Origin of the sequence: Actinopolyspora lacussalsi (assembly GCA_030803735.1) — a bacterium.
In the GTDB taxonomy this organism is placed as follows: domain Bacteria; phylum Actinomycetota; class Actinomycetes; order Mycobacteriales; family Pseudonocardiaceae; genus Actinopolyspora; species Actinopolyspora lacussalsi.
The window spans coordinates 210,172-267,842 of record JAURUC010000001.1 but is presented as its reverse complement, the minus strand read 5'-3'; the positions used below and the strand labels follow the sequence as shown (position 1 = coordinate 267,842).

At 67.8% G+C, this 57,671-nt stretch carries 55 protein-coding genes and 1 pseudogene (2 of these 56 only partly in view); 11 read left to right on the top strand and 45 right to left on the bottom strand.

Annotated elements, in window-relative coordinates; genetic code table 11:
• From J2S53_RS01230 to rpsB, 7 genes are all read right to left on the bottom strand, one after another.
• Positions 1–207, bottom strand: partial view of a hypothetical protein gene (locus J2S53_RS01230; protein WP_456239384.1) — the 5' end (the start) only. Its footprint begins 240 nt before the window's first position; 207 of the gene's 447 nt are visible here — the first part of the coding sequence; its start codon is at positions 205–207; its stop codon lies beyond the left edge, outside the window.
• Between the two features lie 327 nt (positions 208–534).
• Positions 535–1,287, bottom strand: a complete 753-nt coding sequence (locus J2S53_RS01225) for a class I SAM-dependent methyltransferase (RefSeq protein ID WP_456239383.1) — start codon at positions 1,285–1,287, stop codon at positions 535–537.
• 9 nt (positions 1,288–1,296) lie between these two features.
• A complete protein-coding gene (locus J2S53_RS01220; RefSeq protein ID WP_456239382.1) occupies positions 1,297–2,142 on the bottom strand; it encodes a phosphatidate cytidylyltransferase in 846 nt (281 codons plus the stop codon).
• 40 nt (positions 2,143–2,182) lie between these two features.
• Complete coding sequence (gene frr / locus J2S53_RS01215; protein WP_092632036.1) at positions 2,183–2,740, bottom strand: ribosome recycling factor; 558 nt, start codon at positions 2,738–2,740, stop codon at positions 2,183–2,185.
• Positions 2,741–2,861: 121 nt separating this feature from the next.
• A complete protein-coding gene (gene pyrH / locus J2S53_RS01210) occupies positions 2,862–3,614 on the bottom strand; it encodes a UMP kinase (RefSeq protein WP_456239381.1) in 753 nt (250 codons plus the stop codon).
• A gap of 274 nt (positions 3,615–3,888) precedes the next feature.
• Positions 3,889–4,704: a translation elongation factor Ts gene (tsf, locus tag J2S53_RS01205; protein WP_456239380.1), complete on the bottom strand. Its 816-nt coding sequence runs from the start codon at positions 4,702–4,704 to the stop codon at positions 3,889–3,891.
• 95 nt (positions 4,705–4,799) lie between these two features.
• Positions 4,800–5,636 carry a 30S ribosomal protein S2 gene (gene rpsB / locus J2S53_RS01200; RefSeq protein WP_456239379.1) on the bottom strand — a complete coding sequence of 279 codons (837 nt, stop codon included), beginning with the start codon at positions 5,634–5,636 and terminating at the stop codon, positions 4,800–4,802.
• A gap of 519 nt (positions 5,637–6,155) precedes the next feature.
• Here rpsB and J2S53_RS01195 point away from each other — a divergent pair.
• On the top strand, positions 6,156–6,752 hold the full coding sequence (locus J2S53_RS01195; protein WP_456239378.1) for a M23 family metallopeptidase: 597 nt from the start codon (positions 6,156–6,158) through the stop codon (positions 6,750–6,752).
• Here J2S53_RS01195 and whiG read toward each other — a convergent pair.
• The 21 genes from whiG to ftsY form a co-directional block, all read right to left on the bottom strand.
• A complete protein-coding gene (gene whiG, locus J2S53_RS01190; protein WP_456239377.1) occupies positions 6,720–7,709 on the bottom strand; it encodes an RNA polymerase sigma factor WhiG in 990 nt (329 codons plus the stop codon). The genes J2S53_RS01195 and whiG overlap by 33 nt on opposite strands.
• Entirely contained in the window at positions 7,684–8,664 is a 981-nt protein-coding gene (locus J2S53_RS01185; RefSeq protein WP_456239376.1) for a tyrosine recombinase XerC, read from the bottom strand. The genes whiG and J2S53_RS01185 overlap by 26 nt, the downstream gene beginning before the upstream one ends.
• Before the next feature lie 69 nt (positions 8,665–8,733).
• Positions 8,734–9,885, bottom strand: coding sequence for a DNA-processing protein DprA (gene dprA, locus J2S53_RS01180; RefSeq protein WP_456239375.1), 1,152 nt, complete (start codon positions 9,883–9,885; stop codon positions 8,734–8,736).
• Positions 9,882–11,405: a YifB family Mg chelatase-like AAA ATPase gene (locus tag J2S53_RS01175; RefSeq protein WP_456239374.1), complete on the bottom strand. Its 1,524-nt coding sequence runs from the start codon at positions 11,403–11,405 to the stop codon at positions 9,882–9,884. The genes dprA and J2S53_RS01175 overlap by 4 nt, the downstream gene beginning before the upstream one ends.
• A gap of 1 nt (position 11,406) precedes the next feature.
• The gene (locus tag J2S53_RS01170; RefSeq protein WP_092929034.1) at positions 11,407–11,808 is read right to left on the bottom strand and encodes a YraN family protein; all 402 of its coding nucleotides are present in this window, start codon (positions 11,806–11,808) and stop codon (positions 11,407–11,409) included.
• Positions 11,809–12,119: 311 nt separating this feature from the next.
• Positions 12,120–12,443 (bottom strand): DUF2469 domain-containing protein, encoded by a 324-nt coding sequence (locus J2S53_RS01165; protein ID WP_043572207.1) that lies wholly within the window; start codon positions 12,441–12,443, stop codon positions 12,120–12,122.
• A 21-nt stretch (positions 12,444–12,464) separates the two neighbouring features.
• A complete protein-coding gene (locus J2S53_RS01160; protein ID WP_456239373.1) occupies positions 12,465–13,247 on the bottom strand; it encodes a ribonuclease HII in 783 nt (260 codons plus the stop codon).
• A 2-nt stretch (positions 13,248–13,249) separates the two neighbouring features.
• Positions 13,250–14,200, bottom strand: coding sequence for a signal peptidase I (gene lepB, locus J2S53_RS01155; protein ID WP_456239372.1), 951 nt, complete (start codon positions 14,198–14,200; stop codon positions 13,250–13,252).
• Positions 14,201–14,615: 415 nt separating this feature from the next.
• Positions 14,616–14,975 carry a 50S ribosomal protein L19 gene (rplS, locus tag J2S53_RS01150; protein WP_043572209.1) on the bottom strand — a complete coding sequence of 120 codons (360 nt, stop codon included), beginning with the start codon at positions 14,973–14,975 and terminating at the stop codon, positions 14,616–14,618.
• Between the two features lie 383 nt (positions 14,976–15,358).
• Positions 15,359–16,129 carry a tRNA (guanosine(37)-N1)-methyltransferase TrmD gene (gene trmD / locus J2S53_RS01145; protein ID WP_456239371.1) on the bottom strand — a complete coding sequence of 257 codons (771 nt, stop codon included), beginning with the start codon at positions 16,127–16,129 and terminating at the stop codon, positions 15,359–15,361.
• A gap of 143 nt (positions 16,130–16,272) precedes the next feature.
• Positions 16,273–16,815, bottom strand: a complete 543-nt coding sequence (gene rimM / locus J2S53_RS01140; RefSeq protein ID WP_456239370.1) for a ribosome maturation factor RimM — start codon at positions 16,813–16,815, stop codon at positions 16,273–16,275.
• A 10-nt stretch (positions 16,816–16,825) separates the two neighbouring features.
• Positions 16,826–17,065 (bottom strand): RNA-binding protein, encoded by a 240-nt coding sequence (locus J2S53_RS01135; RefSeq protein ID WP_092632068.1) that lies wholly within the window; start codon positions 17,063–17,065, stop codon positions 16,826–16,828.
• Positions 17,062–17,517: a 30S ribosomal protein S16 gene (gene rpsP / locus J2S53_RS01130; RefSeq protein ID WP_092632071.1), complete on the bottom strand. Its 456-nt coding sequence runs from the start codon at positions 17,515–17,517 to the stop codon at positions 17,062–17,064. Before rpsP ends, J2S53_RS01135 begins: the two co-directional genes overlap by 4 nt.
• Before the next feature lie 234 nt (positions 17,518–17,751).
• Positions 17,752–18,543, bottom strand: coding sequence for a CPBP family intramembrane glutamic endopeptidase (locus J2S53_RS01125; RefSeq protein ID WP_456239369.1), 792 nt, complete (start codon positions 18,541–18,543; stop codon positions 17,752–17,754).
• A 153-nt stretch (positions 18,544–18,696) separates the two neighbouring features.
• The gene (locus tag J2S53_RS01120; protein ID WP_456239368.1) at positions 18,697–19,770 is read right to left on the bottom strand and encodes an amidohydrolase family protein; all 1,074 of its coding nucleotides are present in this window, start codon (positions 19,768–19,770) and stop codon (positions 18,697–18,699) included.
• Positions 19,771–19,941: 171 nt separating this feature from the next.
• On the bottom strand, positions 19,942–21,483 hold the full coding sequence (ffh, locus tag J2S53_RS01115) for a signal recognition particle protein (RefSeq protein WP_456239367.1): 1,542 nt from the start codon (positions 21,481–21,483) through the stop codon (positions 19,942–19,944).
• A 93-nt stretch (positions 21,484–21,576) separates the two neighbouring features.
• Positions 21,577–23,328 (bottom strand): DEAD/DEAH box helicase, encoded by a 1,752-nt coding sequence (locus tag J2S53_RS01110; RefSeq protein WP_456239366.1) that lies wholly within the window; start codon positions 23,326–23,328, stop codon positions 21,577–21,579.
• 297 nt (positions 23,329–23,625) lie between these two features.
• A complete protein-coding gene (locus J2S53_RS01105; protein WP_456239365.1) occupies positions 23,626–24,264 on the bottom strand; it encodes an AAA family ATPase in 639 nt (212 codons plus the stop codon).
• A 478-nt stretch (positions 24,265–24,742) separates the two neighbouring features.
• Entirely contained in the window at positions 24,743–25,081 is a 339-nt protein-coding gene (locus tag J2S53_RS01100) for a P-II family nitrogen regulator (protein WP_092981287.1), read from the bottom strand.
• The gene (locus J2S53_RS01095) at positions 25,078–26,418 is read right to left on the bottom strand and encodes an ammonium transporter (RefSeq protein ID WP_456239364.1); all 1,341 of its coding nucleotides are present in this window, start codon (positions 26,416–26,418) and stop codon (positions 25,078–25,080) included. The genes J2S53_RS01100 and J2S53_RS01095 overlap by 4 nt, the downstream gene beginning before the upstream one ends.
• A 163-nt stretch (positions 26,419–26,581) precedes the next feature.
• Positions 26,582–28,144, bottom strand: a complete 1,563-nt coding sequence (gene ftsY / locus J2S53_RS01090) for a signal recognition particle-docking protein FtsY (RefSeq protein WP_456239363.1) — start codon at positions 28,142–28,144, stop codon at positions 26,582–26,584.
• Between the two features lie 95 nt (positions 28,145–28,239).
• On the opposite strand from ftsY, the gene J2S53_RS01085 reads away from it, so the two are divergent.
• Positions 28,240–29,520: an anhydro-N-acetylmuramic acid kinase gene (locus J2S53_RS01085; protein WP_456239362.1), complete on the top strand. Its 1,281-nt coding sequence runs from the start codon at positions 28,240–28,242 to the stop codon at positions 29,518–29,520.
• The gene (locus J2S53_RS01080) at positions 29,496–31,010 is read left to right on the top strand and encodes a sodium:solute symporter (RefSeq protein WP_456239361.1); all 1,515 of its coding nucleotides are present in this window, start codon (positions 29,496–29,498) and stop codon (positions 31,008–31,010) included. Before J2S53_RS01085 ends, J2S53_RS01080 begins: the two co-directional genes overlap by 25 nt.
• 103 nt (positions 31,011–31,113) lie before the next feature.
• Here the strand turns inward: J2S53_RS01080 and smc are convergent, their stop codons facing one another.
• Entirely contained in the window at positions 31,114–34,785 is a 3,672-nt protein-coding gene (gene smc / locus J2S53_RS01075) for a chromosome segregation protein SMC (protein WP_456239360.1), read from the bottom strand.
• A gap of 121 nt (positions 34,786–34,906) precedes the next feature.
• Complete coding sequence (locus J2S53_RS01070) at positions 34,907–35,200, bottom strand: acylphosphatase (RefSeq protein ID WP_092929013.1); 294 nt, start codon at positions 35,198–35,200, stop codon at positions 34,907–34,909.
• Positions 35,201–35,269: 69 nt separating this feature from the next.
• On the opposite strand from J2S53_RS01070, the gene J2S53_RS01065 reads away from it, so the two are divergent.
• Together J2S53_RS01065 and J2S53_RS01060 are read left to right on the top strand one after the other, a co-directional pair.
• Entirely contained in the window at positions 35,270–35,446 is a 177-nt protein-coding gene (locus J2S53_RS01065) for a hypothetical protein (protein WP_456239359.1), read from the top strand.
• 8 nt (positions 35,447–35,454) lie between these two features.
• Positions 35,455–36,147, top strand: a complete 693-nt coding sequence (locus J2S53_RS01060; protein WP_456239358.1) for a hypothetical protein — start codon at positions 35,455–35,457, stop codon at positions 36,145–36,147.
• 26 nt (positions 36,148–36,173) lie between these two features.
• Here the strand turns inward: J2S53_RS01060 and J2S53_RS01055 are convergent, their stop codons facing one another.
• A complete protein-coding gene (locus tag J2S53_RS01055) occupies positions 36,174–36,845 on the bottom strand; it encodes a nucleoside/nucleotide kinase family protein (protein ID WP_456239357.1) in 672 nt (223 codons plus the stop codon).
• Between the two features lie 191 nt (positions 36,846–37,036).
• Here J2S53_RS01055 and J2S53_RS01050 point away from each other — a divergent pair.
• Positions 37,037–37,255 (top strand): annotated as a pseudogene (locus J2S53_RS01050) (asparagine synthase (glutamine-hydrolyzing)); the annotation flags it as partial.
• 54 nt (positions 37,256–37,309) lie between these two features.
• Here the strand turns inward: J2S53_RS01050 and mutM are convergent.
• From mutM to J2S53_RS01025, 5 genes are all read right to left on the bottom strand, one after another.
• Positions 37,310–38,227 (bottom strand): bifunctional DNA-formamidopyrimidine glycosylase/DNA-(apurinic or apyrimidinic site) lyase, encoded by a 918-nt coding sequence (mutM, locus tag J2S53_RS01045; RefSeq protein ID WP_456239356.1) that lies wholly within the window; start codon positions 38,225–38,227, stop codon positions 37,310–37,312.
• A 90-nt stretch (positions 38,228–38,317) separates the two neighbouring features.
• Complete coding sequence (gene rnc, locus J2S53_RS01040; protein WP_217643646.1) at positions 38,318–39,028, bottom strand: ribonuclease III; 711 nt, start codon at positions 39,026–39,028, stop codon at positions 38,318–38,320.
• Between the two features lie 60 nt (positions 39,029–39,088).
• Positions 39,089–39,271 (bottom strand): 50S ribosomal protein L32, encoded by a 183-nt coding sequence (rpmF, locus tag J2S53_RS01035; RefSeq protein WP_092929005.1) that lies wholly within the window; start codon positions 39,269–39,271, stop codon positions 39,089–39,091.
• 2 nt (positions 39,272–39,273) lie between these two features.
• The gene (locus J2S53_RS01030) at positions 39,274–39,801 is read right to left on the bottom strand and encodes a YceD family protein (protein ID WP_456239355.1); all 528 of its coding nucleotides are present in this window, start codon (positions 39,799–39,801) and stop codon (positions 39,274–39,276) included.
• 366 nt (positions 39,802–40,167) lie between these two features.
• Positions 40,168–40,911 (bottom strand): DivIVA domain-containing protein, encoded by a 744-nt coding sequence (locus J2S53_RS01025; protein ID WP_130469366.1) that lies wholly within the window; start codon positions 40,909–40,911, stop codon positions 40,168–40,170.
• Between the two features lie 284 nt (positions 40,912–41,195).
• On the opposite strand from J2S53_RS01025, the gene J2S53_RS01020 reads away from it, so the two are divergent.
• Positions 41,196–42,245 carry a potassium channel family protein gene (locus tag J2S53_RS01020; protein ID WP_456239354.1) on the top strand — a complete coding sequence of 350 codons (1,050 nt, stop codon included), beginning with the start codon at positions 41,196–41,198 and terminating at the stop codon, positions 42,243–42,245.
• Between the two features lie 92 nt (positions 42,246–42,337).
• On the opposite strand, the gene J2S53_RS01015 is transcribed toward J2S53_RS01020, so the two are convergent.
• Positions 42,338–42,775, bottom strand: coding sequence for a ribonuclease domain-containing protein (locus J2S53_RS01015; protein WP_456239353.1), 438 nt, complete (start codon positions 42,773–42,775; stop codon positions 42,338–42,340).
• 118 nt (positions 42,776–42,893) lie between these two features.
• Between J2S53_RS01015 and J2S53_RS01010 the strand changes: the two genes are divergently transcribed.
• Complete coding sequence (locus tag J2S53_RS01010; protein ID WP_456239352.1) at positions 42,894–43,349, top strand: GNAT family N-acetyltransferase; 456 nt, start codon at positions 42,894–42,896, stop codon at positions 43,347–43,349.
• Positions 43,350–43,379: 30 nt separating this feature from the next.
• Here the strand turns inward: J2S53_RS01010 and coaD are convergent, their stop codons facing one another.
• From coaD to J2S53_RS00985, 5 genes are all read right to left on the bottom strand, one after another.
• The gene (gene coaD, locus J2S53_RS01005; RefSeq protein ID WP_456239351.1) at positions 43,380–43,865 is read right to left on the bottom strand and encodes a pantetheine-phosphate adenylyltransferase; all 486 of its coding nucleotides are present in this window, start codon (positions 43,863–43,865) and stop codon (positions 43,380–43,382) included.
• 96 nt (positions 43,866–43,961) lie between these two features.
• Positions 43,962–44,525, bottom strand: coding sequence for a 16S rRNA (guanine(966)-N(2))-methyltransferase RsmD (rsmD, locus tag J2S53_RS01000; protein ID WP_092981263.1), 564 nt, complete (start codon positions 44,523–44,525; stop codon positions 43,962–43,964).
• A 164-nt stretch (positions 44,526–44,689) separates the two neighbouring features.
• Positions 44,690–48,067 carry a pyruvate carboxylase gene (locus J2S53_RS00995; protein ID WP_456239350.1) on the bottom strand — a complete coding sequence of 1,126 codons (3,378 nt, stop codon included), beginning with the start codon at positions 48,065–48,067 and terminating at the stop codon, positions 44,690–44,692.
• A gap of 388 nt (positions 48,068–48,455) precedes the next feature.
• Positions 48,456–50,708 carry an ATP-dependent DNA helicase RecG gene (recG, locus tag J2S53_RS00990; protein ID WP_456239349.1) on the bottom strand — a complete coding sequence of 751 codons (2,253 nt, stop codon included), beginning with the start codon at positions 50,706–50,708 and terminating at the stop codon, positions 48,456–48,458.
• A gap of 181 nt (positions 50,709–50,889) precedes the next feature.
• Positions 50,890–52,632 carry a DAK2 domain-containing protein gene (locus J2S53_RS00985; protein WP_456239348.1) on the bottom strand — a complete coding sequence of 581 codons (1,743 nt, stop codon included), beginning with the start codon at positions 52,630–52,632 and terminating at the stop codon, positions 50,890–50,892.
• 540 nt (positions 52,633–53,172) lie between these two features.
• Between J2S53_RS00985 and rpmB the strand changes: the two genes are divergently transcribed.
• Positions 53,173–53,364 carry a 50S ribosomal protein L28 gene (rpmB, locus tag J2S53_RS00980; RefSeq protein WP_092632132.1) on the top strand — a complete coding sequence of 64 codons (192 nt, stop codon included), beginning with the start codon at positions 53,173–53,175 and terminating at the stop codon, positions 53,362–53,364.
• Between the two features lie 213 nt (positions 53,365–53,577).
• Here the strand turns inward: rpmB and J2S53_RS00975 are convergent, their stop codons facing one another.
• The gene (locus tag J2S53_RS00975) at positions 53,578–54,255 is read right to left on the bottom strand and encodes a uracil-DNA glycosylase (RefSeq protein ID WP_092928991.1); all 678 of its coding nucleotides are present in this window, start codon (positions 54,253–54,255) and stop codon (positions 53,578–53,580) included.
• 119 nt (positions 54,256–54,374) lie between these two features.
• Positions 54,375–55,343 carry a thiamine-phosphate kinase gene (locus J2S53_RS00970; protein WP_217643644.1) on the bottom strand — a complete coding sequence of 323 codons (969 nt, stop codon included), beginning with the start codon at positions 55,341–55,343 and terminating at the stop codon, positions 54,375–54,377.
• Between the two features lie 188 nt (positions 55,344–55,531).
• On the opposite strand from J2S53_RS00970, the gene J2S53_RS00965 reads away from it, so the two are divergent.
• Together J2S53_RS00965 and J2S53_RS00960 are read left to right on the top strand one after the other, a co-directional pair.
• Complete coding sequence (locus J2S53_RS00965; RefSeq protein ID WP_092928989.1) at positions 55,532–55,765, top strand: Lrp/AsnC ligand binding domain-containing protein; 234 nt, start codon at positions 55,532–55,534, stop codon at positions 55,763–55,765.
• Positions 55,766–55,930: 165 nt separating this feature from the next.
• Positions 55,931–56,515, top strand: coding sequence for a DUF3515 domain-containing protein (locus tag J2S53_RS00960; RefSeq protein WP_456239347.1), 585 nt, complete (start codon positions 55,931–55,933; stop codon positions 56,513–56,515).
• Positions 56,516–56,626: 111 nt separating this feature from the next.
• Here the strand turns inward: J2S53_RS00960 and J2S53_RS00955 are convergent, their stop codons facing one another.
• A protein-coding gene (locus tag J2S53_RS00955) for a D-alanine--D-alanine ligase family protein (RefSeq protein ID WP_456239346.1) crosses the window boundary here: on the bottom strand, positions 56,627–57,671 show its 3' portion. It continues 47 nt past the right edge of the window; the window shows 1,045 of its 1,092 coding nt (coding positions 48–1,092); its start codon lies beyond the right edge, outside the window; its stop codon occupies positions 56,627–56,629.

Here is a 57,671-nt window from a genome sequence, read left to right as displayed (position 1 = left end):
TCCGAAACCGAACAACCCCGCGAACACGAACCCCGCCACCCATTCGATCGGAGAATGCTGGGCCAATAACAGCACGGCCACGCACAACGCCAGCCCGGATGCGAAGGCGACGATCCGCGCCACGGTGACCGTCTTCCGCAGCGATCGGTACATCGGACAGTTCCTGTCCAGATCCCGCACCGCGTCGGCACGCTCGCCGGGCTCCATTCGCGCGACTCGATCCAATCCAGTCACGAGCGTTTCGACCGGTCCCCCAGCCATAGTTACCGCACTCCCCGCCAACCAACCGGAATTTCCGAAGCGACGGCCCCCCGACTTCGTTCGAACACAGTCGATCATGGAAAAGCGAGGATGACAAGGCGCCGTTCGGGTTACTCACCAACCGCGAAACGGGCCCGATCGAAACCGGTGATTCGGATCAGGAACAGTGGTCGCCCGCGGCGAACGAAACCGGTCGACGCGCCGAGACCACGCGCGAACGCACGGAAACCGGATATTCGACCGATCGGCACGATACCGAACGAAGAAAACCGATCACTCCGCGCGACGAATTCGAATCCGGTAGTTCACCGGGAGAGCGGTCCCGGGAATCGATTCGACGGCCCGGCGGGCCACGGGCGGGGAGAACTCGATCCGCAGTACGGCTTCCAAGCTGTTCCGGTCGTCGAATTCCCAGCGGGTCTCGACGTCGAAGCTGTCGAACCCCCGGGAGGCGAAGAAACGCTCGATCCGCTCGGGGTCGAAACCGGTGAGGTCGGCGCGCATCCAGTCGCCGTACGGTGCGCTACGCCCGTCCAGGTCGATGATCACCAACGCACCGCCGGACCGCAGCACACGCCGAGCCTCGGCCAGACCGGCCTCGCATCCCGGGCCGAAGAAATAAGCGGTGCGAGCGTGCAACAGATCCACGGAGCCCGCCGGCAACGGCAACCGGTGAGCGGCGGCACGAACCACACGGACCGAATCCCCGCACCGCGAACGCGCGAGCCTGCGCCGGGCACGGCGGATCAGTGGGCGGTACGGTTCGACGCCCAGGACGCTGCGCGCCCGTTCCGCGAAAACCGGCAGATGAAACCCGGCACCACAGCCGATGTCGACCACGTCGAGCCCCTGCCAGTCCTGGAGGCCGCGCAGCTTCGCCCATACGGCGCCGGTGACGTCCTGCGCGGCGTTTTCCACCTCGTAGACGTCCGGCCAGTTCCACGCGTTGGGACTAGGACGGATCTCGACGTCCCCGAGGGCCACCGCACGAGTAGCCGCGAGCTTGACCGACAGTCCAGCCAACATCGTCTTCCGTCAGCTCGGAAGCAACCAGGACAGCGTGCTCCAGGCGACCACCGCCGAAGGCAGCAACGAATCCATCCGGTCCATCAGACCACCGTGTCCCGGCAACAGGGTCCCCATGTCCTTGATGTCGAGATCCCGTTTGATCAACGACTCCATCAGGTCCCCGATGGTGGAACTGCACACCACCGCCAGGCCGAACAGCGCCCCCACCCACCAGGGGCCGCCGAGCAGCAGTCCGACGGAGAGCACTCCCCCGGCCACCCCGGAGAGCAGCGAACCGACGAATCCCTCCCACGACTTGTTGGGGCTCACCCGGGGAGCCATCGGGTGCCGCCCGAACAGAACTCCGGAAGCGTAACCACCGGTGTCGGAGGCGACGACACCGATCATGAAGCACAGCGCGCGGAAACCACCGTCGGGAGGAACGACCAACATGGCCCCGAAAGCGGCGAAGACGAAGACGTAGGCGGTGGTGAACACCGATGCCGTGACGTCACGCAGGTAACCATCGACCCCCAGTCGAACACGCCAGGCCAGACACGCCAGCGTCGTGAGGGCGAAGGCGACCAGAACGGCGCGCAAGCCGTAAGGCCAGGACAACCAGATGATCGCCTGTCCACCCAGCAGGACGGGGAACAGCGCCAGTCGAATACCGGCCCCGCGCCGCAGCGCTCCCGCCAGCTCCAGAGCGGAGAGAGCCGCCGCCACGGCAACGATGCCGATGAACAGGTGGCGATAAGTCAGCAGAGCGGTGACGATTCCCGCGCCGAGCAACAGCCCGACCGCCAACGCGGCGGGCAGGTTCCGGCCGGCGCGGGAAGGGCGTGCGGCCTCGCCCGGCACGTCGGCCGACATTCCGGACTCACCTTCGCGCTGGTCAGCGGTTACCACGTCCTCAGACCTCGAGCAGTTCGTTTTCCTTGTGCTTGACCAACTCGTCGATCTGGGAAACGTAGCGATGGGTGATGTTTTCCAATTCCTTCTCACCGCGCGTGCCCTCGTCCTCACCGACCTCACCGTCCTTGACGGTTCGATCGATCTCTTCCTTGGCCTTACGACGCAGGTTCCGCACGGTGATACGAGCGTCCTCGCCCTTCTGCTTGGCGAGCTTGGCCATCTCCTTACGCCGTTCCTCGGTCATCTCGGGGATCTGTATGCGGATGACGTTGCCGTCGTTGCTCGGATTGACCCCGAGATTGGAATCCCGAACAGCGCGTTCCATAGCGCCGAGCTGACTGGCGTCGTACGGCTTGATGACCACGAGCTTCGCCTCGGGCACATTGATGCTCGCCAACTGATTCAACGGAGTCGGCGAACCGTAGTAGTTGACGACGATGCCGGAAAACATCGCCGGATTGGCACGGCCGGTCCGAACGGTGGACAGATCGTCCTTGGCCACCGTCACCGCCTTCTGCATCTTCTCCTCGGCTTCGAGAAGAGTCTCGTCAATCACGGCTGCTCCTTCGGTACGGGGCCGGCAGGCTCCGACGGGTTTGTCGACACTGGTTACCGCTCCGGCGGGGTGTGATCGCACCGGAGCCCGCTCAGGATCCCAGTACGAGTTCCGGGGAGTGCTAACCGGGGGTGCTGACCAGCGTCCCGATTTTCGCACCGCTGGCGGCACGGGCTATGTTGCCTTCCACCAGGAGATTGAAGACGAGAATCCGCATGTGATTGTCCATGCACAAGCTGAAAGCCGTCGCGTCGGCGACCTTCAGTCCCCGTTCCAGAACCTCGCGGTGGGTAATGCTGTCGAAGAGCTCCGCACCCGGTGTGGTCTTGGGATCGGCCGAGTAGACACCGTCCACACCCTTGGCCAGCAACACCACCTCGGCACCGATCTCCAGAGCCCGCTGGGCGGCGGCCGTGTCGGTGGAGAAGTACGGCATACCGGTCCCGGCACCGAAAATGACGACGCGCCCCTTCTCCAGGTGCCGACTGGCGCGACGCGGAATGTAGGGTTCGGCGACCTGCCCCATGCTGATAGCGGTCATCACACGGGTGTCGATCCCGTGTTCACGCTCCAGGAAGTCCTGCAACGCCAGGCAGTTCATCGTGGTGCCCAGCATCGCCATGTAGTCACCGCGGGCGCGTTCCATACCGCGTTGCTGCAGCTCCGCACCGCGGAAGAAGTTTCCGCCCCCGATGACGACCGCGACCTCGACCCCGTTGGCGACCACCTCGGCCAGCTGCCGCGCTACCGTACCCACGACGTCGGGATCGACCCCCACACTGCCGCCGCCGAACATCTCGCCACCCAGCTTGAGCAGTACTCGTCGGTAACCGGCCTCACCGACATAACCAGCGGGTACGCCGTCGTCAGTCACTCACTCCTCCTGAGAAAACGCCCCGCCCTCGGGCTGCGAAGGCGGGGCGCGGACATCGATTCCTGGATTCGTCCGGAAACGACGAGGACACGTACGGGTGCCGACTCACGTGCCGGATTCACATCCTGCTCGCTGGTGGTCCCGTTCCACGATCATTCCGGAACAGCTCCCGCTCGGAGTACTCCGCCGGACGCGGAACACTCCGGTGAACATCCTGGCCGCCGGAACCGCGGGGCGCACGACACGCACGATTCCGCGGCCGTCAACGCGAAGCTCAGGACTGACCGACTTCGAACCTCGCGAAGCGGGTGATGCTGACTCCGGCCTCGTCCAGCAGATCCTTGACGGAACGCTTGTTGTCCTGGACGGAGGGCTGGTCCAGCAGCACGTTGTCCTTGTAGAACCCGTTGAGCCTGCCCTCGATGATCTTGGGCATGGCCTTTTCCGGCTTGCCCTCGGAGCGGGCGGTCTCCTCCGCGATCCTGCGCTCGTTCTCGACGATGTCCTCGGGCACGTCCTCCCGAGAGAGGTACTGCGGCTTCAACGCCGCGATCTGCATCGCGGCACCCCGGGCGGCCTCCTCGTCGGAGCCGGTGTACTCGACCTGGACACCCACGGCGGGCGGCAGTCCCGCCGCACGACGGTGCAGGTAGGTGGCCACCTGGCCGTCGAAGGCGCTGATCCTGCGCAGTTCCAGCTTCTCACCGATCTTGGCGGACAGGTCGTGAATGGCCGTGCCGACGGTGCTGTCACCCAGCTTGGCTTCGCTGACCGTCTCGACGTCGGCCGAGCCCGCCTCCTTGGCGGCGGCCACGATCCTGTCGGCCAGTTCCACGAACTCGTCGTTCTTGGCGACGAAGTCCGTCTCGCTGTTGAACTCGATCAGGACGCCGTTACCGCCCGCGACCAGACCTTCCGCGGTGGAGCGCTCGGCCCGCTTGCCCACGTCCTTGGCGCCCTTGATGCGCAGGTTCTCGATCGCCTTGTCGAAGTCGCCCTCGGTCTCCTCGAGCGCCTTCTTGCAATCCATCATGCCGGAGCCGGTGACGTCGCGGAGACGCTTCACATCGGCCGCACTGTAGTTCGCCATCGTGCGTTGTCCGTCCTCGTCGGAGTGTGTACGCGGTGGGGAAATCGAAGTGACGGGGCGCGCCCGCCCGACAGGCGCGGGCGCGCCCCCGTTCGTCAGGACTGCGCCGGCTGCTGGCCTGCCTCGGAGTTCGCGGCGGCCTCGGACTCACCGGAACCGGTGAGCAGTTCCTTCTCCCACTCCGCGAGCGGCTCCTCGGAAGCTGCCTGCTGGTTCTCGCCGGTCTCGGCGCTCTCGCCGCGGCCGCTCCGGGCCATCAGGCCCTCCGCGACACCGTCCGCGACCACGCGGGTCAGCATGGCCGCCGAGCGGATCGCGTCGTCGTTGCCGGGGATGGGGTAGTCCACCTCGTCCGGATCACAGTTCGTGTCGAGGATGGCGACGATCGGGATCCCCAGCTTGCGGGCCTCACCGACCGCGATGTGCTCCTTCTTGGTGTCCACGATCCAGATCGCGCTCGGGACCTTGGACATGTCACGGATACCGCCGAGCGTGCGCTCCAGTTTCTCCTTCTCGCGGGTCAGCATCAAGATCTCCTTCTTGGTGCGCCCCTCGAAACCACCGGTCTGCTCCATCGTCTCCAGTTCCTTGAGACGCTGCAGCCGACGGTGCACGGTCTGGAAGTTGGTGAGCATGCCGCCCAACCAGCGCTGGTTGACGAACGGCATGTTGACGCGCTGCGCCTGCTCGGCGATGGCTTCCTGCGCCTGCTTCTTCGTCCCGACGAACAGAATGGTGCCGCCGTGGGCGACGGTCTGCTTGACGAAGTCGTAAGCCCCGTCGATGTAGGACAGGGTCTTCTGCAGATCGATGATGTAGATGCCGTTGCGCTCGGTGAAGATGTAGCGCTTCATCTTCGGGTTCCAGCGGCGGGTCTGGTGCCCGAAATGCACACCGCTGTCGAGCAACTGCTTCATGGTGACGACGGCCATGGCCTGCTTCGCACCTCACGTGTCGGGCGCGCCGTTCGACGGCGCGCGATTTCGGTTGCCGTGATGAGCCGGGTGACCCACCACCCTGGTACGCGCGGAGCCGTCGCCCGGACACACTCGGTGAGACCGGGACCGCGGACGCCTCCTCGTGACCGCCGCACCGTTGCCCCGCACCGGACCGTGCTTCCGCCACCGACGGCGGAAGCCCTCTCGTACCGGTTGCCGTACCCGGGCAACCCACACGGAGGCTCTCGTCGGGACCGATCCGCGGAGCTCGTCGGAACGAAGAACCCCGACCGATCCGAGAGACGGACTCCGAGCACGGAATCCGGAGGTGATGCGATCGATACGCGCGTACGCGAAGTCGAACTCGCCGGAGGACGAGTCGCGGGAACGAGTGTACGCCACAACAGGTGGCAACCACATCGCGGTGGCGATTTTCCACAGCTCCCCGATCGGTCCACCCGGTGGGAAATCGGGCCTGGCCGGTGAGCGCACGGCTCCGGCAGGGTGATCCGCATGCGTGGTTGGGCAGTAGCACTGGTGCTGGCTCTGGGAACCGGAACCGTCACCGCGTCGAGCGGCCCCGACGTTCCCGCGGCTCCCACCGGGGAACCCGCCGGCACGAGCACAACCGGTTTCCGGCTGCGTGAGCCGTTGCGCGGGTCGGTGGAAGTGGTTCGGGGGTTCCGAAAACCCCCGAACCGCTACGGTCCGGGCCATCGGGGAGTGGACCTACGGGCGTCTACCGGCGAAGCGGTTCTCGCCGCGGCGGCCGGAACGGTCGAACACGCCGGGTTCGTGGTGGACAGGCATGTGATCGCCATCGGCCACGGCAACGGCCTGAGCACCACCTACGAACCCGTGCTTCCCGAAGTCACCGCCGGGCAGCCGGTCGAGCGAGGCGAGATCATCGGCAGCGTAACCCGAGATCACCCCGAATGCGCCGCGAAGAAGCCGCACACGTGCCTGCACTGGGGGCTCCGCGACCACGACACCTATCTCGACCCGCTACTCCGACTCGTCACGGGCGATGTCCGACTACTGCCGTGGCGCGGCCCCGAGCGGGTACACCGCTCCAGCTCAGTTTCCCGGCTCGGTCAGTTTCCCCCGTAGGCGCAACACAGCCCTGGTGTGCAGCTGACACACTCTGGACTCGGTGACCCCGAGCACCTTTCCGATCTCGGCGAGGGTGAGATTCTCGAAGTAGTACAGCGTCACCACGATGCGGTCCCGTTCGCTCAGCCGCTCCACCGCCTCTGCCAGCTGACGTCTGCTGTCGCGGTCGACCAAGGTGTTGACCGGATCCTCGGCACGGTCGTCCGGCAGCGTTTCGGCCAGCGAAGCGGTGCCTCGTCCTACTCCGATGAGATCGTCGAGCGCCACCACACTGGTCATCTGCAGCTGCGCGAACAACTCACGCAGCTCCTCGACGGACAGCGAGAGTTCCTCGGCCAGTTCCGAGTCGGTGGCAGTGCGTTGCATCTTGGCCTCCAGCCGCTCCAACGCGCGCTCGACGTCCCGGGCACGGCTGCGCACCGAACGCGGAACCCAGTCCTGCGCTCGCAGATCGTCGAGGATGGCCCCGCGAATGCGCTGCATGGCATAGGTCTCGAACTTCAGTCCTCGCTCGGGTTCGAACTTCTCGATCGCGTCGACGAGTCCGAACACGCCGGACTGGATCAGATCGGAGACCTCCACGTGGGCGGGCAGTCCGGTGCCGATACGGCCGGCCACGTACTTGACCAGCGGCGCGTAGTGCAGCACCAACCGGTCACGAAGCCGCTGTTCTCGGCTCCGGCCGAATGCCTGCCACAGTGCGACTATTCCGGCCTCCACGTCTTCGCCCTCACGATCCTCGGCGTGGCCCGCGGTGGCGGTACCGCCCTGCGGCCACCACGCCTTCCGAAGCATCGAGTCGAATCGGGAGACACCGTCGCCGCGGTGTCCGTTGCCGTGCCGGGGGTGCTGCTCCGTCTCCTCCGCCTCGTCGGCGGGCCGCATGCCTGATCGCGCGGTGGCCGCTCGGGCCGCGCCCCCGGCATCGTCAGGAACGGGGGTGGGTTCGCTCATGGATCGCCTTCAACCGTTCGACGGTCACGTGAGTGTAGAGCTGCGTTGTCGAAAGCGTAGCGTGACCGAGCAACTCCTGTACGCTACGCAGGTCCGCGCCTCCTTCGAGAAGATGCGTCGCAGCGGAGTGACGCAGACCGTGCGGACTCAGCCGACCGGCGTCGCGGACGGTGCTGACGGCGTCGTGGACGATACGTCGCACACTGCGCGGATTGAGCCGAGCACCGCGAACACCGAGGAGCAGGGCGTTCCCCGATGCGGAACCGGACAGCTCCGGGCGTCCGATCTCCAACCAACGGGCCAGGGCACGTGCGGCCGGAACACCGAACGGAACCGCCCGCTGCCGGTCGGCCTTGCCGATTACGCGCAGCATGCTGCGTTCGTGATCGATGTGCTCCAGGTCGAGTCCGCACAGTTCGGAGACCCGCACACCGGTCGCGTAGAGCAGTTCGAGCACCGCGTGATCACGTAGCGCCACGGGGTCCTCCTGCTCGGCCCCGGCGGCGGCCGCACGCAGCGCCGAGTCCGCCTGATCCTCGCGAAGGACGGACGGCAACCCACGTGGGCCACCCGGAACGGACAACCGAGGCCCGGGGTCATCCGCCAACAGCTCCCGGCGATGCGCCCAAGCGGTGAAAGCCCTGACGGCCGCCGCACGACGGGCGAGTGTGGTTCTACTGGTACCTCGTTCGTGCTCGGCACTCAGCCAGGAACGAAGCGAGTCGATACCGAGTTCGTGAAGCCCCGGCGCCTCCCCCGCGTACTCCGCACCGAAGTGTTCCAGTAACGACACGACATCGGTGACGTAGGCACGCACGGTATGGCGGGACAGCCCTCTCTCCCACGCCAGGTACCGCTCGAAACGATCGACTGCCGTAGCCAGTTCGGTGGGAAGACCTCGACGGGTCGCGAGCAGGTCCGGTCTGGTCGACTGCTGGGAACGTTTCTGATTCATGCCGAGTGACGTCGCTGGGTGCATTCGCCGGATTCAAGTAGCACGACGCCACGATACGCGCTCGGCATCTCACTGGTCGCAACGTGTCCATCCTCGATCGTCACACCGGACGAATCCGGAAATCTCCAACGCACTCAGGCAGGTGACCACCGACTTTCGCGTTATCCCCGTCTCGTGTGCCAGTTGTTCGACGGTACGACGCCGGGTCGGCGAGAGTGAATCGTGGACACGTTTGGAAACCTCGTCGAGTTCGTCCGTGGGACGCGGGGTGGGTTCACGTTCCGGCGCCCGGGCGGTACCGATATCCGAAACGAGCTCCAGAACGTCCGGGGCTCCGGTCACCAGTACGGCCTTTCCGGAACGGATCAACTCGTGGCAACCGGACGAATTGGCCGAGGTGACCGGTCCGGGCACGGCCATCACCGGCAGTCCCAGGGTGTCGGTGGTGGTCGCGGTGTTGCCCGCCCCGCTCCGGAGCCCCGCCTCCACCACCACGGTCCCGTCGGTCACGGCGGCGATCAGGCGGTTGCGGACCAGGAACCGGTGTTTCCTCGGTGGTGTGCCGGGTGGGTACTCGCTGCACACCAGTCCGTTCTCGGCGATACGTGCGATGAGCCTGGCGTGTCCCGCCGGATAGTCGAGTTCCGGGCCACAGGCCAGAATCGCCGCGGTGGCTCCACCGGCGGCGAGTGCACCGCGGTGTGCGGCACCGTCGATTCCGTAGGCGGCTCCCGAGACCACCGTCGTTCCGGAACGGGCCAGTTCGTACCCCAGTTCCGCCGCGCAGGACTCGCCGTAACCGGTCGCGGCACGGGCGCCGACCACCGCGACCGCACTGCGCGACACGGCTTCCGGTGAGACGTTCCCACGGCACCAGAGTGCCATCGGAGGGGCCAACCCGGACAATCCGACCTCGGTAGCTCCCTCCAGAAAGGCGCTCCGGGAACCGGGCCATTCCCCGTGTTCGGGAGTGACCAGCCGAATTCCGGACCGGTGGGCACGTTCCAGTAGTTCGGCACCGCACACGTGCTCACGACGAGCAGCGGTCTCGTTGACCACCGCGCCGGGAACGTTGCCCGACCGAATCCGGTCGGCGGCGATCTCGGCACCGTGCACCGCGACGAAACCGTAGGACGCCGGTGCCGGTGGTTCGACGACGGCGGAGAGATACGCCCAGGCACACAATCGCTCGTGGCTCACTGCTCCGGCGGAGACGCTCATGCGGTGGTCCTGTCACGGAACCGCAGGGCGGCGGCCACGTGATCCACGTCGGGGCGTTCCGCCCCGTCCAGATCACTCAGCGTCCAGGCGACACGCAGACACCGGTCGGCTCCCCTCGCCGTCAACGCACCCGTGTCGAGTCCTTTGTCCAACAGTCTCGTGGCACTGTCCGGCAATGGGAACTCACGTCGTAGCACGGGGCCGGGAACTTCGGAGTTCGAACGCCAGCCGTGCTTCTCCCACCGCAGGAGAGCGGTTCGGTGTGCCCTTGAGACCCGCTCGCGCACCGTGGCGGAGGGTTCCGGGGATTCGTCGTCGGGCAGCTCCATCGTGGACATCGGACGCATCCGCACCCACAGGTCGATACGGTCCAACAACGGCCCGGAAAGCCTGCTGAAGTACTTTCGCCGAGCGTGCGGTGTGCACTGGCAGTCGATGTCCCTGGCTGGTGCGCAGGGACACGGATTGGTGGCCATGACCAGCTGGAACCGGGCCGGATAGCGCAGGGTGCCCTCACTCCTGGACAACCGGATCTCCCCCTCCTCGAGGGCGGTCCGCATGGATTCCAGGCGTTTCGTCCCCCATTCGCAGGCTTCGTCCAGGAACAGCACCCCGTGATGGGCGCGACTGACGGCCCCCGGTCTGGCGAGTCCGGTTCCGCCGCCTATCAGGCCGGGAAGGGATATCGAGTGGTGCGGAGCCACGAACGGCGGAGTACGCAGCAGTGTGGCGTTCTCGCACAGTTCACCCGCGACGGAGTGCACCGCGGTGGTCTCCAGAGCCCGTGGTGCCGACAGTTCCGGAAGCAAGCCGGGCAGGCGTCCCGCCAACATCGTCTTGCCCGTCCCGGGCGGGCCGACCATCAGGAGATGATGGCCACCCGCCGCCGCTATCTCCAGTGCCCATCGCGCCTCCGGTTGCCCGAGGACGTCGACCAGATCCGGTGCCGGAGACGACCGAGGCACACCCTCGTCCGCCGGGGAGGAACCGGACCACAGCTCTCCGGCGCCCCGTGTCCAGTCGATCACCTCCCGCAGGGTCTCGGCACCGAGGATCTCGATCCGCTCGACGAGCCCGGCTTCCCGCAGCCCTTCCAGCGGCACGACCGCACGTCGCATCCCACCCGCGACGGCTGCCAACAGTCCGGGCACGAGTCCGCTTACCGGACGGATACGACCGTCCAGTGCCAGCTCCCCGAAAAAGACCGTTCCGTCGAGCCTGCCGGCGGGCACGCGTTCGGCCCCGGCGAGTACCGCCATGGCCAGGGCGGTGTCGAACGAGGTTCCGGTCTTCGGCATGGCGGCCGGTGACAACGCCAGGGTGACGCAGGACTGCGGCCAGTGCTCCCCGGAGTTCCTGATCGCGGCACGGACCCGATTCTTCGATTCCTGCAGTGCCGCGTCCGGCAGCCCCAGCAGCTGAACACTGGGAATACCACCACTGCGGACGTCGGACTCGATCTCGACCAGCACACCGTCCACACCGAACAGCGCCACCGCCCAGGTGGTGTGCAGCGCCAACTCAGCACACCTCCTCGTGGTGCTCGATGCGCACCGGCGAGTCGGGTGGCCACAGCACGGACAGCACGTCGAACCGAACCGGACAGTTGCGGACGTCGTGGGCCCGGAGCCAGGCGGCGGCGACCTCTCGCAGTTTGCGTACCTTGTGCGGGCTCACCGCCTCGACCGGGGAACCGTAATCGATCCCGGATCGCGTCTTGACCTCACAGACGATCACGCGGCGCCCGTCGGTACAGACGATGTCGAGCTCCCCCTGCGGGCAGCTCCAGTTACGGGAGAGCACCACCAGGCCCCGTTGCCGGAGATACTCCGCCGCCAGCCGCTCGCCCGCTCTCCCCAGAGCGTGTCTTCTGCCGTGCGTGTCGTCGTCCGAGACTGCTCCGATGATGGGTTTCGGTGTCATGGGCGCCTCCGGGATCGGTTGGATCGGACACTTCCAACCTGCACGGAGCGCTACGCGCCCACCAAACTCGAATCATTCGGTTGTGTAGCACCGCGGAAGATGTGGACAACCACGTACCCGTGGCCCACCGATCCGTGCCGGAACTCGCCGACGTGGCCGATGCCGGCACGTGAGCCGGCGACCGGCCACGTCCGGGAAGTGACGAGGGCACGGGGAGACGACGAGCGGCCCCATGACGAGTCCCCGGCACTTCCCGTGGCACTCGACCCGCACACCGGCCTCCTCGGGACCAGGAGCGAACACGCGAACCGTCAGCCGAACGGCGTCCCGCTCTCCGGCAGCCGGAGTTCCGGTTTGTCGAGTTCCTCGACGTTGACGTCCTTGAACGTGATCACTCGAACGTTCTTGACGAACCGGGCGGGGCGGTACATGTCCCAAACCCAGGCATCCGACATGACCACCTCGAAATACACCTCGGTATCCGAGTTGCGCACCTGAACGTCCACCCCGTTGGCCAGGTAGAAACGCCGTTCGGTCTCCACCACGTAGGTGAACTGACCGACGATGTCGCGGTACTCCTTGTAGAGTTGCAGCTCCATCTCGGTCTCGTACTTCTCGAGATCCTCGGCGCTCATGGCTGTGCGAGCCCTTTCCTGTCACTGATCGGTCCACGGATGCCCAATGGCGGCACTCCCATTGTCCATCACAGCTTGATCAAAAGCATCGAACGATCCGGATTCACTACTGTTGCCTCGTGGCGAACGCATACCGTGAGTGACCGCGGCCTCCACCACGTTCGAGTAACTCCAACGATGCTCCGTGGTGGGACCGTGTAACCGGAGAGCGGAGGTGTGTCGCGCTGTCGAATACCCTTTGTGCACGTCGAAACCGTATTCCGGGCACGAGACGTGCAACTCGTTCATCTTCCGGTCCCGGCTGACCTTCGCGAGCACGGAAGCCGCCGCCACGCAACCGGCCACCCGGTCCCCCTTGCGCACTGCCACGCTGGGAGCGGCCAACCCCTCCACCCGGAAACCGTCGGTGAGCACGTAACCGGGATGAACCCCGAGACCGGCGACCGCACGGCGCATTCCTTCCAGGTTGGCGACGTGCACCCCCATCGCGTCGACCTCGGCTGGTTCGACCGAAACCACGCAGTATCCCACCGCCGATGCACGGACGACCTCGAACCAGTGATCACGAGCACGTGCGGTGAGCAGCTTGGAGTCGGTCAAACCGTCGAACCGACGCCCCGAGCCCGCGCGCAGGACGCAGGCGGCGACCACCAACGGACCGGCGCAAGCGCCGCGCCCCGCCTCATCGACACCGGCCACGGGGCCGAGCCCCCGACGTTCCAGTGCGTTCTGCAGTGCCCAGCTACCGGAGTCCCTGCGCACGATGGTGCGCGGCAACCCCAGCTCAGCGGATTTGTTCCGCAAGCTCAGTGTCGCTCCCACGTACGCGAGCGTGCTGCAACCAGCGAACCGCGGCGAGTCGACCACACGGCCGGTACGACCACCAGGTACCGCAGTCCTTCCCAGCCGGGGGATCCGGACCACGAATCCTCGTCAGGACCGAGCGCCACGGCCTGCGGGTTCGATTCCTCGATACCTTGCCACCGTCCGGGCGGCAGCAGAATCACCTGCGCCTTACCGACCACGTTGTCGACCGGAACGGCACCGGCGCGACCACCGCCCCCCTGGTACCTGGAGTCCAGCGAGTTGTTCCGGTTGTCCCCCATGACCCAGAGGTGATCCTCCGGCACGGTCACCGGACCGAACTCCTCCTGCTCCTGCGGGGATCCGGGAGCCCAGTAGATGTAGGGCTCGTCGAGCGGCTCGCCCTCCACCAGAACCCGGTTCTGCTCGTCACAGCACTCCACGGTCTGCCCGCCGGTGGCGATCACGCGCTTGACGAAGTCCTTCTCGACGGGCTCGACCAGGTGGAGCAGCGAACCGACGCGTTGGAAGAAACCGACCACCGGATTGGTGGGTTCGGATACACCACCCTCGTCGGCCATCCAGCTCTTCGGTCCGCTGAACACGACCACGTCGCCCGGCTGGGGATCGCTGAACCGGTAGGTGATCTTGTCGACGAGGATCCGGTCGTTGCTGCATCCGTCACAGCCGTGCAGCGTCTGCTCCATCGAGCGTGAAGGGATCAGGAACACCCGCGCGACGAACAGCTGCAGCAGCACGGTCAGCACCAGCGCGGTGCTTATCAGGACGAACAGTTCCCACCAGAAGGAGCCCTTCTTGGACTTTCCGGACCGCTTCGAGGCGTTTCGCGCCGAGGAGCGCGTCTCGTCCGCCTGTTCGGCGGCTGCCTGCTCGTCCGAGGAGCCCTCCGCAGGGTCCTCGTCGGGTCCTTGGGAACGCATGACGTCGGCCACGCGGCCAGGCTACTGGATACACGAAGCCCGTCTCCCGCGACCCCACGACGGGACACGCGTAACAGTCGCCGGATTCATCACGGTTGCGGTGCACTTTTACCGATCTGTCACGATCACCCCGCGCGGTTGTCGACTCGGGTGACCGACGATCGGGCACGATGTCCCGGAACCAACCGTGTCGGTTTCACCTGATCGAAGGAAACCAGCCGACACGAATCACCGCATCCGAAGACACGTGGCCGATGCCGCGGCTCCGTGGGGCGCCCCGAGAAGCGGGGCGGAGGACTCCGAGCATTCGGGAACTCCGAGTACTCGGGAGCGGAACGACAAAATGCACGGCCCCGAGCTTCGGGACCGTGCATCGTCGATGGCGTTCCGTCCGGTGGTCGATAGCTGCCACCGGCGCGGCAGCGCGTCAGGAGGAGGACTTGGCCAGCTTCTTCTCCTTGACTCGCGCAGCCTTGCCGACCCGGTTACGCAGGTAGTACAGCTTCGCCCGCCGAACGTCGCCACGTGTGGCGACCTCGATCTTGGCGATGTTGGGGCTGTGCACCGGGAAGGTCCGCTCCACGCCGACACCGAAGGAGACCTTGCGAACGGTGAAGGTCTCCCGGATGCCACCGCCCTGCCGGCGGATGACCACACCCTGGAAGACCTGGACACGCTCGCGCGAACCCTCGATGACGCGGACGTGGACCTTCAGCGTGTCGCCGGGCCGGAAGTCTGGGATGTCGGAACGCATCGACTGGGCGTCCAGCGCGTCCAGCTTGTTCATCGGTGGTCCGTCCTCATCCGTGTCGTTGAACGTTCACTCACGACAGTGAAATCTGTTCGGGCGAGCCGCGACTCTCGTCACGGCGACCGATCCGCCTCTCGGCCCTGACGGGCCGCGCGGATTCCCCTGTGACCTACCCGACAACACCGATCGGGCCCCGGGTAGTCACCGAGCCGTTTTGCGTCACCTCGTACCACGAGGAAGACGTCCGCCGGAACGGAAAAGCGATTACCGGTGGTACTGCCACCGCACCGGTCGCATTTTCTCACCGGGCAGCTTATCAGCCGGGTTCGTCGCCTCCGAACGAGCCCCGACGTCACCGGACACCAGAGCGTCGAAGCGACCCTCCCCGGCAAGCGAGCCCGGCGGACTCGCCGTTCCCACTATTCCTCGCCGGACGAGGCACGCTCCCGTCGCAACCGGTCCAGCAGTGCCCGGTCGTGCTCGTCCAGTTCCTCCGGAGGGAGCGTGTCGAGCAGCTCGGGACGGCGACGCAGCGTACGTTCCAAACCCTGCTCTCTGCGCCAGCGACGCACCGCCGCGTGGTCACCGGAGCGCAGCACATCGGGGACGGAGAGCCCCCGCCAGGTTTCCGGGCGCGTGTAGCTCGGCCCCTCCAGCAGTCCGTCCGAGAACGAGTCCTGCTCCGCCGAGGCCGGGTTACCGAGTACCCCGGGCAACAACCGCACCACGGCCTCGATCATGGTCAGCGCGGCCACCTCACCACCGACGAGGACGTAATCGCCGATGGAGACCTCCTCGACCGGCATCCTCCGGGCGGCGTCGTCGATGACTCGCTGGTCGATGCCTTCGTAACGGCCACAGGCGAAGATCAGGCGCTCTTCGCGGGCCCAGCGACGGGCAGTGTGCTGGTCGAACGGCACCCCGGCGGGCGTGGGGACGACCAGACGGGGGGTTTCCGCCGCCTCGGCGGCCACGCTGTCGAGCGCCTCACCCCACACGTCCGGTTTCATCACCATGCCGGGGCCGCCCCCGTAGGGACTGTCATCGACCGAGCGATGGACATCGTGGGCCCAGTCACGCAGGTCGTAGACCCCCACGGAGATCCTGCCCCGCTCGATCGCCTTCCCCAACAGGGCCTCCCGTACCGGAGCCAGATAATCGGGAAAGATCGTCAACACGTCGATCCGCAACACAGCTCCTTTCCGGGATCGGGCCGCCGACCAGTCGAACCGCACGGCCGCGAGCCGAGGCCACGGCGGGAAACAAGCACCGGACTCGGGGGCGGGACCGTGAACGGACGTTCCCCGATGGGAAACGGCGGTTCGTCATCGGCTCAGAAGAGTTCCAGGAGCCCCTCGGGAGGGTCGATGGTGACGGTGCCGTGGTCGGTGTCCACGTCGACGACGATGTCGGCGACGAACGGCACCAGGGCCTCCCGTCCGTCCGGGAGCGACAACCGCAACAACTCCCCCGCCGGGGCGTGCAGCACACCGAGCAGACTGCCCAGCTCGGCACCGTCCGGGCGGACCGCCCGCAGTCCTTCCAACTCGTGGTCGTGGAACTCGTCCGGATCCTCGAGTTGTTCCAGTTCGTCCGGCCGAACACCGAGCAGCACGCCCCGAAGACGCTCGGCGTCCTCACGCGTGGTCACTTCGACGGCTTTGACCAGCAGCCGTCCGGCGTGCCACCGGACGGCCGCCAGTTCGAGCGACTCGGGACGCGTTCCCCGGGACTTCCACAGCACTCCGAGTACGGCGCCCACGACGAAACGACGTTCCGGACTGTCCGTGCGGATCTCCACTACCAACTCGCCCTGGATTCCGTGCGGTTTGACCACACGACCAACCACGAGTGGAGCCGCCTGTTGCTCGGCCATCATGGGGTTCTCAGCGATCGGTATCGACCACGTCGACCCTGATGCCACGGCCGCCCACGCCGGAAACGACGGTGCGCAACGCGGTGGCGGTCCGACCACCCCGGCCGATCACCTTGCCGAGGTCGTCGGGATTGACGTGAACTTCGAGAGTACGACCACGGCGAGTGGTCAACGACTCGACACGCACCTCGTCGGGATTGTCAACGATCCCCCGGACGAGGTGCTCCAACGCGTCGGCGAGGACAGTCACTCCTGGCCTTCCTCGGCCTGCTCCTTGTTCTCGTCCGCAGCGGCGGAGGACTCGGACTTCTTGCCGCCACCCTTCTTCTTCGGGGTGGTGGCGTCCGCGCCCGGCTCCTCGTCGGCGGCGGCCAGCGCTGCCTCGAAAAGCTCCTGCTTGGGGGTCTTGGCTTCCTTCACCTGCAGCGAGCCCTCGGCTCCGGGAAGCCCCTTGAACTTCTGCCAGTCACCGGTGACCTTGAGCAGGTGCTGAACCCGCTCGGTGGGCTGGGCACCGACGCCGAGCCAGTACTGCGCACGCTCGGAGTTCACCTGGATGTGACTCGGCTGCTGCTTGGGGTGGTACTGGCCGATGGTCTCGATGTCCCTGCCGTCACGGCGGGTCTTCGCGTCGGCCACGACAATACGGTAGTGCGGTTCACGGATCTTGCCCAACCGCATCAACTTGATCTTAACTGCCACGGGTGGTGGTGCTCCTCAAACTCTCGTTCGTGCTCCGGTGAGCATCACTGTGCACCAGCGCCGGAAGCGCCGGGATGCTCATACTTCGACCAGCCACGAAGCGGTGAGAGAGCCCGCTCGTGGCGAACAGCTCCCTATTGTGCCAGACCCGTTTTCGGGCAGGAGCCCACGGTCTCCGGCTCGGGCACACCGCCGGAGCGGAAGGTCCCGAGGAACGGATCCCCGACCGGTCTCTCAGGCAGGCAACATGCCCAGCGACATGAGCAACAGCCCCAGCGCGGGCAGGAAGTTGTTCACCTGGTGTGCCACGACGCTAGCAGTCAACCTTCCGGTAACCAGGCGGGCCAGCCCTATCGGGATCGCTATCACGATCAGCAGCAGCGTACGGGCGGGTTCGAAGTGCCCGATGGCGAATATCGCGGTGGTGAGCAGAAAAACGGTCAGCTGGCTGAACCTGAGCCGCTCCATCGCTCCCCAGAGCAGACCGCGGTAGAGCAGCTCCTCGCAGACCGGTGCGATCAGCCACACGTGCAGAAAAATGATCACTGCCAGCACCGGGGGAAGTCGGATGTCCTCGAGCAGACTTCCCACGGCGGAGTTGGCCTGATCCGCACCGACCCAGCGGGTCCAGAGCGCCGAGGCGACGGTACTCAGCACCAATCCGCAGAAACCGATGATCAGCCCCGTCCGCACATCGGAGCGTCGCCACCGCAGCCCGAAGTCCCGCACCGGCCCGTTCCCACGCACCATGGTCGCGACGACGGCCACCAGACCGGCCAGCACCGTGGGAGCCATCAGCACGAGCACGAAAACGGGCCCCATCCAACCCTGCTCACCGAAGTCCCCGACCAGGGCCGCGAGTCCCACCGACACCAGCACGAACACGGCCTCCGCGAGGAAGAAGGCCCCGAAGCCCCATCGCGGGCCCGTCGCCACGGTCGACCTGCCGTCCGGACTCGGAATGGCCGCGTCGGACTGTTCCGGATCAACGTCTCCGCCGGATCCGGATGACTGCGGTGCCGTCACGGGCGCCTCCGTGCGATCCAGGTGACTTCCGGGGCACGGAACGACCCGTCCCCGCCGGTTCGACAGACTACCGCCGACATCGGGGGGTCGGCACCTGGATATACCACCGGGACGGGACGCGCGGATCCGAGGAGTGACCACCTGAGTGGTTCGTCACCGCAGCACACCGCCGCGCAACAGGATTCGCTCCGGGGAGCGCAGCGCATCCAGATCAGCCCGCGGGTCCGAGGCGTAGCAGACCAGATCGGCCTCGGCACCGTGCTCCAACCCCGCGAAGCCGAGCCAGCGGCGGGCGGACCAGGTCGCGGCGCCCAGCGCCTGTTCCCGAGACATCCCCACCCGGTGCAACGCGACGATCTCGTCGACGAGCCTGCCGTGCTCGATACCACCACCGGCGTCGGTGCCCGCGTAGACGGGAACTCCGGCCTCGACGGCCTTGCGCACGGTGCGGTCTCCGTCACGATGGAGCCGGTGCATGTGTGACGCGTAGTCCGGGTACTTGGTGGCGGCGGCCGCGAAGGCGGGGAAGTTCTCGATATTGATCAGTGTGGGGACCAGCGCGATGCCGTCACGCGCCATCCGCTCGATCATCGCGTCGTCGAGCCCCGTACCGTGCTCGATGCAGTCGATCCCCGCGTCCAGCAGCCCTGCCAGCGCCTGTTCCCCGAAGACGTGCGCGGTGACCCGGGCCCCGTGTCGATGCGCGGTCTCGACGGCCTTGTGCAGCACGTCCGGGTTCCAGAGCGGAGCCAGGTCCCTCACCGAACGGTCTATCCAGTCACCGACCAGCTTGACCCAACCGTCGCCCTGGGCGGCCTGTCTCGCCACCGCTTCCGGAAGCTCCTCCGGTTCGTCGAGCTGTTCGGCGAGCTTCGGTATGTAGCGCTTCGGCCGTGCCAGATGCCTACCGGCGCGAATGATCCGGGGAAGGTCGGGGCGGGACTGGAGCGGCGTGGTGTCCACCGGAGAGCCACAGTCCCTGATCAACAGGGTCCCCGCTGCCGCGTCGGTCTCCGCCTGGGTCACCGCCTCGTCGAGGTCCACCGGTCCGTCCGGACCGATACCGACGTGGCAGTGCGCGTCCACCGGGCCGGGTAGCACGTACCCGCCGTCGAGGATGGTTACGGCGTCCTCGACCGGTTCGGTGCTGATCAGACCGTCACTGATCCACAGATCGCGCGATCTGCCCTCGGGCAGCAGCACACCACGCAGGTGCAGAGCCGTCACGAACGCTCCTCGGTCATCGAACCGCTCCTCGCGACCGGGCCCGGCCCACGGCCACGGACCCGCGTTCCACGGGCCCGTGGGGTGCCTCCGGTCGGACGCTTCCGGTGGTACCGCTTCCCGGGGCGCTCGCCGACCGCTTCGGGAGTCCGGTGAGCGACCGCGAGCGCGGGGTTACTTCTTCTTCTTGCCGAAGTCGAGTTTCGAGGGGTCGAATCCGGGGGGAAGCTGGTTGAGCCCGCCCGGCAGCTGGGACGGGTCGGCACCCTGCTGGCCTCCGGGCATGCCGGGAAGACCACCGGGCATACCGCCGCGTGCCGCCTTGGGCTGCGTCGGCCCCTTGTTCTTGCCCTTCTTGCCCTTCTTGCCCTTGTCCTTCTTGGTGGCCTTGCGGCCCCCACCACCACCGCCGCCGAACTGGCCCGCCATCTGCTGCATCATCTTGCGGGCCTCGAAGAACCTGCTGACCAGGTCGTTGATGTCGCTGACCCGCACACCGGAGCCATTGGCGATCCGCTGCCTGCGAGAGGCGTTGATAATCTTCGGGTCGGCACGTTCGGCCGGGGTCATGCCCCGGATGATGGCCTGCACCCTGTCGAGGTGCGCCTCGTCGAAGTTGGCGAGCTGGTCCTTCATCTGGTTGGCGCCGGGCAGCATGCCGACCAGATTCTGCAACGGCCCCATACGCCGGACCGCCTGCATCTGCTCCAGGAAGTCCTCCAGCGTGAGCTCGCCGGTGCCGAGCTTCTCGGCGGCCTGCTCGGCGCGATCCGCGTCGAAGGCCTGCTCGGCTTGCTCGATCAGCGTGAGCATGTCGCCCATGCCGAGGATGCGACTGGCCATCCGGTCGGGATGGAAGACGTCGAAGTCCTCGATCTTCTCGCCGTTGGAGGCGAACATGATGGGCTCACCGGTGACCTGGCGGACCGACAGCGCGGCACCGCCCCGCGCGTCACCGTCGAGCTTGGTCAGCACCACGCCGTTGAAGCCGACTCCGTCACGGAACGCCTCGGCGGTGCTCACGGCGTCCTGACCGATCATGGCGTCGACCACGAACAGGATCTCGTTCGGATTCACCGCGTCGCGGATGTCCGAGGCCTGCTGCATCATCTCCTCGTCGACACCGAGGCGTCCCGCGGTGTCGACGATGACGACGTCGTGCTGGGCACGTTCCGCCTCGGCGACACCGCGACGCGCGACGTCCACGGGGTCGCCGACACCGTTGCCCGGCTCGGGAGCGAAGACCTGCGAACCGGCACGCTCCCCCACCACCTGCAACTGCGTCACGGCGTTGGGGCGCTGCAGGTCGCAGGCCACGAGCATCGGGGTGTGTCCCTGCCCGGTGAGCCACTTGGCCAGCTTGCCCGCCAACGTGGTCTTACCGGAACCCTGCAACCCCGCGAGCAGGATCACCGTGGGTGGCTTCTTCGCGAGCGTGAGATCCCGTTTCTCGCCACCGAGGATGCCGACCAGCTCCTCGTTGACGATCTTGATCACTTGCTGGGCGGGGTTGAGGGCCTGGGACACCTCGGTGCCCTTGGCCCGCTCCTTGACTCCCGAGATGAAGCCGCGCACCACCGGCAGTGCCACGTCGGCTTCCAGCAACGCGATACGGATCTCGCGCGCGGTGGCGTCGATGTCCGCCTCGGACAGGCGCCCTTTGCCGCGCAGGTTCTTCAGGACCGAAGTGAGCCGGTCGGAAAGAGTGTCGAACACGGGGTCACGGGCTCCAGAGTCGTCGATGTTCCTACGCCGAGGGTAACCGCCCACCTACGGTGCCCGAAGGCGGACAGGGACACGAACCGATCGTCAGCCTCGATCGACCGCCGGACGCTTGTCACCGCCGGAACGCGGTCCTCCCGCACCGGCACGCCCCTTGCGCCGGGAACTCGAGCGCTCCCTGCCGCCGGGCCTGCGGGACCAGCCGCCACCGGAACGACGAGGTGGCTCTCCCTCGGTGCGGCTGATCCGCAGTCCACGTCCGGCGACCTGCGTCTTGCGCAGCTTGCGCAGCATCTCCTCCGGGATCTCGGCGGGCAGCTCCACGAGCGTGTGCTCGTCACGGATGTCGATGTGCCCGATCCGCTTGCTGGAAAGGCCGCCCTCGTTGGCCAGCGCCCCCACCAGGGCACTGGGGGTCACGCGATTGCGACGACCGACCTCCACCCGGAACATGGCCGTGTCGGAGTCCGAGGACTCGAACTCGGCGGAGCGCTGCGAGTTGCGACGGGATTTCGACTCGGGCTCGGGCTCCGGTTGCAACAGCAGCGGACGGTCGCCCTGGGTCATACTCGCGAGCGCCGCTGCCACCCTGGCCGCGGGAACCTCGCTGTTCTGCTCGTAGTCGCGCACCAGCTGTTCGAAGATCTCCAGCTCGCCGTTCTGCAGCGTGTCGGTGATCCGCTGGCGGAAACGTTCGAGCCGTCGCTCGTTGACCGCCTCGATCGTCGGAAGGTCCATCCGCTCGATGGACTGGCCGGTGGCCTTCTCGATGGAACGCAGCAGCTGCCGTTCCCGCGAAGTCACGAACAGGATCGCCTCGCCGCTGCGGCCGGCTCGACCGGTACGACCGATCCGGTGTACGTAGGACTCGCTGTCGTGAGGGGCGTCGTAGTTGAGCACGTGGGAGACCCGGTCCACGTCCAGCCCGCGCGCGGCGACGTCGGTGGCCACGAGAATGTCGGTGCGGCCCTGCCGCAGCTGGTCGATGGTGCGCTCACGCTGCGCCTGGGCGATGTCACCGTTGATCGCGGCGGCGTTGAAACCGCGCTGCCGCAGCTGCTCGGTCAGTTCCTCGGTGAGCTGCTTGGTGCGGGCGAACACGATGGCCGCGTCGACCGGTTCGACCTCGAGCAGCCGTGACAGCGCGTCGACCTTGCGAACACCGCGCACCTGCCAGTAGCGCTGGCGGATGTTGGCCGCCGTGGTGGTGGAGCTGCGAACCGCCACCTCCACGGGGTTGTCCAGGTAGGACTGGCTGATCTTGCGCACGGCGTTCGGCATGGTCGCCGAGAACAGCGCGACCTGCCGCTGGGACGGAACGGACTTCAGGATCCGCTCCACGTCCTCGATGAATCCCATGCGCAGCATCTCGTCCGCCTCGTCGAGCACCACGTGGCTCAGCTCGGACAGGTCCAGCGACCCCCGATCGAGGTGGTCGATGAGACGACCCGGAGTGCCGACGATCACGTGCGCGCCGTCACGCAGCCCGCCGAGCTGCGGACCGTAGCTCTGTCCACCGTAGATGGGCAGCACTCGGAGGCCGGGCAGGTTGGCGGCATAGGTACGGAACGCCTCTGCCACCTGGATGGCCAGCTCACGGGTGGGAGCCAGCACGAGGGCCTGCGGTTTCTTGCGCTTGTCGAGATCGATGCTGGAGAGTATGGGCAGCCCGAAGGCGGCGGTCTTGCCGGTGCCGGTCTGCGCCTGACCGGTCACGTCACGCCCCTGCAGCAGCGACGGAATGGTCTCCGACTGAATGGGCGAGGGGGTCTCGTAACCGAGTTCGGTCAGGGTCTGCAGTACGCGGCTGTCGAGATCGAGCTCGTCGAATGTGGGCATGTAAGTCTGAGGTCTCCTCGTGTGGTCGGGGCGGCTGAAGCACTGCGGACGAACCCGTGGCGGCATCCACTACACGGATCGCACGAATCGGGTTCGCTAACCGACGGCACCGTTCACGCACCGTCGCCTACGCATCTCGGGCCGCGCTCACCCGCAACGCACACTCTGTTGCCAGTCACTCGCAGCTCGATGAATCTCAGCCGGCAGCGCCGGGTGCGTCCGGCGCGTACCGTCCAGGGTAACGGTCGATCACGTCCGTCTCGGCCCCCCGTCGGTCATTCGGGGAACAACATGACACTACGGAACCAGTTGAACCCCGCCAGTAACCTCCGCGCGGGTGAGTACGTACACCCGGTGCCATCCTCGCAACCGGCCGATGCGGTACAGGTATCGCATGGGGAGCCGGGCACGGCGTACATGTCGAGCGAACGCACGTGCCGCTATCATTCTGCCACGTGCCCGCTGCCCCGCCAGCGCGGCCTCGGGAGAGACCTCCAACCAGCACAGCACCGGATTCCGCCGCGTGAGCGTGGCGAGCGCGACCAGCAGCCCCCGCGCGGTGCGGCGTGTGGCGGGGACGTGCACCACGACGACACCGGGAGCCAGCAGGCAGGCGACCACGATCCTGGCGTAGTGCAGCGGATGGACGATCGCCCGGTAGAGCCGCCGGGGGACGCCGGCACCGAACCCGGCGAGCAGCACCCGGTACAACTGCGCGGAGTCCAGCACGAGGGTGGGCTCGGAGCACCGAAGCGAACCCAGCAGCGTGGTCTTGCCCGCCCCCGGCAGTCCCGCGACGACGAGCAGGTCCCTACGGCCGATCCGGATGCGCGAAGCGGAATCGTCGTGTTTTCCGTCACGGAGGGGCCACGTGGTGGTTCCGGCGACACCACGCGCGAGCAGAACAGCGCGCCGGAAGTCACTTCGTGTACTCACTTCGCGTTCACTGTACCCGAACCGCGGATCACCCGTCGGCGTTCGCCGGAGCCGGACCTACCGGATGGCCCGACCCCTCGACGGGCCATCCGACGGGCACCCCCTGGTACGCGGAACACTCCCCGACGGCTCCCGCCCGACCCCCAGCACGGGCGGGAAGCTCCACCCCTCATCGGGGAATGTTCACGGCGTCACACGGGGATTCTGGCGTTCGGACGGCCCGCGACGAGACCGTGATGACCCCTGAACCGGGCTACGTATTGCTACGCATATCCGGGGGCACCGCGCTGCCGGGGCCTACGTGGCACCGGTGCCGCGCGGACGACCACAGCGCCCGGCCCGGACACGAAAACGGCCGTTCCCGGAGTCGGCGTAACGACTCCGGGAACGGCCCTGGGATATCACTTCTCGGATCGGGGTTCCGTCCCGTCGCGGCACGAGGGGGCGGAACTCGGCGGACGCCGGGGACGTCTACCGCTCAGACCGCTTGTTCTCCGGTCTCACCGGTGCGCACCCGCACCACGGACTCGACAGGTGTGACCCACACCTTGCCGTCCCCGACCCTTCCGCTGCGGGCGGCGGAAACGATCGCCTGCAGCACGTCGTCGGCATCGGCGTCGTTGACCAGCACCTCCACCCTGGTCTTGTCCACCACGTCGACCTTGTACTCCGCGCCCCGGTAGATCTCGGTGTGCCCCTGCTGCCTGCCGTACCCCTGCACGTCGGCGATGGTCATTCCCCGAATCCCCAGGGCGGTGAGGGCGTCCCGCACCTCGTCCACTTTGGCCTGTTGGACGACGGCTGTGACGAGCTTCATCGCACACTTCCTTCCAGCGCCTCGATCGAGCCTTGCTCGGTGGTCCGCGGTCCGCGCACCGTATTGCGCGCCTCCCCGAAGTGGTAACCGGACTCGGCGTGCTCGGTTTCGTCGATGCCGGTGTCCTCGTCGGCGGGATCGAGGCGGAAACCGATCGTGCTACGAACGACCCAGGCGATGCCCAGGCTCAGCACCAGCGAGTACACCAGCACCGCGACAGCCCCCACCGCTTGGCGCCACAGCTGGTCGAAACCGCCACCGTAGAACAGCCCCGCCACGCCCGCGGGAGCACTCTCGGAGGCGAAGAGCCCGACCAACAGGGTGCCGACGAGTCCACCGACCAGGTGCACCCCGATGACGTCGAGCGAGTCGTCGTAGCGAAGCCGGTACTTGAGCTCCACCGCGAGCGCGCAGACGGCACCGGCGATGATTCCCACCGCGATGGCTCCCATCGGGGTGACCGCCGAGCAGGCCGGGGTGATCGCCACCAGTCCCGCGATGATCCCGGAAACCGCTCCCAGCGTGGTCGGTTTGCCGTGCCGGATCCGCTCGACCAGCATCCAGGCGAGCATGGCCGCACCCGCACCGACGAGCGTGTTCACGAAGACGATGGCGGCGGTGGTTCCGGCGGTCAGTGCGGAGCCGGAGTTGAATCCGAACCACCCGAACCACAGCAACCCCGCTCCCAGCACCACCAGCGGGAGATTGTGCGGTTTGCCCGTCTCCTTCGGCCAGCCGGTCCGGGGCCCCAGAACCAGCACCAGCGCGAGCGCGGCCGCTCCCGCGTTGATGTGCACGGCGGTACCGCCCGCGAAGTCGATCGCCGCGAGCCGGTTGGCGATCCAGCCACCGACCGCGGTCACCTCACCGGCCGCGTTGGTCTCGTCGAAGGCGAAGACCCAGTGGGCCACGGGGAAGTACACCAGGGTCGCCCACAGCCCGGCGAACAACATCCAGGGGCCGAACCGGGCACGATCCGCGATCGCGCCGGAGATCAGTGCCACGGTCAGGATCGCGAACATGGCCTGGAAGGCGGCGAACGCGAACGTGGGGATCGAGCCGGACAAGCTCTCCTGCCCGACGAACCGCGACATCCCGAAGAACTCCGCGGGAGAGCCGAGCAGCCCCACGCCACCGAGGTCGGAACCGAAGGCCCCGGAGTATCCGTAGATCACCCAGAGCACCCCGACGAGACCCAGGCTGCCCAGGCTCATCATCAGCATGTTGAGCACGCCGCGGGAACGGACCATGCCGCCGTAGAACAGCGCCAAGCCGGGTGTCATGAGCATGACCAGCGCAGCACACACCAACACCCAGGCGGTGTCACCTGAATTCACGTCGCCTCCCGTACGATCCGGCGCTCCAAGTTGAGTCCGAATACTCGGCAACGTGTGTTTCCCGATGACGTTTTCGCCGTGTCGCGTGGATGAAATCCGCGCCGTTGACTGTTACGTCCCGGTTGGCGGAATCACCGGCGTGTTAACGGCCCGGAGGCCCCGGTCAGCCGAGCAGCGCGTCGACGAACGCCTCCGGCTCGAACGGGGCGAGATCGTCGGCACCCTCCCCCAGTCCGACCAGTTTGACCGGCACGCCGAGCTCGCGCTGCACCTGGAAGACGATCCCACCCTTGGCGGTCCCGTCGAGTTTGGTGAGCACGATCCCCGTGACGTCGACGACATCGGCGAACACCCTCGCCTGGGCGAGCCCGTTCTGACCGGTCGTGGCGTCGAGCACCAGCAGTACCTCGTCGACCTGCGCACGCTTGCCGACCACGCGTTTGACCTTGCCGAGCTCGTCCATCAGGCCGGTCTTGGTGTGCAGCCTGCCCGCGGTGTCGACGAGGATGGCGTCGACACCGGAATCGGCACCGCGCTGCACCGACTCGAACGCCACGCTCGCCGGGTCCGCCCCCTCATCACCCCGGACCACCTCGGCTCCGACGCGTTCCCCCCACGTCCCGAGCTGTTCCACCGCGGCGGCGCGGAAGGTGTCGGCGGCGCCGAGCAGCACCGTGCGCCCGTCCGCGACCAGCACGCGAGCGAGCTTTCCGGTCGTGGTCGTCTTGCCGGTTCCGTTGACCCCGACGACCAGCGCAACCGCGGGTTTGCCGCCGTCCGCCGGATCCCCGTGCGGCAACGCCTGGACCGCGCGGGACTGCGTGGTGGCCAACGCGTCCACCAGCACCTCGCGCAACAACGCCCTGGCCTGCTCGGGAGTACGGACGCCGCGAGCGGCCACCTCGGTGCGCAGCCGCTCGATTATCTCCGAGGCCGTAGTGGCACCGAGGTCGGCCATCAGCAGGGTGTCCTCGATCTCCTCCCAGGAGTCCTCGTCGAGGTCACCGGCCCCGAGCAGCCCGAGCACGCTCTGCCCGAACATCGACCGCGAACGCGAGAGCCTGCCACGCAACCGCTCCAACCTGCCGGTGGACGGTTCGATCGGTTCGACCTCGGTGTCGGCGGCCGTGCCCGGCTCGGCACCGGCCTCGGCCCCCTCGACGACGCCCTCGGGCCGTTCGGGGGACTCTGGGGTTTCGGGAGGCACCGTGCCGGTGGCTCCGCCGGAAGCGGTGGACTCGGAGCCCTCCTCCCGCTGGGACGACGTGCCGGTCTCCGCGACCGACTCCGACTCGGCGGGGAGTGGCTGCTCCGGAACGGCGGGAGTCGTGGCGGACTCGGCAGCCGGGGGTTCTCCGGTGGTCGTCGCGGTGTCGTCGGTTCCGACCGTGGTGTCATCGACCTCGGAGGAGCTCGGCAGCGGAACGTCGACCATGCCGCGCCGTTGACTGTCCCTGGGAACCGCGGCGTCGTCACCGATACCCGGTTGCCCCTGCGTCTCGGTTCGTTCCTCGACGGGGTGCTCGGGTGCGGTCGTCGTGCCGCCACTGGAGAGGCTGATTCCACTGCCCGCGCGATAACCGCCCTGGCCCGCGGACGTATCCTCCCGCTCCTGTTGAGCGAGGCTGACCCGCCTGCGTCGAGCGAGCAGAATGCCCGTGCCGACGAGTACGGCCAGCACCACCAGTGCGGCAACGATGATCAGGATCACATTCGTGGTGGACACACGTCCATCGTCGCACCCGAGGAGCGCACCGCCGGACGCGACCCGCACGGCGGGTTCGCCCGGGAAGCCGTGTCGCGCTTGCACCACCACCCGAAGTGATCTACACCACCAGGATGGAGCCGTGGCGGGTGATCGGGCTGCTTTCGGGAACCTCGATGGACGGGGTGGACGTCGCCGCTGTCGAATTTCGACTGCGGGCGGGGGTGATCGAGTCGCTTCCGCTGGGCTACAGCTCGCTTCCGTACCCCGAAACGCTGCGTCGGGAGCTCGTGTCGCTGACTCGTTCGGGGGACAAGGGACCGTCCGCGTGGTGTGGGTTGGAGACCGAGACCGGCCGGGTGTTCGCCACGGCCGCGAGGTACGGCGTCGAACAGCTGGCCGGTGGGCGGGCGGATCTGATCGGCTCGCTCGGGCAGACCGTCCGGCACGAGACGGTGCGGGGCCGAACACTGGGAACGCTGCAGCTGGGCGGCTCCGCCCGGATCGCGGAAGCCACCGGGCTTCCGGTGCTCGCCGACCCGCGCAGCAGGGACGTGGCCGCGGGTGGGCAGGGTGCGCCGTTGGCACCGGTACTCGACGTGCTCTGGCTCGCGGGCCTCTTCCCTCCCGTGGGGAACACCCCGCCACCGGGCCGCGTACTGGCGCTGAACCTGGGCGGTATCGCCAACATCACGGTGGTGGGCGAAGGAGACCCGCTCGCCTACGACACGGGTCCGGGAAACGCGCTGATCGACGCGGCCGCCGAACTGGTCGGTTCCGAAGAGGGGCGCGACACCGACGGCACGTTGGCCGCGCGCGGCCGAGTTCGGTCGGATCTGCTGGAAAGGCTGCTGAGCGACGACTACTTTCGCCTCCACCCACCGAAGACGACCGGCAAGGAGCACTTCGGGATCGGGTACCTGCGAAACGCGCTGGAAGCGGTACCGGAGGTCTCCGCGCCGGACCTGCTGCGCACCGTCACCGAGCTCACGGTCCGCACGGTGACCGAAGCGTGTGCCGCGCACGAAGCCGCCCGGGTGATCGTCTCGGGCGGTGGAGTGGCGAATCCGGTACTGATGTCCGGACTGCGACGCGAGCTCGGCCGTCACGGCGCCGAGCTGAACACCAGCGGGCAGCACGGGATAACCCCCGACGCCAAGGAGGCGTTCCTGGCCGCGCTGCTCGGTTTTCTCGGGATGCACGGGATCGCGGGCAACATCGCGTCCTGCACCGGAGCCGAGGGACCCCGCGTGCTGGGCACCATCACCCCGGGTAACCGGCCGTTGTCGCCACCCGACCCCGTCGGGACACCGGTGACCGCACTCCGGATCTCGACGCCGAGCGCGTTCCACACCTCCGACCGGGAGAGCACATGCGCATCATCGACCTGGCAGTGATCGGCGTCTACCTGCTGACCATGCCCGCCCTCGGGATTCTGCTGGCGGGCAGGCAGCGCGGCACCGGTGACTACTTCCTGGGCGGACGTGATCTGCCCTGGTGGGCGGTCTGCTTCTCGGTGGTGGCCACCGAGACCTCCACGCTGACCGTGATCAGCGTTCCCACCGTGGCCTATCTGGGCTCGTTCACCTACCTGCAGCTGGCCATCGGGTACCTGATCGGCAGGACGGTCGTGGCTTTCGTGCTGCTGCCGCGCTACTACACCGGCGAACTGGTCAGCGCCTACGCGTTCCTGGGGCAGCGCTTCGGACGCGGGATGCAGGGCACCGCCTCGGTGACCTTCTCGATCACCAGGTTGCTGGCGGACGGACTGCGGCTGTTCGCCACGGCCATCCCGGTGAAGGTGATGCTGGCCTCGTTCGGCGTCGCCGCGAGCTACTGGCAGATCGTCCTGGCCCTCTCGGCGTTGACGGTGATCTACACCTACTTCGGGGGCATCCGGGCCGTCGTCTGGGTCGACGTGGTGCAGTTGGGTGTCTACGTGGGGGGCTCGGTGCTCGCGGGGATCATCCTGCTGAGCAGGCTGCCCGGTGACTGGTTCGATCAGGCACTGCGGGCGGGCAAGTTCGAGCTGTTCGACCTGAGCTCACCGGTACTGACGAGTCAGTACTCCTTCGTCACGGCCCTGTTCGGCGGAGCGGTGTTCGCGATGGCCTCGCACGGGGCCGACCAGTTGATGGTGCAACGGCTGCTGGCCTGCCGCACCCTCGCCGACAGTCAACGCGCGGTGATCACCAGCGGCCTGCTCGTGCTGCTGCAGTTCGCGCTGTTCTTGGGTGTCGGTTCGATGCTGTGGGCGTTCTTCGCGGGGGCCAGTCCCGAGCGCTTGGGCCTGAGCAGCGGTGACGCCCTGTTCCCCCGGTTCATCGTGAACCAGCTTCCGCCCGGCCTTTCGGGCCTGTTGATCGCGGGGATCATCGCGGCCGCCATGAGTACGCTGTCCTCCTCGTTGAACTCGCTGGCCACCTCGACCGTCAGCGACCTGTATCAGCGGCTGAGCGGCAAGGTCCACGACGAGCGGGCACTGCTGCGACTGGCTCGGGCGGTCACGGTCGGGTGGGCGCTGGTGTTCGTCGTGTTCGCCACCCTGTTCACCAGTACCGACAACCCGGTGGTCGAGGTGGGACTCGGAATCGCGTCCTACACCTACGGGGCACTGCTGGGGGCCTTTCTGCTGGGACTGCTGGTGCGTCGTGCGCGGCAGCCCGACGCGGTGGTGGCGTTCTGTTGCGCACTGCTCGGGGTGCTCTGGCTGGCGTTCGGCGCGGCCTTTCCGGACGGGCAGGGAGATCACGCACCGTTGGCGTTTCCCTGGTACGCACCGATCGGGGTGGTGATCACGCTGCTCACGGGTGGTGTGCTGTCGCTGCGGCACCGCCCGCGACAGGAAGGGGCAGCACGCGAGTCCGAGCTGTCCGAGACGGGCTGAGTTCCCGGTAGCGGTCCCGGCGGCGTACCCGGGACCGGGGTGGCACCGTGCTGATGCCGCACGGTGCCACGTCCGGCGCACGGGAGTGCGTCCTGTCGCGGTGTCAGGAACTCGCCTCTCCTCCGGCCGCGGTAGGAACATGCGCGGATTCGGCCTTCGCCACGGGTTCGGTCGTCTCGACGGGTTCGTCGTTGCCCGAGGCCAGTCGTTGCGAGATCACGGTGGTGATCCCGTCGCCGCGCATGCTCACCCCGTACAGGGCGTCGGCGATCTCCATGGTGGGTTTCTGGTGGGTAATGATGATCAACTGCGAGTTCGCCCGGAGCTGATCGAGCAGCCCGATCAGTCGCCGCAGGTTCGTCTCGTCCAGCGCGGCCTCCACCTCGTCGAGCACGTAGAACGGGGAGGGGCGAGCACGGAAGATCGCCACCAGCATCGCCACGGCGGTCAGCGACTTCTCCCCACCGGAGAGCAGGGACAGCCGCTTGACCTTCTTGCCCGGCGGCCTGGCCTCCACCTCGACGCCGGTGGTGAGCATGTCCTCGGGGTCGGTGAGCACGAGCTTGCCGGAACCACCCGGGAAAAGGACCGAGAAGACCTTCTCGAACTCGGCCGCGACGTCGTCGAACGCGGTCGAGAAGACCTCCAGGATCTTCTCGTCGACCTCCTTGACCACGTCGAGCAGGTCCTTGCGGGTGGCCTTGAGGTCCTCCAACTGCCCCGAGAGGTACTTGTAACGCTCCTCCAGGGCGGCGTACTCCTCCAGCGCCAGCGGATTGACCTTGCCCAACGCGGCCAGATCCTTCTCCGCGCGGTCCGCCCGACGCTGCTGGGTGTCCCGATCGTAGGGCAACGAGGGCGGCTTGCTGACCTGCTCACCGCGCTCCTTGGCCGCCTCGTACTCCGACATCTCCGTCGGGCTCGGCGGGACCGCGACGTCGGGCCCGTACTCCTGAACCAGGTCGTCCAGCCCCACACCGAAGTCCTCGACGATCTTCGTTTCGAGCTGTTCGATCCGCAACCGCTGCTCGGCACGGGCCACCTCGTCGCGGTGCACCGCGTCGGTGAGCTTCTCCAACTCCCCGGACAGCTCGCGAACCTGGTTGCGCACGGTCTGCAACCGGCTCTCGTTCTCGGAGTGGCGCTGTTGCAACTCGTCACGCTGCTCACCGGCCGACCGCAGTGACAGCTCGATGCGCTGCAACGCGGTGCGACAGCCCTCGATCACGGTCTCGGCGACCCGTGCACCACGCTGCCTGGCCAGTCGTGCCTGTTCGGCACGCTCACGCTGCTGCCGTTCCTGCCTGGCGGAACGACGCAGCTGTTCGGCTTTGCCCTGCAGCGCGCGTGCGCGCTCCTCAGCACTGCGCACGGCGAGCCTGGCGTCCATCTCCCGCTGCCGCAGGTCGTCGAGCTCGGAAGCCAGTCGGTCCCGTTCCGTGGTGTCGGGCTCCTGCTCGTCGAGCTGTTCGGACTGCACCACCTCCAGTCGTTCCTGGAGCTCGGCGAGCTTGTCCACCGCCTCCTGCCGCGAACGCTCCACGTCACCGCGCTGGGTACGCAGCCGTTCCACCTCCGCGGCCGCGGACCGGGCGGCGTCGAGCAGGCTGGCCACCCGCTCGGAACTGCGTGCGTGCCGTACCCGGAGTTCGTTGCGCTGTTCCCGCGCGGTGTTGACCTCGGCTTCGCGTGACTCCAGCTCGGAGCGCGCCCCTTCCAGGGCGGCACCGTGCCGTTCCACCGCGCGCCGTGCCTCGGCCAGCTCGGACTCGGCCTCGTCCACGGCGGCCTGCACCTCGATGAGGCTCCGATTGTCCGAGGCCGACGAGCCACCGGAGGACCAGCTGGTGCCGAGCAGGTCACCCTCCGAAGTGACCGCCCGCACCTCGGGGTACCGCTCCAGCAGCCGTTCCGCGCTGTCCAGGTCCTCGACCACCGCGATCCGGTCGAGCAGCACCGTCAGGGCGGACAACAGTTCGTCGGGGGCCCGCAGCAGGTCCACAGCCCAACGCGCCGAACCGTCCAGCTCGGGCCAGGAGGCTCGATCGGGTGGAGCGGCGGCGCCGACGAGCAGACCACTGCTGCCCGCCTCGTCCTCCTTGAGCACTCGCAGCGCGGTGGCCGCGTCGCTGACCCCGCGCACCGCCACCGCTTCGGCCGCCGTCCCCAGCGCCGCCGTCAACGCGGACTCCGCACCGGGTTCCACGCTCAGCAGGGCGGAGATCGATCCGAGGAGTCCGGGAACGCGTTCGCCCGCGGCCAGCAACGTGGCCGCGCCGTCCTTGCGGTCCAGCCCCATCGACAGGGCCTCCACCCGGGCCTGCCAGGAGGCCGTCTCACGTTCGGCGGACCGCTCGGCCTCGACGAGTTCGTCCACTCGCCGCTTGGCCGCGTCCCTGGCCTCGGCGGCGTTGGCACACCGCTGTTCGACACCGTCGTCGTCACCGTGCTCGGTGTCGTCGGCCGCGGCCGCCTCCTCGTAGGTCTGCTGCGCCTCGGCGGCGCGTCGCTCGGCCTCGGTGGTGGAGGCCGTCAACCGTTCGATCTCCTCGTCGGTGGCGGCGACCTTGCTGCGCATCGACTCGACCTCGCCGGAGAGGCGCGCGGCTCCCTCTCGGCGGTCGGCTATGGCACGCACGGCGGCCATGTGGGCGTTCTCGGCCTCCCGCAGTGCCGACTCCGCTTCCGAACGGCTCGTGACCACCTCGGCGAGCGCCTCGCGGGTGCGCTCGGCCTCCTCGTTGGCGGTCTCCTCGCGCTCGGCCGCTTCGTCCGCCTCGGCCTCGAGTTCCTCGGGGTCGCGCTCCGAGTGGTGCTGTTCCGGTTCGGCACTGAGGTGCTTGTGCCGTTCCTGCGCCAGTCGCAGCGTGCCGCCGAGACGTTCCTGCAGCGCGGAGAGCCGGTGCCAGGTGTCCTGGATACGTGCCACCCGGGGAGCGTCGGCGCTGACCTGCTCCCCCAGCTGCTTCTCCTGCTCCTGGGCCTGCTGCAGCGCCTTTTCCGTCTCGGCCCGCTTGTCCCGCGCGGCCTGCTCGTTGGCTTCGTCACGTTCGAGCTCGGAACGAGCGGTGACCAGGTCGTCGGCGATCAGCCGCAGCCGCGCGTCGCGCAGTTCGGCCTGGATGGTCTGGGCCCTTCGGGCGATCTCGGCCTGCTTGCCCAGCGGTTTGAGTTGCTTGCGGAGCTCGCCGGTCAGATCGGTCAACCGGGTGAGGTTGGCCTGCATCGCCTCCAGCTTGCGTAGCGCCTTCTCCTTGCGCTTGCGGTGTTTGAGCACGCCCGCGGCCTCCTCGATGAGCCTGCGGTGCTCCTCGGGCTTGGCCTGCAGGATGCTGGAGAGCTGCCCCTGGCCGACGATGACGTGCATCTCCCGGCCGATCCCGGAGTCGGACAGCAGCTCCTGCAGGTCGCGCAGCCTGCAGGCGTTGCCGTTGAGCTCGTACTCGCTGGCACCGTCGCGGAACATGCGGCGGGTGATCGACACCTCGGTGTAGTCGATCGGCAGCGCCCCGTCGGCGTTGTCGATGGTCAGATTGACCTCGGCACGCCCGAGCGGCGCCCGCCCCGATGTTCCGGCGAAGATGACGTCCTCCATCTTGCCGCCACGCAGCGCCTTGGCGCCCTGCTCCCCCATGACCCAGGTCAGCGCGTCGAGCACATTGGACTTGCCGGAGCCGTTCGGCCCTACCACGCACGTGATTCCCGGTTCGAACCGCAGAGTCGTGGTCGACACGAAGGATTTGAACCCCTTCAGCGTCAGGCTCTTCAGATGCACCGCTGCTCAACGACCTTCCCGCGAAATGACGGCTGTGCGCTACTGCCGGGGCGCTCGGGAGAAACCGCCGGTGCCGGGGCAGACGGCACCGCTCCGGACCGAGGACCGAGTCCCGCGGAACTCACCGTTCGACGAACCCGGAGAGTCCACCACGTGGTGGTGCCCACTGGTCGGCGACGTGCTCGACAACTCCCGGTGTATCACCCGATCGAAGGAGTTCCAGCAATCTTTCGCAGGCGTGTCGGGGTCCTTCGGCGACCACTTCGACACGGCCCCCCGGCAGATTCGTCGCGCTACCGGCCAGCCCCAGCTCCAGGGCACGCGACCGTGTCCACCACCGGAACCCTACTCCCTGTACGCGACCGTGCACCCAGGCGGTCAACCTGCTGGGTTCGGCTTCGGTTCCTTCCGACATGTCCGGACAACCGCTCCTTGTCGTAGTCGTTCTCGTCGTGTGAGGTGGTACCGATGATGCCTTCCACTGGTGCCGGCGCGGGAATCGCGACTGCGCCGGACGGCGGCCCACCCCGGCATCGGCGGACGGGTGCCGGATAGCTACCGTAATCCGGACGAACGCGGCCACCCCGACGGCTCACGCGGCCACCGGGGAACCGTGGCACCCGCCCGCCGGGACACCACCTACGGACGCGAGGACGAGTGAGCAACCCGATGGATCCACTCCACGAGGACCGGAACGCCCTGTCGAAACGCCTGGCGGTACTCGCCGGTTCGGGGGTGATGGTCGCGACCGCGTTCTCGACGATGGCGGCCGTCGCACTGGGCAACGTGGAACAGCGGGAAGCCTCGCTGTCCGAGTCGACCGGTGGCGCGGCCAACTCGACGAGCTACGAGAGCACCGGTTCGCGGGAGGACACGGCGAGTTCGCGGAGGCCGAGCTCCAGCTCCCCCGAAACGCCCCACGGCGGGGTGCCCGCCGCGGGTGGGGAAACCGCGGACGAGTCGAGCGGCATATCACGCGAGGACCGCCCGGACAGGCGGGAAGATACCTCTGAACAGGATCCGAGCAGGGGGACAACAGAGACTCACGACGACGGTGATTCCACACCCTCGCCTACCGAGCCCAAGGATCCCACGGATACGCAGACCGAACCCACGAACACGCAGCCATCAGATCCCACGGATACGCAGACCGAACCCACAACAGAGCCCACCACGGAACCGACTGAGACCACCAGTTCCGAGACCGAGCAGGGCGACGAACCCGAGAACGAAACCAAGAACAGCGCCTCGGAAAGCGCTCAGGAGAGCAGCGATACCCAGGTGACCGCGAGTTCGCCGGAGAGCACTTCGCCGGCCCCGTCCACCACGCCGCTCGAACCCTCGAGCACGAGGACGGTCTGAGCCGAGACCGCGGGAACGGGGAGCGGCTACCCGATGTCCCCCGGGATCACCAGGTCGGCGTTCCCCCTGCTCTCGGCGATCAGCGCCGCGTTGCGCTCGTCGCTGCGCATCACCCAGTCCCGCGCGCGACCGCGCGACATCCCGTTGCGGACGTGGCGCGCGATCAACCGGCCGATCCGCTTGCCGTCGTCCGGTTCCAGGTACCAGCACTCGTCGAGCAGACCGCGCACCTCGGCCCAGGGCTCCCGGTCCAGCAGTAGGTAGTTGCCCTCTGTCAGCACCAACGGCACCTCGGCGGGGACCGGGATGGCACCGGCGTAGGACTCCTCGACGGAGCGGTGGAACTCGGGAGCGTAGACGACCTCGTCACCCTCGACCCCGGCCTGGGCACGCAGCCGGCGCAGCAGCGACAGGTATCCCGACACGTCGAAGGTGTCCGGCGCCCCCTTGCGGTTCTGCCTGCCCAGCCTGCGCAGTTCGGCACCGGCGAGGTGGAACCCGTCCATCGGGACGAGTGCCGCGCTGTCGCCCAGTCCCCGTAGCAACTTGTCCGCGAGCCTGCCCTTCCCCGCCGCGGGCGGACCGGCTATGCCCAGAATCCGGCGCCTGCCGTCGCGGGCGAGCTCCCGGGCGCGTTCGAGCAGTCCGTCGAGCCCCTCGCGGTGGACGACGGGCGATCGTCGCGGTTGTCCCGTCACGAGTCCGTCCTTTCGAACACCGTCGAAACGGCCCGAGGCCGAACACCCCGGACCCTGCCATGTGATCAGGTTACCGGCCCCGGCGAACCGGGGCGTGTTACTTCCGGGAACGGACCTCCGGCCGGAGTTCACCGGTTCGCACGAAACGCGTTCTTTGCCGCGTTTCGCAGGTATGACGGGGTTGTTGTGATCGACGACTGGCGATCATCGATCTACCCGGCGGCGCGCAGCCGATGACCCTCCCCACCCCCGACGGCGAGCTACGTCTCGGCTACAGCGGGGAGACCTACAACTACACCGAGCTGCGTCGTGGGCTGCGCGGTCGCGGCCATCGCTTCGACACCGACAGCGACACCGGAGTGGTGCTGCACGGTTACCTCGAATGGGGTGAAGCCGTCGCGGAACGGCTTCCACCGCCCCACCGCCCCGGACGCCGGAAGGGTCATCGTGCCACCGGGTGCGCCTCACCAGTGGGGTTCGGGCGGAACCGGCTGGCAGCCGGGACAGCTGTACGAGGAGCGATTGGTGAACGCCTCCCGCCGGACCGAGGCACCACAGCGTGGACACGGCGAACCGGCGCGGCCGTAGACCGACAGGGAACGGCTGAAGTAACCGGACCGACCGTTGACGTTGACGTACAGCGAGTCGAACGAGGTTCCACCCGCGACCAGCGCCTCGCCGAGGACCTCGACCACCGAGTCCAACAGGCGGTGGACCTGTTCGTCCCCCAGCGCGGCAGTGGGGTGCGCCCAGTGCAACCGGGCACGCCAGAGCGCCTCGTCGGCGTAGATGTTGCCGATGCCGGAGATCAGGTTCTGGTCCAACAGGGCTCGTTTGATGCCGGTCCTGCGGGAGCGGAGGAGCCGTACGACCGCTTCCCGGTCGAAGGCGGGCTCCAGCGGGTCGGCCGCGATGTGTCCGATGGAGTCGGGCACGGCGAGGTCCGCCGAGGGAACCAGCTCGGTGAGGCTCAACCCGCCGAAAGTCCGTTGATCGACGAATCGCAGCTCGGGACCCTCGTCCTCGAAACGGAACCTCACGCGCAGGTGCTTCTCGTCGTCGGCCCGGCGTGGCTGTATCAACAGCTGACCGCTCATCCCGAGATGGGCGAGTACCGCCTGTCCCCCCACGATCGCCTCTCCCTCCGCCGGGGACCCGCTGTCGGGGGTTCCCGAGGCCCTCAGCGACAACCAGAGGTACTTGCCACGCCTGCGAACGCTCTCGACGACTCGGCCGACCAGCACGGACGCGAAATCCTCCGGCCCCGGGAGATGTCTACGCACGGCACGCGGGTGCAACACCTCGACACCGGCCAGTTTGCGGCCCGAGACGTGCTCGGCGACCCCACTTCGAACGACTTCGACTTCGGGTAGTTCTGGCACGAAGCCATCCTCGAACACGATTCACGGCTGCCGTGCACCGGGGCGTCACCAGCCGGGTCTCCCCGGCCGGGCCCCTCGAACCCACGCCGCCTACCGCTCGGGGGTACCGCCCGCACCGGCCGCGCCGTTGAGCTGGTCCGACAGCGTGCGCCAGGCGGTCTGCGCCGCCTTCTGCTCCGCGTCCTTCTTGGTTCGACCGTCGCCCTGCCCCAGGACTTCACCGTTGACGACGGCGTAGGCGCTGAACTCCTTGCGGTGGTCCGGACCCTGCTCGTCGATCCGGTAGTCCGGGACTCCCAGACCGGCCGATGCGGTCAGCTCCTGCAGACTGGTTTTCCAGTCCAGGCCCGCACCGAGCATGGGCGCCTCGGCCAGCAACGAGTCGAACAACCGGTGGATCACCGCACGGGAGGTCTCCAACCCGTGCTGCAGATAAACGGCTCCGAGAACCGCTTCCAGCGAGTCGGCCAGGATGCTGGCCTTGTCCCTGCCTCCGGTGAGCTCCTCGCCACGTCCCAGCAGCAGGTACTGCCCCAGACCACCCTCGCCCAGTTCACGAGCCACACCGGCGAGCGCGTGCATGTTGACCACGCTCGCCCGCAGCTTGGCGAGTTGCCCCTCGGGAAGATCGGGGTGGTCACGATACAGGTGATCGGTGATCACCAGTCCGAGTACGGCATCCCCCAGGAACTCCAACCGTTCGTTGGGCTCCAAGCCGCCGTTCTCGTAGGCGTAGGAACGGTGTGTCAGGGCAAGCGTGAGCATCTCGGCGTCGAAATCGACGCCGAGAGCCGCTACCAACGCAGACCGGTCCGATTCACGGTCCCGGGACTGTTGCTTTCCCCCCACTCTCGGCGCCTATCAGGCAGGGTTGCTGACCTGACGGCCCTTGTACTGACCGCAGGATGGGCAGGCGACGTGCGGGAGCTTCATCTCACGGCAGGCCCGGTTGGGGCACGCCCGCAGGGTCGGAGCGGAGGCCTTCCACTGCGAACGGCGCTTACGGGTGTTCGACCGGGAAACCTTGTGCTTGGGGACAGCCACGGCTACTTCTCCTCTTCGGTCCCACCGAACCGCTCACGCAATGCGGCCCAGCGAGGGTCAATCGTCTCATGATGGTGTTCCGGACCGAGATCGGCCCATTTGGCACCGCATCCGGAACACAGTCCCGGACAGTCGGGCGAGCACAGCGGGGCGGTGGGCATCGACGGTAACACCGTGTCCCGGACCACCGGCTCCAGATCGATCAGATCACCGGACATCCGGCTGACTTCGTCCTCATCGGTGCTGGTGTCGGTGGCGCTGTCCGGATAGGCGAACAGCTCCCGCAGCTCGACCTCGACGTCCTCGGAAATCGGGTCGAGACACCGCGCGCACTCGCCGCTAGCGTTCGCCCTGACGGTACCGGATACCAACACGCCCTCGACCACTGCCTCCAGCAGCAGATCGAGCTCGATCGGCTCTCCCTCCGGCACCCGGACCATGTCGAGACCGAAACCGGCCGGGGCCGGGGGTGTACGGGTGTAGTTGCGACTCGTACCGGGGCTGCGGCCGAACTCCCGGGTGTCTATCACCCACGGACCGTCCGGTGCGGATCGCACGACTTCGTGATTCTGAGGCATCTGTGGTTTCGGCTAGGCTGTTTCGCGATTGCTGGACCCGCTCGGAACCGAGCTCGGCGGATCACCCATCCGCCGACGAGCGATCCACGACAAGCACCTCACGTCGCCGAACCGCGAGCGCTCGCCTTCTTCGAGCGGAGGGACCGGCCGGGGCCGAGCAGAACCACCCCTCAGGCTACGCCACCGGGAGCCGTCGACCGAAACCACACGGCTGATGCGCACGATGAGCGACAACACACCCGAAGCCCGACCGGGCTTCGGGAGGCGACGGCGTGGGCGCGACCGCACCGGTGACGCGGGCGGCCACCGGCCGGAGAGTCAGTGCTCGCTGACCGCGGCGCCGTGCTCGGAGGTCTGCCACTCCTCGTAGTCGAAGGGCGCGCTCATGGGACGTCGGAGCTGCTGCCTGCCCTTGCCGACCGTGCGCAGCGTACGTCCGAGAAGTTCCTCGAAGTCGGCCAGCCGGGAGTCGACGTAGGCGTCGCAGTCGCCGCGCAGCCGCTCGGCCTCCTCATGTGCCTCGTCGACCACGCGTTTGGCCTCGTGCTGCGACTGCTGGACCACCTCGGTCTCGGAAACCAGGCGGGCCTGCTCCGAACGCCCCTCGTGGATGGACTGGTCGTAAGCGGCGCGGCCGGCCTGCACCATCCGGTCGGACTCGGACTGCGCACGAGCGATGTAGTCCTCGTACTCGCGGCGCGCGTTGTTGATGGTCTGTTCGGCGTCGGCCCGGGCCTGGGCGACGATCTCGTCGGCCCGCTCCCTGGCGTCGGCGAGCATCTTCTCCGCCTCGGCCCTGGCCTCGGAGGACGTCTTCTCCGCTTCGGAACGTGCGGTACTGAGGCTGTCATCGGCCTCGGTCTTGGCCTTGTTCACCAGTTCGTCCCGGTGATCGAGCACGTCCTGCGCGTCGTCGAGCTCCGAAGGGTAGGAATCGCGAACCTCGTCGAGCAGCTCCAACACGTCGCCGCGCGGCACGACGCACCCGGAGGTCATCGGAACACTTCGCGCTTCCTCGACGATCGTGACGAGCTCGTCGAGCGCCTCGAACACCCGGTACACGTCGATCTCCCTGCAGTCGTATTCACCCGAAGGATACTTGCCAGGCCCGTTCAGGCTCTCAGAACGCACGGATCCGGGTATCGATCACCCCGCGATCCGGTGGTTTCGAACCGGTCACACGAGCCGACCATGTGTGATCCCAGTCTGCCCGGCCGCACCGGCGGGATGCGGGATATCCGGAGCCGCGTGTCCAACACGCGTCACCGGGACACCGGTGGGAGACCGGACCGGCGGGTAATCGAAACTGGGCGAAGACCAGTGTCACGATCCGGCGGGAGGTCCCGTTGCCCACCGTACTGTTCCGTTTGCTGCAACGTCTGATCAGCATCCGGTCATGGACGACCCCTGCTCTGGTGATCACGTTCGTGTTCTTCACGAGCTGGCCGCTGATGGCGCTGTTCGAACGCGCCGACAGCGAACTGACTGCTCCGCAGAACTACTGGTGGTGGTTTCTGGTCACCACCTCCACGGTGGGTTACGGCGACTTCTACCCGGAGACCACCGGGGGACACATCGTCGGGGTTTACGTCATCGTCGGGGGAATCGCGACGTTGACCACCCTGTTCACCCACCTGGCGACCACCCTGGAAACGGCGAGAGGCAGAAGAATGAGCGGCTCGGGCAGCCTGCACCTATCCGATCACATCGTGGTGCTGGGATACGGCACCGGACGCAGTGAACGCATAATCGACGAGCTGCTCGCCGACGGTAGGCATCCGGTCGTACTCGGCGCCTGGGACGACGTGGACCACAATCCCGTTCCCGACCGGGGGATCGGCTTCGTGCGCGGCGATCTGACCGCGGAGGACGTGCTGCACAGGGCCGGGCTGCACCGCGCCCGTTCGGTACTGATCGACGCGCGCGACGACAACGAGGCCCTCGCCGTGGCGGTGAGCGTGCACCACGTCAATCCGGCACTGGAGCCGGTGATCGCGCTGCGGGACATGAGCAGGGCCGAGCACATGCGGTACGTGGACAACACGATCCGCTGCGTCCAGTGGCACACCCCGCACATGATCACCGAGGAGCTGCTGGACCCCGGCATCACCCAGGTTTACAGCGAACTGGTGACACACGGCGGAGGGAACACCTACTCGTGCCGGCTCCCCGATTCACTGGGCCCGGTCTCCTACGGTGCCTGCCAGTTCGCACTGGGTGATCGGCACGACGCCACGGTGCTGGCCGCGCGGACCGACTCCGAACTGCTCATCAGCCCGTCCTGGCGAACGAGACTGCCCGCGGGCAGCACGCTGTACTACATCTCCGCCCAGCGGATCTCGCAGGAACAGCTGGCGCGCGCGGTGCGTGCGGCGGGCGATTCGCGCGGTGCGTGAGGCGGGTCGTTCACAGTCGTGGCGGGTCCGTACCGCGAGCGTCGGCACGGCGCCCCCGGTGGTTCCGGACACCGTGCCGACGGTCACGGGATTCAGGAGTTGATGTCGGTCAGCCGGAAGCTGTCGTAGTGATCCGCGGTGTAGAAGTACTCCCCCTCGGAACCGACGACGAACCGGCGGGCGCCGCGGTGGTCGATTCCCGGGGTATCGACCGTGTACTCGTGATAGTAGCCGTCCGGGCAGTCCGGCAGGATCCCCTCCCAGTTGTGGAAGACGCCGCCGTCCTCCGGATAGGGGTAGGGACCGCCCTGTTGAATCAGTCGCACGGTGTCGGTGGCTTCCGGGGGAAGGGACGACAGCGCGACTCGTTCGAATCCGGAAGTGTTGCCGCACGCGGCCGCGGCCGGCACGGCGGAGGAACGCTCGGTGACCGGTTCCGCCGAGGCCACCGCCACGGGACCGAGCAGGCCCAGGACGGCGATCAGCCCTGTCAACATCAACCTGGAAAGCTTCACAGCGTGTTGGCGCATAACCAGCACGTTAACTCCGCCGCGTAACCGACACCAGGCACAGCCGTGAACGGCGAATGACGAACGACGGCAGCGAACGCGAACCCGCGGCGCGTCGCGCGACTAGACTGCTCACCCGATGGACGAACGATTCAGCTTCCGCCCCGCACGGGCCGCGGACGTGGCGGCCGTGGTCTCCCTGCTCAGCGATGACGAACTGGGCCGCCACCGGGAGCGCCCCGGGGATCCGGCCTACGACACCGCGTTCGCGGAGATCGCCTCGGACCCGAACCAACTACTCGTGGTCGCCGAGCTCGACGGCGAGATCGTGGGAACCCTGCAACTGAGCTTCATCGCCGGACTGTCACTTGTGGGCACCAAGCGGGCCCAGTTGGAAGCGGTTCGGGTCGGCTCGGAGTACCGCGGCCTCGGGCTCGGCGGGCGGATGTGCGAATGGGCTATCTCGGTGGCACGCGAACGCGGCGCGGGGCAGATACAGCTGACCTCCGACAGCGGTCGAACGGCCGCGCACCGGTTCTACGAACGGCTCGGCTTCAGCGCCACCCACGTCGGCATGAAACTCCAGCTGGACTGATCGAAGTTTTCCGATCGGGTCGTCGGATGCTCACTCCGCCGTTTCCGCCAACCGGTCGAGCAGCCGTCGTTCGATCTTCGGCGGCAACAGGTTGGACACGTCGCCGCCGTAGGTGGCCACCTCCTTGACCAGTGAACTGGCCAGGAAGCTGTAGAGCGGGTTGGTGGACATGAACAGCGTCTCGACTCCGGAGAGCCGCTGGTTCATCTGCGCCATCTGCAGCTCGTAGTCGAAATCACTGACCGCACGCAGCCCTTTGACGATCGCACCGATCCCGTTGGCCTTGCAGTAGTCCACGAGCAGACCGTGCCAGGAGTCGACGACCACGTTCGGCCACGGTTTGCTGACCTCGCGCACCATCTCTATCCGCTCGTCGACGTCGAACAGGCTCTTCTTGCTCTTGTTCACGAGCACGGCGACGGTTACCTCGTCGAACAGCCCCGCCGCTCGCTCGATGATGTCCAAATGGCCATTGGTGACCGGATCGTAAGAACCTGGACAGACGGCACGCCTCATGAGCGGCAACTTAGCAGTACCCGCCGGTAGGACTCAGGACGAGGTGGTGTGACTCACCACCGGACGTACGGGAGACGAGCGAACGGGCTTCGGCCATCACTCCGGCGGAACGCGTTCGGCCCAGTAGACGGCGGCGTCGCCGTAACGCTTGTTCCGCAGCTCCTCGATACCCGCGGGCCACACCGGGGCGGGACTGTTCCAGAACCGCTCGACGATGACCAGGCCGTCCCGGTTCAGCCAGTCGTTGCGAACCAACGCCTGCCAGCACTCGTCCAACTCGGCGGAGTCCATCGCGAACGGGGGATCGGCGAAGACCAGGTCGTAGGGTTCGCCCGGGGACCGGGTCAGCACCGAGCGCACGGGGGACTGCTCGATACCGATGGAGCGGAAGCCGAGCGTCTCGGCGTTACGACGCAGCACTCCGGCGGCGCGCCGGTCCGATTCGACGAAGGTGGCGTGTTCGGCACCGCGCGAGAGCGCCTCGAAACCGAAACCGCCCGAGCCGGCGAACAGATCCAGCACTCTGGTCCCGGACAGTTCCGTCATGGCCTCCAGCGCGCTGAACAGTGCCTCGCGCACTCGTTCGGTGACTGGTCTGGTGCCACGTTGCGGCACCTCGATACGGCGCCCACCGGCGGTTCCCGCGACGATTCTGGTCACCGGACCATCCTCGCCCACCGCTGTCACCCGGTCACCGCAGGGGTGAAGTGGAGAGCTCGTGGCGACGGCGCGCGGGGGAACCGTCGCCCGAGCGGGCTCTCCGGAGGAGTGGCGGCTCCCCGGTAGAGCCCGCCCCCTCCGGAGGAGCCGAGCGGCGGAATCGTTCAACCGATCTCGATGACCAGATCACCGCCCTCGACCTGCTGTACCGCACCGATGGCCACACGCTTGACGGTGCCGTCCTGCTGGGCGGTGATCGCCGCCTCCATCTTCATGGCCTCGATAGTGGCGACCGTCTGGCCGGTCTCGACCGTTTCGCCCTCCGAGGCGGAAAGCGTGACCACCCCGGAGAACGGTGCCGCGACGTGCGCGGGGTTGGTGCGTTCGGCCTTCTCGGCGACGGGGAGTTCGGAGGCGACCGAACGGTCCCTGACCTGTATGGGGCGCATCTGGCCGTTGAGAATGGCCATGACGGTGCGTACACCGCGTTCGTCGGCCTCGCTGATCGCCTCCAGGCCGATCAGCAACCGCACACCCTGGTCCAGGTCCACGGCGTACTCCTCGCCAGCACGCAGCCCGTAGAAGAAGTCCTTGCTGCTCAGCAGCGAGGTGTCACCGTAGGAGTGACGGTGCTCGTTGAACTCCCTGGTGGGTTTGGGGAACAGCAGCCGGTTCAGCGTCTCCCTCCGGTCGGTCGCCAGCCCCTTGCGGTCCTCCTCGGAGAGTTCGACCAGTTGACGTTCGGCGGGCCTGCCCTGCAGCGCACGGCTGCGGAAGGGTTCGGGCCAACCACCGGGCGGATCACCGAGCTCGCCCTGCAGGAACCCGATCACCGAATCCGGGATGTCGAACCTGTGCGGCTCGGCCTCGAACTCGGCCGGGTCCACCCCGGCTCCGACCAGGTGCAACGCCAGGTCCCCCACGACCTTCGAGGACGGAGTGACCTTGACCAGCCGACCGAGCATGCGGTCGGCGGCGGCGTACATCGCCTCGATCTCCTCGAACTTGTCGCCGAGTCCGAGGGCCACGGCCTGCGTCCGCAGATTGGACAGCTGCCCGCCGGGGATCTCGTGCCGATAGACACGTCCCGTGGGAGCCGCCAGCCCCGCCTCGAAGGGCCGGTAGATCTTGCGGACCGACTCCCAGTAGGGCTCCAGATCGCACACCGCGTCCAGGTCCAGGCCGGTCTCCCGTTCGGTGTGATCGGTGGCGGCCACGATCGAGGAGAGGGCGGGCTGCGAGGTGGTCCCCGCCAGCGACGCGGACGCCCCGTCCACGGCGTCCACCCCGGCCTGCACGGCGGCCTGGTAGGTGGCCAGCTGCCCACCGGGGGTGTCGTGAGTGTGCAGGTGCACCGGCAGGTCGAACTCGCGCCGCAGCGCGGAGACCAGCGTGGCGGCGGCGGGCGGACGCAGCAGTCCGGCCATGTCCTTGATCGCCAGCACGTGCGCGCCCGCCTCGACGATCCGCTCCGCCAACCGCAGGTAGTAGTCCAGGGTGTAGATCCGCTCGTCGGGGTCGGAGAGATCCCCCGTGTAGCAGAGCGCCACCTCCGCCACGGAACGCCCGGTGTCGCGCACCGCCGTAATGGCCGGGCGCATCTGCTCCACGTCGTTGAGCGCGTCGAAGATGCGGAAGATGTCGATACCCGTCTCGGTGGCCTCCGCCACGAAGTGCTCGGTCACCTCGGTGGGATAGGGCGTGTAGCCGACCGTGTTGCGCCCGCGCAGCAGCATCTGCAGACAGATGTTGGGGACGGCTCGGCGCAGCGCGGCCAGCCTCTCCCACGGGTCCTCGGCCAGGAACCGCAACGAGACGTCGTAGGTGGCACCGCCCCAGCACTCCAGCGAGAGCAGTTCGGGAGTCGTGCGGGCCACGTGGGGAGCGACCGTGGTGAGGTCCTTGGTGCGGACCCGGGTGGCGAGCAGGGACTGGTGAGCGTCCCGGAACGTCGTCTCGGTGACCCCGACGGCGTCGGAGTCGCGCAGCCACCGCGCGAAGCCCTCCGGGCCCAGTCGGTCGAGCCGATCCTTCGATCCCGCGGGCGGCGGGGTGTCGAGATCGGCGGCGGGCAGTTTGTGCCTCGGCTCGGGAGCGGCGGGGCGTTCCCCGTAGGGACGGTTGACGGTCACATCCGCGAGGTAGCTCAGCAGCCGGGTTCCCCGGTCGGCCGAGTGGCGCGCGGTCAACAGCTTCGGGCGCTCGTCGATGAAGGACGTGGTGATTCTTCCGGCGCCGAAGTCCGGGTCGTCGAGCACCGCCTGCAGGAACGGAATGTTGGTGGCCACACCGCGGATCCGGAACTCCGCGACGGCCCGTCGTGCCCGCGCCACGGCGGTGTCGAAGTCCCGACCACGACAGGTCAACTTGACCAGCATGGAGTCGAAGTGGGCGCTGACGCTGCTGCCGGAGAAGGCCGTGCCACCGTCCAGTCGGACACCGGCACCGCCCGGCGAGCGGTAGGCACTGATCATTCCGGTGTCGGGCCGGAAACCGTTGGCCGGGTCCTCGGTGGTGATCCGGCACTGCAGCGCCGCACCGCGCAGCCGGATGCCGTCCTGGGACATGCCGAGGTCCGGCAGTGTCTCCCCTGCGGCGACACGCACCTGGGACTGCACCAGGTCGGCGTCGGTGACCTCCTCGGTGACGGTGTGTTCCACCTGAATCCGGGGGTTCATCTCGATGAACACGTGCCGGCCGTGCTCGTCGACGAGGAACTCCACCGTCCCCGCGTTGACGTAGCCGATCTCCCGCGCGAACGCCACCGCGTCGGCACAGATCCGTTCCCGCAGCTGCGGGTCCAGGTTCGGGGCCGGGGCGATCTCCACGACCTTCTGGTGCCTGCGCTGTACCGAGCAGTCGCGTTCGTAGAGGTGAACCACGTTGCCCGCCGAATCGGCGAGGATCTGCACCTCGATGTGCCGTGGATTGACCACGGCCTGCTCGAGGAAGACGGTGGGGTCGCCGAAAGCGGATTCGGCTTCGCGCATGGCGGCTTCCAGCGCCTCACGCAGCGAATCGAGATCGTTGACCCTGCGCATGCCGCGGCCACCGCCGCCCGCGACGGCCTTGACGAACACCGGGAACCGCATGTCCCCGGCGGAGTTCATCAGTTCCTCGACGTCGGCGGAGGGGGCGGAGGACTCGAGTACGGGCACCCCGGCCGCTTTGGCGGCCCGGACCGCACTGGCCTTGTTGCCCGTGAGCTGCAGAATCTCGTGTGACGGACCGATGAAGGTGATACCGGCCTGTTGGCAGGCCTCGGCCAGGTCGGGGTTCTCGGACAGGAAGCCGTAACCCGGATAGATCGCATCGGCGCCCGCTGTTCGGGCCGCCCGGATGATTTCCTCGACGGACAGGTAAGCCCGAACGGGGTGACCGGCAGCGCCGATCTCGTAGGACTCGTCCGCCTTCAGCCGGTGCAGTGAGTTGCGATCCTCGTGGGGGAACACGGCCACGGTTTTCGCGCCGAGCTCGTATCCGGCGCGGAACGCGCGGATGGCTATCTCGCCACGGTTGGCGACGAGGACCTTGCGGAACATGCCGGCTACCTCCTGGGGCAGGTGTCGGATCGCCTGCGAACAATACCCCGAAAATTCTCCTCTTCGGGAGCTGTTCTCGCGTGATGGAACTCATGATCCACAAGTGCCCCGTATGCGACCTGCAAATCCGGAACCGACGAACAAGGATCAACCAATAGAAATAATCAACATATTCACAAAAAAACGAATGTGACGAATGTTCTCACCAAGGCCGCGGACGGGATCGGCGGAAGCGGACACCGTAGGTGTCGATGTTCGCGCGCTGCGCGCCGACTCGCCAGCCGGAGGAGCGGGCACACCAACACCCGAGGAGACGTAAGTCACGAAATCTCGCGTTGGGCGGTTACCCCCACACCTGACATGTCCCGCGCGGGTCGACGGAGTCCTACTAGGACTTCTCCAGGAACTCGGCACGCTCCTCGGCGAGGAGTTCGGTGATCATCCCGGCCAGTCCCGGGTGGGCACGCAGTTCGGGGTCCTGCCGTACGACTGCCTCCGCCTCGCCGCCCGCCTCGGCGATGACCTCCTCGTCGTGCACCAGCGACAGCATCCGCAGCGCGGACTTCGTGCCGGACTGCGCCTCGCCGAGCACGTCACCCTCCCGACGTTGCAGCAGATCGAGCCTGGCGAGCTCGAAGCCGTCGGTGGTCGAGGCGACGGCGTCCAGTCGGCCGCGGGCGGGTGTCTGGGGGACCGCCTCGGTGACCAGCAGGCACAATCCGGGGGCGCTTCCCCGCCCCACCCGGCCGCGCAACTGGTGGAGCTGACTCATCCCGAACCGGTCCGCGTCCATGATCACCATCGTGGACGCGTTCGGCACGTCGACACCGACCTCGATCACGGTGGTCGCCACGAGCACATCGAGCTCACCGGCGGCGAACCGGCGCATCACCGCGTCCTTGTCGTCCGCGGCGAGCCTGCCGTGCAGCACTCCCAGACGGAGATCCCGCAACGGGCCCTGGCGCAGTCGCTCGGCGAGTTCGACCACGGCGAGCGGAGAACGCCGCGAACCGTTACCTTCCGCTCCGCCCGGCGGATCGTCCACGGCTTCCGGCACTACCTCCCCGTCGGCGGACTCGCCCCCGCTCCGGGAACTTCCCTCGGAGTCGACGACGGTCCCGTCCCCCACTCGGGGACAGACCACGTAGACCTGCCGCCCGGCGGTCACCTCCTCGGTGACACGCTGCCACACCCGATCGAGCCAGGCCGGTTTCTCCGCGGCCGGAACCACGGTGGTGCTGATCGGGGACCGACCTCGGGGCAGCTCACGCAGCGCGGAAGTGCGCAGGTCCCCGAAAACGGTCATCGCGACCGTACGCGGAATCGGTGTCGCGGTCATCACCAGCAGGTGCGGACAGGCCTGTTCGGCGGCACGGCCCCGCAGCGCGTCCCGCTGCTCGACACCGAACCGATGCTGCTCGTCGACCACCACCAGTCCGAGGTCGGCGAACGAGACCTGGTCCTGGATCAACGCGTGGGTGCCGACCACGATCCCCGCCGCGCCGGAAGCCGCGTCCAGCAACGCCTGCTTCCGCTGCGCGGCGGACAACGAGCCGGTCAGCAGGGTCACCCTGGTGGCGTGCTCCGGGGAGTCGAACTCACCCGCCCTGGCCAGTTCTCCCAGCAGTTCCCGGAGTGACCGGGCGTGCTGCGCCGCGAGAACCTCGGTCGGTGCCAGCATCGCGGCCTGCCTGCCGGAGTCGACCACCTGCAGCATCGCACGCAGCGCCACCACGGTCTTGCCCGAACCGACCTCGCCCTGCACCAGACGATTCATCGGATGCCGTTCGGACAGATCCGCGGCGAGCTGTTCGCCGACCTCGACCTGCCCCTCGGTCAACGCGAACGGCAGACGCCGGTCGAAGTCCGCTCGCACACCCCCGTCGATCGGCGGGCAGGCCGGAGCGGGGCGCTCGTCCTGCCGCAGCCGCGACCTGGCCAGCGACAGCTGCACACCCAGCGCTTCGTCCCACTTCAGCCGGTGTCGTGCCTCGTCGACCTGGTTCGTCCCGTCCGGCCGGTGAATCCAGTGCAACGCCTGATTCAACCCGAGCAGCCCGACGCGCTCGCGCAACGACTCCGGCAACGGATCCTCGACGCCCTGCCAACCGTCGAGCACCTGGGCCACACAACGCGCCAACGACCAGGAGGGCAGTCCCTGCGCGGCGGGATACACCGGGATCAGGGCGGCCGCGAAATCACGCGCGGCGTCATGCGCGTCGGCTTCCTCCTCCTCGGTGAACAACTGGTACTCGGGATGGGCGAGTTGCAGCTCGTTGCGGTAGGCCGTGACCTTGCCCGCGAACATCCCCGTCCTGCCGGGGAGGAGTTCGCGCTCGCGCCATGCCTGGTTGAAGAACGTGCAGGACATGGAGCGCGAGCCGTCGGTGATGCGGGCCTGCAGGATCGTGCCGCGACGTGACCGCATCTTGCGCTTGCCGACCCGCTCGACCCTGGCGAGCACGGTGGCGTGCTCCCCGATCTCGAGCCCGCCGATAGCCGTGAGCTCACCACGCTCCGCGTAACGGCGGGGATAGTGCCGCAGCAGGTCGCCCACTGTGGACATGCCGAACGAGCTGTTGAGGGCTTTGGCGGTCTTGCCGCCCAACACCCGGTCGAGGTTGGTGTCCCACCCGGTCATCGCTTCACCAGTAGTGCCACGGCGCACTGAGCCGTGCTTTCGACATCGTAGGCAGACCGAGCCGCTTCGGCCCATGAAGGGATGCCCGAGGGCTCGTATCGGTGTTCAACGATCAAATTATCCGAGGCGGCCGACAACGGTCTCCCACCCCTGGGTTCGGGGCCGGCGCCAGGCACAACGTTCACTCCACTCCCAGCATCAGTTCGGTGGTCGACTCCCCGCAGGGGTAGCAGATCAGCTCGACCTCGGGATGGGTTCCGCGCAGGTGCTCGGCCAGCACCTCGGGCAGCGCGGTCGGAGCGTGGTCCGGAATCAGCGCGGTGACCAGTTCTCCCCCCGAGGCGAGCATCCGGTCCAGCAGCAGACAGGCCGCCCGCGGCCTGTCGTCACCGATGAGCACGACCTCGCCGTCCAGCATTCCCAGCAGGTCGCCACTGCGGCAGTAGCCGACCCAGGTCAGTGCCTCCCCCGCCGCGACGCTCAACTCACCGCGGCGCGTCGCCGCGGCAGCCTCCGCCAGCGCGACGGTGTCGTCGGCGGTCCTGCGGTTCGGATCGTGCACCGCGAGCGCGGCCAGCCCCTGCACCGGTGACGCCGTGGGGACCACCACGACTTCGATTCCCGCCCGCAACGCGGCCTGTGCCGCGTCCTCGGCCGGACGTGCCAACGACTCCTCGTTGGGCAGCAGCAGAACGTCCCCGTAACCGGTGTCGAGGATCGCCTCCAGGAGCTCTCGCGTCTCCGGCACCTCCTGCTCGTCGATGCGCAGCGTCAACGCGCCTTCCGCGCGGAAGAGGCTTTCCAGCTGCCCGCCGCGCGTGACCGCGAGTACGACACGTCCCTCCGAGAGGTCGCCGCTCGCGGCGTGAGCGCGCTGGCCCGAACCACCGCGCGCGGCGTTTCCGACCTGGTCGGCGAACCTGGTGACGCGGATGCCGTGAACCCTGCCGAGTTCGATGCCCGACTCGATCGCCGCACCGATGTCGTCGCAGTGCACGTGTACCGCCCAGGTGGCGGGTGTTGTCGGGTCCGGAAGGGCTTCTCCCGTGTCGGCCACCGACACGCAGTCACCGAGCTCCGCGAGGCGACTTCGCAGGTCGGCGGCGACGGAGGCGGGTGCGTCGGAGAGCAGGTACATGACTTCGTACTCGTAGTCCGAGTCGTGCCGGGGCGTATCCGCAGCGGCCGGGTCGGAGTCCAGCACGGCTGGGCTGTCCGCCGCGAGTCGTTGTGCGTCGCATACCACCGCGTACAGCGAGTCGAGCAGGATGACCAGTCCACGCCCCCCGGCATCGACCACGCCCGCCGAGTTCAGCACCGGAAGTTGCGTGCGGGTGAGTCGCAACGCGTCGATCGAGGCCCTGGTCGCGGCTCCGACCACCTCGGGAAGTTCGTCGGCCGCTTCCCAGCAGGCGTCGACGGCCGCGCGCAGCACGGTCAGCAGGGTTCCCTCCACCGGTCGGGCCACCGACTGCCCTGCCAGTTGGAGACCACGCCGTAACGCTTCCCGGAACAGATCCGCCCCCACCGGGGCTCGCCCCTCGGCCTGTTGGGCGATGCCGCGCAGCACCTGCGAGAGCAACAGCCCGGAATTGCCGCGGGCGCTGTGCAACGCACCGTCCGCCAGCGCTGCCAGCACCCGGTCGGGTCGCTCCTCGGCCGCGGTGTTCGCCGCCGATTCCGCGGCCGCACGCATCGTCTGCAGCAGATTGGTGCCGGTGTCGTTGTCGGCGACGGGATAGACGTTGATGTGGTCGATGGCCGCGCGGTTCGCGGTCAGCGCGAGCACTGCCAACTCGGCCCAACGCCGTACGGCGGGGCCGTCCAACGCCTGCAGCACCATTCCTCCAATGCGTGGACCACACTCGTCCCGGTTGCCGCTGAGAATAGTCGCCGCGACCGTGATGTGGGTGAGCGACGGCATGGTGAGTACCCACCACGTCGGTGACGCAGGACCGCGAGGAGCGCGGGCGCCCCACGGGGGCGCGGTCCGGCACCGGCGGCGGGTCTCCGAACGATGGGCATCCCGCCGTGTCCGATCGGGTCGACACCTGTTGCTAGACTCCCTCGCGATGGAACTCGGCAAGGATCGGTGAGAACCGAGCCGGTTCGCCGGAGGACCTGAATCGGCGGCGAGTTGCGTCGTGACAGCCCGCTGGAAACCCAGGTAACTGGAAACCCAGGTAAGGCCAGTCACGCTGGCATCGGGTATCGCCACGGGAAGACCTCGCACCACAGCGGAGCGGGGCCAATGCCGCGCCGCGAGGCGACGGCTCGGGGAACGTGCACGATTTCGCACGTTACTCGAACGGCGGTGTACGGGCGCGCAGTCACCCCTGGGTGGACAGCCTTCACCGGCGCGGGGGTAGCCGCGTTGCCCAACAGCGCTGTCACCGCACGAGCATGACCCGTGTCGGGTGACGACGCGGGGACGGAGATTCGAGCGAAGTAAGGGGTGTCTGACGTGGCTGCCGTCTGCGACGTCTGCAACAAGGGACCGGGTTTCGGTATGGCGGTCTCGCACTCTCACCGGCGTACCAAGCGCAGGTGGAACCCGAACATTCAGACCGTGCGCGCCAAGGTCAGCCCGACGCAGCGCAAGCGGATGAACGTGTGCACTTCCTGCCTGAAGGCGGGTAAGGTCGTGCGCGGCTGAGACGACGGCGAGACGTCGTCTCGATCACTCGTCGAGAACGCTCGGTCGGTACAACCGGCCGAGCGTTTTTCAGCCGGTGGGCGCCGGGTGAGCACACAGCGGGACGGTACGTCCTCATCCCCTCGTCGAGGCTCACCTCCCCGACGCCCACTCGTGGTTCGGATCCCGCGCACGGGTCGGGACCCACTCACGGATCGGAACGAAGCGTCGCGGTCACGGAAGTTTCCAGTCGATCGGTTCCGCCCCCAGTTCCCGCAACATCTCGTTCGCGCGGCTGAAGGGCCGTGATCCGAAGAATCCCCGATCAGCTGACATCGGGCTCGGATGCGGCGACTCGACACACCCGACGCCGGGCATCAACGTACGCAGGCTCCGGGCGTCACGTCCCCACAGAATCGCCACCAGTGGTTCGGAACGCTGCGCCAGCGCCTTGATGGCCTGATCGGTGACTTCTTCCCACCCCTTGCCGCGATGCGAGGCCGACTTGCCCGGCTGCACGGTCAACGCGCGGTTGAGCAGCAGCACGCCCCGCTCGGTCCACGGCGTGAGATCACCGTTGGAGGGGTGCGGATGGCCGAGATCGTCACAGTACTCACGAAAGATGTTGGCCAGGCTGCGTGGCACGGGGTCGACGTCCGGAGCGACCGAGAAGCTCAAGCCGACGGGATGCCCCGGCGTCGGGTAGGGATCCTGCCCCACGATGAGCACTCGCACATCCCGAAACGGCTGTTGGAAGGCGCGCAGCACGTTCTCCCCGGCCGGCAGGTACTCGCGTCCGGCGGCGACTTCCGAGCGCAGGAAATCGCCCATGGCGGCTATCCGGTCGGACACCGGCGCGAGCGCCTCGGCCCAGCCTGGTTCCACAATCTCGTTCAACGGGCTCCTGGTCACGGGCCATGACCCTAGCGACCTTTTGATCATCAACACCGCCCCCCTGGGTGCCCGCCACGTCACGGGATCGGGTATGAGAACCGACCGAGCCCCCGGCCGAGCTGTTCGATGCCGCCAGTTCAATGCCGCCAGTGCTGCCACCCGGCCCGTTCGGTGTGCTCGACACCGTCCACGGTGACACCTCGGCCCTGTCGGACACGACCGATGGGGCGCCACCCGTCGGGCAGCTCGCGATCGCCGGGGAAAGTCGCCACCAACGCCTGGTCCTCACCGCCGTTGAGCACCCAGTCGCCGGGATCGGCCCCGAGCGCCGAGGCCACCTCCAGCAGTCGCTGTGGCACTTCGAGCTGGTCGGTGCGGATGTCCACCGAGACCCCGGAGGCATCCGCGACGTGCGCCATGTCCGCGAGCAACCCGTCCGAGATGTCGATCATCGAAGTGGCACCGGCCACCGCCGCGGCGGGCCCGGCCTCGTAGGGCGGTTGGGGAACCCGGTGAGCACCGACCACCGACAGCGGTGAGCGGAATCCACGAGCCAGCACCGCCAACCCCGCCGCCGACCACCCCAGGCCACCGGCCAACGCCACGACATCGCCCTGTCGCGCGCCCTCCCTGGTCACCGGTTTTCCGCCCCGCAGGTCACCCAGCGCGGTCACCGAGACGGTCAGTTGGTTCGAGGTGACCATGTCGCCGCCTATCAGGGCGGTACCGGCACGCCGCGCCTCTTCCCACATGCCCGCGGCCAGTTCGTCGACGAACTCCGCGGTCACTTCCCCGGAGCACCCGAGTCCCACCAGCAGGCCGGTCGGCACGGCCCCCATCGCCGCGATGTCGGAGAGGTTCACGGCCACGGCCTTGCGGCCCACGTGCCGGGGACCGGACCAGTCCAGCCGGAAGTGCACGTCCTGCACCAGCACGTCGGTGGTGGCCACGACCCTGCCGTCCGGAGCGGTGAGCACGGCGGCATCGTCACCGGGACCGAGGAGGGTGCTGCTCGGCTGGTTACGGTGCTCGGTCACTCTCCGGATGAGACCGAACTCACCCACCTGTGAGACGGTCCGTGTGTCCGGTCTCTCCTCGGGAGTCAACTGGATCTTCCTTTCGTTGCGCGTCCACGCGACTCGATGCGGTAACTTGCCCGTTCGGGGACTGGATCCGCTCATCGGGACAGCACCGGCCTGGCCGGCCGCCGGGGCACCTGCCCGCTCGACCAAGTCGTAAACAGCTCCCAGTTTCCACCTCGAACGCTTTCGACGAGACGAAGGGGCACACACCCGTGGTCCAGGCATACATCCTCATTCAGACCGAGGTAGGCAAAGCCGCAGCGGTGGCGTCCGAGATATCCGGGAACACCGGGATCATCAGCGCCGAGGACGTGACGGGGCCGTACGACGTCATCGTGCGCGCCGAGGCCGAGAACGTGGACAAACTCGGCAAGATGGTGGTGGCCAACATTCAGAACGTGGCGGGAATAACCCGCACGCTGACCTGTCCGGTCGTGCACCTGTAGAGCATCCGTCCACCGGACGGTGCCTGTCCGAGCTCCCGGCTTCGCACCGGGTGGGAGCGTTTCGGCCCGCTCGCGGTCGTGACTCGCCCGGCGGAGCCCCCCGTTCCCCGCGGCGGAACGGCACCGGTCCGCATCGCCCGCGTCGCTCGTGCTGTAGTGGGTGACGTGCGGGAACAATCCGGATCCGGGCTACCCCGGGTCGTACTGATCATCGCGTTGTCGCTCGGTGTACTGCTGGCGGCGGGCGTTGCCACGTTGGGAGTCCTGAGCGGCGGGACCGGGCAGCACGCCCGGCCCGACGAGGGAGCCGCCGCGAATACGACGGCCGACCGCAGCGGACCACTGGCGTTGCCCCCGGTGAAGGCTCCGGAGGCGAACTCGGCGGACTGCGCGACGGTGCTGGACGCGCTGCCCGACAAGCTGCGCGTCGACGGTTCCGGGGTGCCCCGGCGTGAACTGGCGACCCCGAAACCGGCGGGCACGGTGGCATGGGGTGACGCCGAGCACGACCCGATCAGCCTACGGTGCGGGCTGACCGCCCCGGCCGAGCTGAAACCCACCTCGAAGCTGGTGGTGATCTCCGGAGTGAGCTGGCTGCCGATCAGCAGCGGTGAAACCACCACCTGGCTGGCGGTCGACCGGCCGGTCTACGTCGCGGTCACCGGACCGAACGACACCGGTATCGGCCCGATCCAGGACGTGTCACGGATCCTCGACGAGCACCTGCCCAAGCGGGACGTGTTCGACTGATTCCCGCCTCATCGAGGTTTTCCGATCGGGTTGTCGAGCCGCTCGCTCGGCGGAACCTCCCGCGGGCTCTCGCTCCGGGAGGTCCGACATCGGGTAGGTGGTCAGGACGGGTCACCGCAGACCGGTGCCGCGGGCCACAGCGGTGTCCAGCAGGGTGCTCAGCAGGCTCGAATAGTCGACACCCGCGTGCGCCCACATGCGCGGGTACAGCGAGATCGGGGTGAATCCCGGCATGGTGTTCACCTCGTTGACCACCGGCCGACCTTCCTCGGTCAGGAAGAAGTCGACCCGGGCCAGCCCCTGGCAGTCCAGGGCGCGGAAAGCGCCGACCGCGGCCGTGCGCAACCGTTCCGTCTCCTCGTCGGAAAGCTTGGCCGGCACGTCGAACTCGGTGTCGTCGTCGAGATACTTCGAATCGTAGTCGTACCAGCCGGAATCGCTGTCGACGCGCAGTTCGGCGGGCGCCGAAGCGGTCACCTCTCCGTCCGGGAACTCCAGAACACCGCACTCGATCTCGCGCCCGAACAGCGCGGACTCGACGATCACCTTGGGATCGACACGCCGCGCCTCGGCGATGGCGGCGTCGAGCTCGGCGTGATCGGTGACCTTGGTGATCCCCACCGAGGACCCGGCACGGGCCGGTTTGACGAACACGGGCAGGCCCAGCCTGCTCCTGCGAGCTTCGTCCAATGTGGTCTCGTCGCGACGCAGCACCTCGTAGGTGCCGACCTCCAGCCCCTCGGCGGCGAGGAGCTTCTTGGCGAACTCCTTGTCCATGGCTGCCGCACTGGCGAGCACGCCTGGCCCGGCGTACGGAATGCCGGCCATCTCCAGCAGCCCCTGGATGGTGCCGTCCTCACCGAAAGCACCGTGCAGCATCGGCAGCACCACATCCACGCCGGACAGCGCCTGCCCCACAGTGTCCGACTCCAGCGAGACCAGCTCGCGGCTGCTGGGATCCGCGGGCAGGGTCAACGCCTCGCCGTCGACGATCTCCGGTTCGACCCGGTCCTTGAGTCGTAGCTGCTCCTCGTCGTCCGGGCCGAGCACCCAGGAGCCGGCACGGGTGATTCCCACGGGAACGACCTCGAAACGCCGCCGATCCAGATGAGCCAGCACACTACCCGCGGACAGGCAGGAAATACCGTGCTCGGTA

Coding starts and splice junctions, on each gene's coding strand:
- J2S53_RS01225 (WP_456239383.1), bottom strand. CDS start 1,287: ATGTTGGCTGGACTGTCGGTCAAGCTCGCGGCTACTCGTGCGGTGGCC.
- J2S53_RS01220 (WP_456239382.1), bottom strand. CDS start 2,142: ATGTCGGCCGACGTGCCGGGCGAGGCCGCACGCCCTTCCCGCGCCGGC.
- tsf (WP_456239380.1), bottom strand. CDS start 4,704: ATGGCGAACTACAGTGCGGCCGATGTGAAGCGTCTCCGCGACGTCACC.
- rpsB (WP_456239379.1), bottom strand. CDS start 5,636: ATGGCCGTCGTCACCATGAAGCAGTTGCTCGACAGCGGTGTGCATTTC.
- J2S53_RS01195 (WP_456239378.1), top strand. CDS start 6,156: ATGCGTGGTTGGGCAGTAGCACTGGTGCTGGCTCTGGGAACCGGAACC.
- whiG (WP_456239377.1), bottom strand. CDS start 7,709: ATGAGCGAACCCACCCCCGTTCCTGACGATGCCGGGGGCGCGGCCCGA.
- J2S53_RS01185 (WP_456239376.1), bottom strand. CDS start 8,664: ATGAATCAGAAACGTTCCCAGCAGTCGACCAGACCGGACCTGCTCGCG.
- dprA (WP_456239375.1), bottom strand. CDS start 9,885: ATGAGCGTCTCCGCCGGAGCAGTGAGCCACGAGCGATTGTGTGCCTGG.
- J2S53_RS01170 (WP_092929034.1), bottom strand. CDS start 11,808: ATGACACCGAAACCCATCATCGGAGCAGTCTCGGACGACGACACGCAC.
- J2S53_RS01165 (WP_043572207.1), bottom strand. CDS start 12,443: ATGAGCGCCGAGGATCTCGAGAAGTACGAGACCGAGATGGAGCTGCAA.
- rplS (WP_043572209.1), bottom strand. CDS start 14,975: ATGAACAAGCTGGACGCGCTGGACGCCCAGTCGATGCGTTCCGACATC.
- rimM (WP_456239370.1), bottom strand. CDS start 16,815: ATGGCCGAGCAACAGGCGGCTCCACTCGTGGTTGGTCGTGTGGTCAAA.
- J2S53_RS01110 (WP_456239366.1), bottom strand. CDS start 23,328: ATGCCCACATTCGACGAGCTCGATCTCGACAGCCGCGTACTGCAGACC.
- J2S53_RS01100 (WP_092981287.1), bottom strand. CDS start 25,081: ATGAAGCTCGTCACAGCCGTCGTCCAACAGGCCAAAGTGGACGAGGTG.
- J2S53_RS01080 (WP_456239361.1), top strand. CDS start 29,496: ATGCGCATCATCGACCTGGCAGTGATCGGCGTCTACCTGCTGACCATG.
- J2S53_RS01070 (WP_092929013.1), bottom strand. CDS start 35,200: ATGTCGGAAGGAACCGAAGCCGAACCCAGCAGGTTGACCGCCTGGGTG.
- J2S53_RS01060 (WP_456239358.1), top strand. CDS start 35,455: ATGGATCCACTCCACGAGGACCGGAACGCCCTGTCGAAACGCCTGGCG.
- J2S53_RS01015 (WP_456239353.1), bottom strand. CDS start 42,775: ATGCGCCAACACGCTGTGAAGCTTTCCAGGTTGATGTTGACAGGGCTG.
- J2S53_RS01010 (WP_456239352.1), top strand. CDS start 42,894: ATGGACGAACGATTCAGCTTCCGCCCCGCACGGGCCGCGGACGTGGCG.
- coaD (WP_456239351.1), bottom strand. CDS start 43,865: ATGAGGCGTGCCGTCTGTCCAGGTTCTTACGATCCGGTCACCAATGGC.
- J2S53_RS00995 (WP_456239350.1), bottom strand. CDS start 48,067: ATGTTCCGCAAGGTCCTCGTCGCCAACCGTGGCGAGATAGCCATCCGC.
- recG (WP_456239349.1), bottom strand. CDS start 50,708: ATGACCGGGTGGGACACCAACCTCGACCGGGTGTTGGGCGGCAAGACC.
- J2S53_RS00985 (WP_456239348.1), bottom strand. CDS start 52,632: ATGCCGTCGCTCACCCACATCACGGTCGCGGCGACTATTCTCAGCGGC.